Raw genomic sequence first — 57671 nt, forward strand, 5'->3', positions numbered from 1 at the left:
AGCTTGCAACGCTACCCATGATCGGGATGTCAACGCCGCGCTAAACTTGCTAAAACTCGCAATGTAGATTGCAACTGCCAACGGGGCAGGAACTGCCCTTGGAGCGTAGCTAAACTTGGAGCAGTAGCTCTATTGACTACGAAGCACCCACCTCTTAGGTGGTGTGTAGTTCACTATTATTACGAAATGAAAAGGAGGAGAAGCACCTTTTGTAACGAATAATGCTAAGTGGAACCACTTTCAATTACGTCCTGACTGACCACGGATACTCGGAAAACCTGATAGACCGCTCTACATCTTCCTACAGTAGCGCGATCACCTTTTCCCTATTGATTAGGCCTTCAAGCAGTCTCAACGCCCTTAAGTCCTGCAGCGCCTCGTAAGACACTCCTAATCTAAGTGATTCAATTCCCATCCGGTCCTTCACCAAGCGACTGATACACATTAGCCAAGGGTATAAATTCAGGACAAATTCCACATAAAAACAAAGTGAAAACAAAAAAACCTCCTGAGTAGGAGGATTCTAACTAACCTAATAGTAACGGCTGATCTTCTTTTGTCCTTACTAATACCCATTCACTCGGCTCGAAGATAACTTTGATTGGGACCCTTGCTTGCTTTATAAATTCAAAACTCTTAATGACATCAAAGGTAAGTAATTCTTCGAATGAACTCTTGAGCATATTGTACGTTTTATATTTTTCGTATGCATGAAGGCCTAGGTGGTTTATCAGGCTTTCAACTTCCAATATGTACTCGCCGTCCTTGACCTTATTCAAAATTGTCAAATAAAGATTCTTCGATGTCGGCGTGGCCAAGTCATTAAACAATGACATGCTTATCGCTACGACATGACCTGCCATTAAGTTCTTATGTAGGTCATCGCTAAGCTTTATAGAAACCCGATTGGTCTCGCGGTCGATCTCAATGGTCTGAATAGGGTTATGAATTTTGGTTTTCTTTCGCTTTTTAGCTTCCGCATCATAAAACTCTTCCATGACGATGGACGTTTTACCGAGGTTGTCCAAGCTGGTATGTAGGGATTCGTATTCGCCACCATTAATATCTGCGTAAACGCACTTCAATAATTCTCTAAAGTCAAACTCAAAGTCAATGTTCTTTCCCTTGAGCTCCCATAATTTAAAAATACCAAACAAATTTCGAGCATCGTATGGAAGCAAGAGTGTTCCGTTACCATTCTGATAATATAAATTTCTAAAACCGGATTTGTTCAACTCCAACACGCCCCGGGCATTCCTACTTTTCCGGAGAGTCGTCTCATTTGGAGTGGTGGATGAAATAAAAGGATGATCGATTAGATTCCTCTCCACGCTATGGCTAAACTGGCGATTTTGCTCCTGTTTTTTGCCAATTGCTTTCTCCAGGATCAAGATTTGCATCTCTAAATATTCTTGATAATCAAGAACTTCTTCATCTGGGGATACGCGATTCTCCAAGTTCAATAGGATATTTCGGGATACCTCATTTCGAGTTTCAACCAATTTACCTGAGATTCGTTTCAATTCATATATCTTTTTATTTAGCAATGGCGCGCAATAGGTGTCTGCTTCAACATCTACTTGGCCAGAGATCATAGATTCATTAGATGAGATAGATCTAAGATATCGCCGACGCTCTACTAACTTCGGAGCACACTTTTCGAGAACATTTAGTATAGCTTTGCTCATATGCTCACCTACTTTCATTTCAACAGCTTCTCCCCTCATTTTATCTGTTATACGCGAACAAAACAATCACAAAAATAGACAATAAAAAACCGCCGGACATGGCTTTGCCATGACCCGACGGTTCTTCCGTGAGTTGTTAAACATACTATTGTGACTATCGTACACCTTACGACAGAGTTTTGACAATATGGATAATCAGAATATACGAATCTCGAATTATAGCATCCCATATTTTACGTATGATATAATAGATTTGCATCGAGTGTGCTCTCATGGGTGTTGGCTGTCTCCGAAAGGAGGTGAGCCGGTGGAAGCAAAAGACGTAGCAACGCTTGTCATAGGAGCTGTAACCCTTACGATCCTGTTCGTCAATCTTATGATCACGTTAATTACAACTTTCCAAAAAAAGAAGTAGGACCGTCCCCACTTCGCCAAAGTGAACGGTCCCTTCTCACCCACATATGAGCCAGCCCCCTTGACGGGCGACTAATGATGCGGCCCGGATACGTTACCAGCGGATCCGGGTCTTAGTCTTTTCCAAGTGAGCTAAGCTTTATACCTCTATTATAACTCCTCGAATTACAAAAATACAACACGGATCGTATTCCGGGGACATTCGAGATTCTTGTGTTCCCTCCATTTTGGTGATCGGTAAAATTATGCTCAGCAGATAAACGAAAAAGGGGGATAGACGCTTTTCCCCCATCAATTCTTTATACGCTCTCTAGTTGTTGGACTAACTTGTCGCGTAGCTCCTCTAGTTCATGGTGATACGTGGAAGAAAAAAGATCAACTGTCTCCTATCTCAAGTTCAGCAAGGGAAGGGAAGCAACAATTGTGCTCCCCTCGTCCAATGACTATCTAGCTCTTCTTTTGCGGATAATCCGCTTTACATGGCGGGCAAGATCCCTGGCCAAATTCTTGACGTTTACTGCGCCGCCCGGATACATGTGCTGAACCATCCTGATGGTGTCCGGCCGCTCCGGTCCGCAATAAAGGCACAGCACATCGATGCCCTGCTTTTCCGCCTGCTGCACCATCAGCCTCATCGTATTTTCATCCTCATGCCGTTCAAAGCACGGCTGACCGTCCGAAATCATGATCACAAGTCGAATCCCCTCGTTATACGTAGACATGTCGTTAATCATGTGCTGGAGAGCAAGCGTATCGCGGTTCCCGCACTCGGCCTCAATACCGCCAAGAAATCCCTTCTCGTTGTTACCGAACCGGCCATACGGCTTTAACGGAAAGATCTCAGTGTAATGATTCTCAGTAAACGCATAGGCTGCATTCGGAATGCCGGCTTTTTCGCAAGATGCCGTCATCAAAATGAGGGATTTGCGTATTTCGTCGATCACCTTGGATGAAGTCCCACGGAATGGATCGCCTGTCGAACCGGATATATCGGCCATCATAGCGATTCGGACCTCCGCACCTGGCGTGCCAAGAAGCTTGCGGGCAAAAAAGTTGGTTTCGCCAAGGGCTTCGCTGCGCCACATCCGGTTCACCAATACCTTCCCGCTACGTTGGTTCATGAGCAGCTCGTCCGGTGTCGGTTCGCACAACTCCTTTAAGACTTTCGAGGTTAAATCGATATCTCGCTGCATCCTCCGCTCGGTGAGCTGGTACCGATAATGATTCTGGTATTGGTAAGGCTTAAAGATGGCGGTCGCAGAGAATGAGGGGCGCCTTTTACCGGGATCAATTTCGATTTGCATCTCGATCTCCTCATACGGGCCCACCTCTTCATCTGCTTCCTTCTCGTCCGCGTCCGCTTCCTTCACAGCCGTGCGTAAGGCGCCAGAACAATCCGGGGCTTCAGAAGACTCCTCGTGCTCCTCAGTGCCTTCTGGGGCTCCATCGCTTGCGTTCCTATCGCTTTCCTCTTCACCGCTGGCTTTGGATTCTTCGGGCTGTTCAGCGGCCTGAATTCGAATCTTTACGCGCAGGACGTTCTTCTCCACGTCCTCCCGCTCCCCCCAAGACACATTGGGGTCATCGGCATCACTGAGGAAACCAAACTCCGGCTCCGATGGAGATTGCCCGTCTGCTTCCATCCACGCCATGAGCGTTGGCCATGTCGCCCGAATAATCTCCAGGGCACAGTCCAAACAGGCCAGAGTTGTTGGTTCGAAGCGGGCCTTCTCGATCAATGGCTGCACGGAATCAATTAATGCGATCGAATAAGGATGCAGCCCTTCAGGATCCAGCATCCCAAGGGAACGTATCATAAACAGTAGACGAAAATCTTGGACCCGGTTTTCCGGGGTCATCGGTGCGCACTTCCAGTTGTAATTTTTAAACTGGAGGTACTCGCCCACTTCGGGATGGTCAAGGATTATGAAATTTTCCATTCTGCCGTCAAGGATGACGTTGCCGTAGAACTTCGTCCACGCCTCCGGATACTTGAAGTTGGATTCCCAATCCGAACGTAGCGAACTGGAATTCTCGTTGACCCACTTTACGTAATCCTCTACGGTGTCGTACTGAATATGACCTCTCTCATGCACGGAAGTGGCCTTCCGAATAACCCGCCTCTCTTCTTCCGTAAATTCAGTACCCCCGCCGGGCCGAGTAATATCGTACTTGGCATATACATCCTTACCGTCCGTATACGACGTGGGTGCGTTCGTCCATTGGAAACCAAACTTACGGCCGCCAAACAGAATATGCAGCCAGCGTTTGACGCGGACGCCTTCTCGTTCCTTAACTACCTGGGCTTTATTTTTCAATACGGTTGCCGTCCTCGACATACCGATCACTCTCCTCTCTAAAATGGGAAAGAGGGACGCTCCTATAGAGGTCCCTCCATCTCTCAGGCCACTCCAGATTCGTAATCTTCCTCTTCCTTGGTCTTCGGCAGCGATTTCCATACTGACATCCTCAGTTGGCTACGAATGGCGAAACGTTCTTCTCGATCTTCGCACCGGTTTAGAATAAAGTCCTCGATCGCTTCAATTTTGCTCTGATCTGTGACACCGAATTCCTTTAAGTACCGAGCGGCATCAATGAAACCACGTATAGTACGGGATTCTTCACCGACGCCTTCGGTTACATAAAGGCGATCGATTTGAATTTTGATGTCTTCAAACCACTGAAGTACATGACGGTCAGTGAGTCCGGATTTCTTCTCGATTAAGAGCTTAAAGTCCGCCGTATACGGCAAGTGAAGTACCGCCAGACGGTCCTTCAGCGCCGCGTTAAGAGCCTTTACGCCTGCATATTGCTCCCCGACGTTGATCGATGCGATGAACAGATGCTCCGCATGACAGGGCACGGTGCCATACGGCGTGGACAGCTGTTTATTATCGTCGTAGACGGAGTGAAAGATCGAGGTGGCATCCGGCATCAGCATGTTCAACTCCGCGAAATGAACCAAGCCGCCATTCATGACGCAGGTTGCGTATGCTGTGTACTTAAATGCTACTTCTAGGCCTTTTCCGGTCGGCATATTCTCGCCAACAATCGTCTCGGAGGTGTATCCTTTGTGCCCTGTTTGCAGGTACAACGGGTATCCCAAAACCCAAGCGATGGTGTTGACGAGCGAATCTTTGCCACACCCTTTGTTTCCAACGAGCAACAACGATTTGCCCATGATGATGTGGCGCAGCGCCCGCTCCAGCATCTTGCCTTGGTAAGGAGTTGACGGAGCCATGGGCTCAATCGACATTGGCGTGGCGGCCGTCAGGTCACAAATGGCCTTGCGTTTACTCTGAACCTTCACTAGCAGGCGGCGATCGATGCCTTGACCAAGCAAGTAATTTTCGATTTCCGTCCAACCCACTTTCCAGTCGCGCTTACCTTTCGGAGTTGCAGCTGAAGCGGGAGTTGATGGTTTCGATACAGGAGCGGGTGCAACGGGTACTGCGTCCGGGAGCTCCTCTTCTTCCGGGGGGGCCAGGATACCAAACGCTTTAGAAACGTCGTGGAATTCGGAACTCGGAATAGCGGCTATGAGCGCATTTAGCTCATCCGGATCTTTCGGAAGAGCAAAGCGCTCAATGTTACCCAACAATATATCAGCAATGGCAACGCTGCAGGCAAGATGTGGGCATGCGCGCTTACCAGCGAAGGCTTCGCAGTAATGTACATAGTCTGACTGTCCTTCCTTGCTGACCCACAAGCTCTTGTTACCGTCCATATAATCGATTCTCAAGTACGTGGCAACCTTGCCGTCCTCGACGATTTCAGCACGTTTTATCCGGGATACGTAGTCGAGAATCTTTTCCTTGTATTGCTTAGCTGTGATACCCGGTAGTGTATTTCTCGTAAATTTCATGTTCATTGTCTCCTTCCGATTTTAAGGGAATAATCAAAAAGCCAAAGAACCCAGCGGTGCTGAGCTCCTTGGCACTTCTACACGGGGGCAGGTTCGCCCGATTTATGCAGCAGCTTCGATATCGATCTTGCCGCCTTTGGTTGCTAGCGTGACCTTCTGCTGATCTTCACGATACCATCCATTCGTCTTAAGAACGTAGTTAGGACGGATCTTTCTCACTTCCTCTGCCAGCTCCTTCCCAGCAAAGACGATAACATCACTGTTGTTCTCCAGCTTCGCTTTAAATGTAGCCGAACCATCCTGGTTGAATTTTGGCGAATCAAGCACCTTCATTCGGAGGGGGGCCGGCTTGTTGGAACCATGACCTGAGCCACTGGTACTTCCACTGGTAGTACCACCTCGGCTACCACTTCCCTCTGAACCGCTGCCAGATACGTAGTTCCACGGGGAACGTGAAACAGAAGTGGTTCCTTTGCCAGTGGATGCGCCTGGATGTTGCTCTTCTGGAAGGATCGACGAAGGCTGCGAAGATTCGTTTTGAACCGATTTCCCTTGGTCTTTCGCTGTCGACTCACCGCAATTGGTGCGGTTCCCGCTAAACAAGGCATTGAGATCGGACTGGAAGATTCCTTCCCATCCCTTTTCCTTGTAATACACCTGATACGAATCCGGAAGGATTGGGATACCGTTCCTGTGCGACCCGTACTGATCAACGAAGCCATAGGCACCAATCAGACGGCTATAGATGATGTTTGTTGTGCCATCCGCCTTCTTCGGCTTAATCACGTCGATACAACCTTTGAACACATCTGATGCTACACCAAACCAGGCAGCACACTTCTTCAGTGAATCGGATACCGCCGCCTTTTTGCAGTCCATCCGGTCCTGTGCCATTGGAACGGTCTCATTTCTCAGGATGGTCATCGTCGAATTTCCCCAATTCACTCGGTCCATCCAACTCTGCTTTCCTTCATCCCAAATTGAAAGGCGCCCGAGTAACTCGACGGAGAAATCGTCCATGTTTTCTGTCACATCGAAGAATTCATGCCGCCAATTCAGTGGACCAATGACTTCATTCAGACGATCGACCACCCACTGGACACTGACATAGGCTTGTCCCTCGTAATTCGCGCCATAAGCGGCATAAGGAAACGGTGCATTAAGCTGAATGCTAAGATTGTTTGCTGTGTTGGACATAGGTAACTCGCTCCTTCGCAGGGTTTTTGGATTTACGTGGGATAAGGTGTTCATTCCCAATTCGATCACATCTTCCAGGTACAACATACCGTCCGCCATTTTCTTTACGAGCCAAGCCGGTAGTTGACAGCTTATGAATGCTACAACTTTTGGGTATCCATGCTTTTTTGGCACGGCAACCTCAACGAGATCCCCCATCGTCTTCATACGTTTCAACCTCCATGTCACACGCATTCTCCCCCCTCGGCTTTTGATTAATCGGTAAAACAAAAAAAGAACCGACTCTTCAGCAGCAGATCATTCTTGAAATCCAAAAAAGGACTTCATATCTGCGTCTCAAGAGACGATTCTTTGAAATTGGGCATAGTACACCCTAGTTCAATTACATAACAAGGTGAATCCAACGGAACTCCATGGGCCGCGTGGCAGGAGCAAAATAAAAGAGAAAAGTATGGATTAATAATATCATATGGGCTGCCTGCTAGGAAAGTATATATATGCTTCAAAAGAAAAAAACAGCCCATATTCCGGGCTGTGTGTGTTCGATATTTAGGATGGTTCGGCATATAAAGGGCGTTCACCAATCAAACAGCGATAGAAGTTATGAATTGTGAGGGTGTGTTCCTTGGGAAGCTCGACTAATTTTGGTGTGTTACTGAAGGGGTCCTTCACGCGTAAAATATACATGGTTTCGGTTGTGTCTTCAACGGCAACGTACATGTCTCCGTTATATTCAAACAACTTCTTAAATGAGCATTTTACTATCTCATTGTCTTCATTGGCCATGATAAAGTCAACCGTTGCTTTTCCCTGTCCTTGGCTTGGGATGGTTTTCATAGGGTCACCTGTTTCTTCGTAAGAAGAATAGAAGCAGGAAAAGGCTCGAACGTTCGTCAAGTCCTTTTCCCATGTGATCAATCTTCGAATTCGTCACCATTGTTACCGCTGGTTTCCATGAAGTACTCGGAAGCTCTCATACCAGGTGCGTCTTCTAAGAGGAACTTGATTGTGCTGGCCGTCAGCTTCTTCTCGGCGTTGTTGTATTCTAGGAACGTATCTCGGCTCATACCCGCTAATAAGCGTTCATCGGTGGTAAAGCGGAGCGGGACATCTGGCATAAAACGGTCGGCTAACTGGTTAAGCAGCGGAATTCGACTATCGCCATCCGCGATAAGCATAACCCGGGCAGGCCGGTTGTGTGCCGGAAGTTTTTGATATACCTGATTTAATCGTACAAATCGTTCAGCCGTCTTGCGGATAAAATCCTTGCCCGGTCGAAATACCTCTACCCAGAACTGGAGGAAGTCGTTTCGATCGCGAATGATCTCAAAGACGGCAGTCGGAATATGAAACAAGCTTTGATCGGCACGGATCACCGGCCTCCGGTGCCAAGAGATGAGCCGATCGAGACGGACGAGCTCGGCATACAGTTCGTTTGAAGTGAGATCAACGAAATATGGATTCATCTCCGGGCCTTTAGCGGCGGCATACTCAACGGGTCTAGCCCACTGTTCATCGCTTAATTTGCGGTGGAATAGGATTTCGGCCGCTTCTGCCCCTACTTTGGTCAGCATGTACGCGAGCGGTTTTTTCCGCTGCTCATCTTTCAAGGGGCTGGCCCAACGATAGGCGCAAATGATCCCTCGGCTGCGGCATCGCTTAATGAAATCGACGCCGCTACGACCGCCCGGTTCTAGGTACGGGAATATGACCCGTTCTAGCTGCCTTCTTGTCATTGTTCGGTTCGTCGATAGCACATCCACCAACTTCAAGTCGTTTTTGGATACATCTGCGCCATGTAGTTGACCGTCCAGCCAGTATCTCCCGTTTTGTAAGCCGAACTTCGGTTCGTGGTACTCGATGGTGGCATACGGGTCGGAGAACATCCCAAACCGCGATCCGTCCGGAAGCAGGAGCTCATAAATATCGCTCGGATAGACGGAGTCGGTATACGGATTTAGGTGCTCAGGTACCATCGGGGAGCTCAGGAGGAACGCTGCGTCCCTTCCTCCCGTCACACCCTTCGGACCAGTTTCTTCTTCGAAGCTAGTAAAATTACCTAGAGCCATAGGATCCGTACTGACCGTAGCGGGCGCTTTCCCGCTTCCTCGTTGAGAATTGAGGAACGAATGCAACTGCCTTCACGCGCCGACCCGCCGCGTCAATTTGTGCAATACGTACCCGAATGTTTTCGTCTTTCTTGAAGACATGGTTCCCGCTGTAAGCTGGGAAGTTTGTCCGAACGACAAGACCCGGGGAATCTAGCATCTCGACAAACATACCGTGTTCCGGATGAATTTTATTGATTTTCCCGACGTAGACACCGTTTACTTGGTAATTGACGATATTGGTCCACGGATCGGTTTGCAGCGTGCGGCTGTCAGCAGTGATTCTGCCCTTTTGATCTTTGCTTGGACGGGTAATGCTCGTGATTTTTACTGGCAGTGTATCGCCGATTTCAAAGGCCTCGCTTAAATCCTCGTAGAACACGTAACCGACGTCGGAGCGACTCAGTTCGTACGAAATGCCCTCCACAAGGAGGTACAGGGTATATTGATCGACGCCACGGACGAATGCGTCGAATACGTGGCCCTCTTGCGCTTCCTTCCAAAACCGTTCCGCTTTCTTCTCCAGCGCCTTTGCACGGTTGGCGAGGAAAATACCTACGGTTGCTGATTTGTCGATAATGATGTCGTCAACGACGAATTCAAGTTCCCGGTCCAAGTAGAACTGGATGCCTCGCAAATTATAGTTATCAACGTGAGATTTCGGTAAATAGCCGTAAACGCCGTGAAAATCGATTTTTAATACTTCTTCTTTGCGGTCGCCTAACGACTTGGTTTCAATACCGATCGTGTGTCCAACCATGATCCGGCCATTACGATGTGCTTCCTTGATATCCGCCCAAGCGCGCATGGCAGGAGTAATTTCGAAATCCTGCGGGAATGGATTCGACATGCAAAAATCACCTTTCCTTCGTGTTGGTATAGAGTAGGTCTGGAACGCAAAAAAGCACCTGCGCATGGGGGTTCCCCAAATCGCAGGTGCTTCCTGAGATGATCCGGACACTATTTCACTTGAATTTATTGTAAAGCGAACGGGTCTTACTGTCAATTGATAAGTGTAGATTTGGGTTGCGGGTACTTTGTATTGAAAGTGATCGCGAAGTCAAGATCATCATGATGAAGTATTTACGGCTAAAGAACTAGGCAAGGTAAAACCTCCACAGTGAAGATGGCTATGTGTTGGTAGCCGAGCGCATCGAACCAGAGCCTATTTTGAGATATGAAAAACATTCAAAAGGCTTGGCTCCTGGTGCGAGGCTGGCTGAAAGTAAGTCTAGAGGTGGTAGATGTAAAAAATCAAGGAGCTAAGCAAGAACGCTTAGCTCCTTGATTTTTTAAGTTAATTATTCTTGTTTGTACGGGGACAGTCCCAAAGAGTTACTTTTGGGACAACCCACCGTGCTACCAGAATTCTTTGTAATAAATAGTCAGCTCGCGACATGGCTTATTCTATTTACTACGTTTATTGATAGGGTATTGCTCAATACTTGTAATGCCGTTACTTTTACATTCGCAGTACCAGGTGTATTGATTTGAACCGTTAATGAATAATTTCCATTTCCAGTTTCGGAAACAGCCATCAAATCAGCCCCCTGGACGCTGAATGCCGATGTGGGCAGTTTCGTGATGGGGTTGTTGTTCGCATCTTTTACAGTAACGGTTAAAGTAAAGCTTTGTCCGGCGTACACCGAATTCGTTACGGTATTCGCATACACTGCGGAGGCGACGGCAGCTGATCCTGCCACTCCGTTTGCCATGCTTGGCGTTACAGTCGGATAAAAACCGTAAACTGACCTCGCGACACTGATTGGAGCGGATTGCACATACACCGTAGTAACTCCACTAAGTGCTTTACCGTAAGTCAAAGCTTTTAACCCAACGGTTTGGCCTGAGGTTAAGCCACCGTTGAAGGTAAAGGTAAAGCTTCCATTAGCCGAAGCGGAGGCTGTGTATAAGGTATTCCCCAGGGTTGCAAAAACCAACGCGCTTGGCTCAGCAGATCCTGTAATGGACATTGCTCCCTGATACACGTTCCCGGTTACTGTAGGTGCCGAAGTAGATATCACAGTCTTTATCACTGGAATATTAACCGGATTGCTTTCTGCTTTCCCTGCAGCTTTTGCAGTAATGGATAAAACCTCTCCCGCTGTTACATTAGTGTAGTAGGACATGACATTGTAAATCCCTTGATTGTCAGCAGAGACATTGGTTAATTCCATTCCATTCGTCTTTACAGTAACGAGAGACCCAGCTTCTGCCGTCCCGGTAACCCAGAGAAGACCTTCATATACTGCTTGGGAAACGGTTGGTGCTTGAGAAACGCCGTTCGTCGTCTGTACAGTGATTGTAACCAGATCGCTGTGCGCCTTCCCTACAGCTTTCGCGGAGATATAAAGAACGTCCCCGGCTTGCAAATTCTCTTTAGGCACATACAAGGAATAAGAACCGTTCGAGTCTGCTTTGGAACGAGTATCAAATCCGTTTCCGTTTTGACCGCCCTGCTTGCCGCTTGTCAGGTACACCCACGCATTCGGCTCAGCAGCTCCTCGAATCTCGGCATCTCCGGCGTAGACCGATCCTGTGACTGTTGGAAGCTCCGTTTGACCTATTGTCGGGGAAACCGTTACTAGAAGCGCATCGCTCGGCAGTTTACTTGCCGCTTTCGCAGAAACTAGTAGGCTGGCTCCCGGAGACAAGGACCACCATTCAGGAAGTTCGATAGAATAAGTCCCATCGAGCCCTGCTACTCCGGTCGTATACTGCCAATACTCTTGCGCTTGAATTCGAACGATTGCTCCCGGCTCTGCCGTCCCTGTTACCATGTCGGCGGCGTAAACTTGACCCGTCACCGTTGGTGTTCCCGTTTTGCCCTGCAAAGGTAGAACAATGAGCGAAACAGGCTGGCTGGCCAGCTTACTGTTTTCTTTAGCCGAAACCATGACTACATCGCCCTGATTCAGACTGCTGTAATACGGTGTGTATAAATAGAACTTCCCGTCACTTCCCGTTAACATGCTGCTCGATTCGCCACTCGGGAATGTTGCCAGCACGGTGCTGCCTGGAACGGATGTTCCTTCGATGGTTTCCTGATACCCTTGCACCGTTGCGTACACACTGCCAGTTACGATAGGTGCTGCTGTTTGGCCTTGCAGAGCGGCAACCGTAGCATAAACCGCCGAGCTAACGTTCTTACCGTACCCTTTGGCTGTAATAACCAGTTGATCACCGGCTTTTAAATTCATGTACTCCGTGTTCAACCGGAAATATCCGCTGTAGTCGGAATAAGTGTTGTTTTCACCTTCCGGGTACTTTACCAGGATCGACGCGTTGCTCTCTGCCGTTCCCTCAATATAACTTGGGAACGTGGCTTCAGTTGCGTATACGTTGCTTGTTACCGTCGGTGCCTGGGTTTCGCCTTGAAGCGGAAGAACCTGTACGGAGACCGCATCGCTTTCCGATTTCAAATACGATTGAGCGGTAATATAAAGCACATCTCCGGCTTTAAGATTCCAATTCGAAGGTACACTCAGGTAATAAGCTCCGTTTTGGTCTGCGTAGTTGTAATCGTAATCACCGCTCGCATCCTTAACGATAACCTTCGCACCCGACTCGGTCGTTCCGTGGATCGAATTCAGCTCGTAATACCCGGAAACCGTCTCATAAACCATGCCGGTGACCGTTGGCATTGCCGTAGGCGGTGCCTTTAGTACCGTCACCTTCAATGGATCACTTACCGATTTACCGTACGATTTAGCCGTAAGCTCCAGCTGATCCCCGACTGAAATAGACCAATAGTTGACATAATACCAGAAGTTCCCTTCCGAATCGGCGTAAGCGTTATTCGTAGATCCATTTTGATACTTTACAGTGACTACGGAATTCGGCTCGGTATGACCGTATAGTGTTACGTCAGTGTAGTTCGATGTCTTATAGACATTTCCGGTGACCGTCGGTGCAGCAGTTTTGTCCGTAACGGCCTTAACCGTAATGAGAACTGGGGCGCTGTCGGAATATCCATAGATTCTTGCCGTAAGTTTAAGCGTATCTCCAGCCTTCATCGACACCCAATAAGGCAACTCCAAAGTATAGCTGCCGTAGTATGCAGTTGCATCGGCAATATATGCTCCGCTATCGGTAGACAGCGTTACGGTTGCTCCTGCTTCCGCAGTACCATTAAGGTAGCCCCTCGGATCATACCAATTCCCGTTGCCATCTTGTTCATAGACATCTCCGGTAACGGTCGGCGAAGCTGTCGGCGGTGCCTCTAGTACCGGCACCATCAACGAATCGCTTGGCATTTTCCCATACGATTGTGCCGTAATTTCTAACTGCTCTCCTACCGTAAGAGATCCATTGTAAATATCAAATGAATAATACCCAGCGGAATCTGACTTCGTCGAATACGTATCTTGACCGTTCTTCAGGGTAACCTTGGAGTTCGGCTCGGAAGTACCATTAATATTGACATAGTAGTAATAGTAATCCGATGACTTATAGACATTTCCAGTGACGGTCGGCGCTGCGGTTTTATCCGTAAGGGCTTTAACCGTAATCATAACAGGCTCACTGTTGGAATATCCATTCGCTCTTGCCGTTAGCTTCAGGAAATCACCTGCTTGCAGGGCCACCCAATAAGGCAGCTCCAAAGTAAAGCTTCCATCGTATGCAGTGGTATCAGCAATAGAAGTGCCACTGTACGTCGTCAGTGTTACCGTTGCTCCCTGCACTGCGGTACCCGTGAGGTATCCGGTCGGCATGGCCCAATCATAGTTGCCTGTCTGTTCATAGACATCACCGGTAACCGTCGGTGCGGCTGTCGGCGGTGCTTGAAGCACACTCACCGTCAATGGCTCGCTTGTCGTTTTACCATACGATTGAGCTGAAATCACCAGCTGGTCACCAACGGAAATATAACCGTTGTAAACAGATATAGAGTAGTTCCCGTTTAGATCTGCTACCTTAGGATAAGTAGTTTGGCCCGCTGTCAAAAGGATTAACGCACCTGGCTCGGACTTACCCTTAATTTGAACGAAATCATAATAGTTATCCGATGACTTATAAACACTGCCGGTTACCGTCGGTTGAGACGTTTGTCCTTGCAAGGTATTTACATTAAAGCTGACCGAGTCGCTGGTAGATTTCCAAGCAGTCTTAGCGGAAACCTTCAATGTCTCTCCTGCAGTCAAGGTCAACCAGTAAGGTACCTGCAGCGTATACTGTCCGGTTTCATCAGCATTGCTGGAATTCATATACGATCCGTCATCTTTAGTAAGATACACAGCTGCAAATGGTTCAGTCGTACCCTGGATACTGCCTGCCAAGTAGTAATAATTGCCGTCAAAATAATTGTAATAGTAAATGCCCGTTTGCTCGTAGACTGTACCGGTTACTGTAGGTACCGCCGTCAAAGGCGCGGCCTCCACGGTTCCGTTCCATGCCGTACTGTAGGACTTACCGTATTTTTGGGCAGTTACGACTACCGTTTCTCCTACTTGGATTGTTGTATATCCATTATAGATGTAAGCCGATATCATGTAGTTCCCCAAAGAATCCGCAGTCGCAGAAGCAACAGTACCGCCAGAGAACTTCGCTACAACCACAGATCCAGGCTCTGCCGTACCTTTAATGTAAATGTAACTATCCTGGTTGGTTTTGTAGACGTTCCCCGTTACGGTAGGCGCCGCGGTTTGACCCTCGAGTGCTTTTACCGTAATGACCGAAGGATCGCTTACCGTTTTTCCGCTCACATTCGACGTGACGTTAAGTCGATCGCCTGCTTTCAATGTCCACCAAGATGGAACATAAATCGAGTACGCTCCATAGTAATCGGCATATCCATTGTAAGCATTATAAGCATCTTTTCTAAGCGTCACAATCGCATAACGCTCTACTTGACCATGAATGTATACCTGTTGATAGTTGTTCGTACCGTCCTGCTCATAGACATTGTCAGTGACGGTCGGGCGATCTGCAGGCGGCGCTGCAAGCACTGTAGTCGTTACAGTGTCACTGTAGCTCTTACCGTAAGTTTGAGCTCTCAGCTCCAGCTGACCATCTACTGCGATTCGGCTGTTGTCCAGCGTAAAGCTGAACAAGCCTTGATTGTTGGCAATTGCAGGAGTGCTCGTACCATCCGCATATTTGAGATAAACCGTCGAGCCTGGTTCCGCGATCCCACTCAGGTTCGAGTAGAAGAACTCGCTCACCTTGTACACACTGCCGGTTACCGTCGGTGCTTCGGTTTTCCCTTGCAGAGCGTAAACGTTCACTTGCACGGTTTCGCTGACCGTCTTGCCGTTCGCTTTGGCTGTTACTTCGAGCACATCGCCTGTGTTCAATACCCAATCTGTAGGCAGATATAAACGATAGCTTTGGCCGTAGTCGTAATAGTACGATTCCGAGGTGGAATGACCCTTATCATCCTTGATGGCGACGAGGGAACCGGCCTCCTTCGTACCTGTCAGATAAACTTGCGGATAGTAGTAGCTTCCATCCTGCTCGTAAATCTTACCGATGACGGTTGGTGCTGCCGTTACAGGAGCTTGAGACACAACGATCGTTACCGCTTCACTTACCGATTTTCCTACAACTTTAGCGGTAACTGTCAAAGTTTCGCCTGCCACCAGCTTGCGGTTAAATCCAATCGAGTAGCCATTATTCGAATCCGTCCACGAATTGTTCGTTCCAATCACATTGCCTTTGGCATCCTTAACAGTGATCATCGCTCCGGTTAACGTTTTACCGGTAATCGAAGTCGTTTCCGTATCGACTACCTGTTGGTCTACCGTAGGGAGAACCGTTGGTGGCGCCAAGTAAACCGATACGGTCACCGTGTCGCTTACCTTCTTATATCGAGCCAATGCAGTGACAATCAATGTGTCGCCAGCTTCCAGACTCCAATTCGAAGGGATATTCAGCATATAATTTCCGTTCGGATCCGCCTGAACGAATGTCGTCTGATCTTTATAATCAAACGTTACGAACGCTCCCGCTTCAGCCGTACCGGAAATGAAAGACGTTTCCGTATCCACTCTTTGATCAACCGTCGGTCGGCCCGTCAGCGGTGCGGCATATACCGTGATGGTAACCGTGTCGCTTACCGTTTTGTGAGCGGACAAAGCTGTGACGTACAAGATGTCACCCGCCTCAAGATTCCAATAGGACGGGATGTGCAGCGAATAAGCACCATTGGAGTCGGTTTGAACCTGGGTCGGCACACCTTTAACCATAAAGGTTACCTTGGCTCCAGCTTCCGCCGTTACTTGAATAATATCCGATTCATCATAAACGGTTCCTGTTACAGTCGGAGCAGCTGTCTTCTCGAGACCATAGAACGGTACCGAGTGACGCAGCTGTTCCTTGCCATTTACTATCGTCGTAACCATCAAATGTTTGTTCAAGGCGTCCAAAGCACTCATGATCGTTGTAAAGCTATCCGCCAAACCGTTCAATGAAGCCAACAAATCGGAAACAACATGGCCCAGCTCATCCATATGCACTTCGTATACATTGTAGCCTTGGGCATCAGGAACTTGGCCCCACTGGGCATAAGCGGTTCCATCGGCATGAATCTGTTCCTTCATTACCGGTGCATTGCCCGGCTGGTTCCACGGTTCGGAATGGTGCGAGAACGTTGCCGGAATGGACGTATTGCCTCCCGATTGCACCACGAACGATTGGCTGAGATCCAAATCGCCGCTGATCTGCGGAATGAGCCAGTAATCGAAGCTCACCGACTGACCCGGCTCAAGTACGGGTATAAATTGCTTCAGCTGCGAACCAGGCATATAAATATAGTTGAGCTTGCCCTCTTCTTTAAGCTCGAAGGTCAGGTTGTAAATCTTCGTACTGTTCTGTGAATCGGAATTCGTTACATTCTTCAGCGTGAAAGTAACATGGTACGGTGACCCTGCATCGGCGCGATCTTGAGCATCGATGCTCATCGTCATCGCGTTTCCGCCCCACACCTTAATCGGCTTATCCGGCTTAAATTTAGCAGTGATTTTCTCGTTGAACGGCTTCAGCGTGCCTTGGAACGTTGCACTCATGCCGTTGTTATTTTCCGCCGAATAAACGCCTTCTTTATCCCCGCGGACAATCCATTTCACTTTCTTTTCCTCTTGGCCGGCAATATCTTCGACATCCAAGGTCAAGGATTTGCTGTAGGTGCTCGGCACCATCGTCAATCCGTCCGGCAGCACCAAGGTGGCCTTCGAATCGGTAATCACAAATGGGCTATTCGCATCCGCCTTATTCTGGAGCAATAAAGTGACATCGAAGAATTCCTTCAACCATCTTGCTTCGCCCGGGATGATCATATAGGCAACGGTCGGCTTAATCTCCGGATGCGTGGATGGAATGATCTTTGGATAAGCAAGCAATGTTGCGCCGCTGTCTCCTCCAGGACCGCCAGTCCCGGCCGAGATTACAAAAGGCGCAGGCTCTCCGCCGCCGATTCCAAATAACTGACCTGCCGAGTTCGCGTAAAATTGCTGCGGCTGCGGCAATGGCTGGTCGTTAAACGCAAGATGAACCTCAAACTTATAGACCCACTGGTTTTCAGGGGCGTTGATATCAATTCCTGCGGCTACAACCTGATCGGGACTCATGCGGTCGACATGAAGCTCGCCGAAAAGCACTTTCCCATCTTGGAGAGAAACCTGTGTGCTCACCGTCTTGTTTAGCTCCACCGTCACCTTCGTAGAAGAAGGCATATAGTCCGAGCTATAGACGTAAACGGTATATTCACCCGGCGGAACGACAAGAGTTGTTTTACCGCCTCTGGTCCAATCCTTACGAATGTCTCCATTGCTCATCACGATGGAAACGAGAGCACCGTCGAGCTTATTACCGCGAGCATCAAGTGCCGTAATTTCAACGGTGCCTTCCTGGGAAGGCTCGACAACTTGAACGGTAACGACATCCTTGGCAGAGTTATTGTACTGATCATATACAGCAAGTGTAACGGTATAATTCCCCACTGCGGCAAACGAATGTTTAGGAGCCGCAAGGGCTGAGCTTTGGCCATCCCCGAAATCCCAGTGATAGCTTGCAATCAGACCTTCATGATCGCTCGAAAGCGTGCCGTCGAATTGCACATCCGTATTTACAATCGCCACCCTTTGTTTTTCCAAACCTGCATCGGCCGTAGGCGGATACGGGTCGTTCGGCAGCGGCCTTGCATTCCCCGGATTACTGTCACTGACGTTGCGGTATTGATCGATAGCCTGCACGACATAGTAGTAAGTCGATTGCGGAGAGAGATGCTCATCCAGGTACGTCGTGGTTCCTTTTACGACTTGTTTAGACCAATCATAAGGCCCCCCTGGAACGGTGCTTCGTTTAATAATGAAGCCCGCGAGATCATCCTCGTTGCCCGAGGTCCAAGAAAGCTCGTTCTGCCATCCGTGCGGCGTGACTGTAAGAACAGGTGCTGCAGGAGGAGCCAGATTGAGTTTATAGGACACTTCCTTGACATCACTTATATTGCCGCTCATATCTTTAGCTGTCGCCCTAAGGGTGTAAAGGGCTCCATCGGATAATCCGGTCGTATTCCACACAAATTCAGGCGAATCGTATTGCAGATTAATGCCCGATTTGGTGCCGATTTCAATCCAGACTCCAGAGGTGTCCTGGTACTCCAGCTTGATCTCGGATAACCGGTAGTTATCCGAAGCCAGCACGCGGATCGATGGGTTCGCCGGCAGAGTCACACCATTCGTCCATCCAAAGCTGCGTACGATAGGCACTTCCTTATCCGGAAGCAGAGAGGCGAATTTGATTTCGGTTGCCGGACTCACATTGCCCGCACGATCCACCGCCTGCACTTTGTAATAATACGTAACGTCTTGGTTTACATTAACATCCTGGTATCCAAGGGCAGCCAAGCCGCCAACAAGCAATGTGTAAGGCCCATCCTCGCTGGTTGCTCTGAACACTTGGTAAGTGGCGTATTCACTTCCTTGCTGCCAAGTAAGCGTGATGTCTGCAGACGTTGCCGTTAAGCTGAAGCCGCCTGGTGCATCCGGAGCTGTTCGGTCGATGAGATACTGATTGACCGGTGTTGCCGTGCTTACGTTACCGGCTGCATCGATAGCTACGCCACGGACGAAATATGGTCCATCCGGCAAATCGGACGTGTTCCAAGCATAGGTTACATCTGCGACTGCAGGCTCGCCTTGAACCGCAAGCTCAGCGATTTTATTCCAAACTCCGTTCTCGAGATTCAAAGCATACTCAAACTTGAAAGTAACCACGCCCACTTTATCCGTGGCAGTTGCCTTAAGGTTTACAGTAGTTCCGATATAGCCTGGAGCCGGATTCAAAGCGGTAACAACAGGCGCTTCCATATCCTTAGCAATCACAATCTCCAAGGTTACCGGTGCTGTATTCCCCGCCCTGTCAGTCAATGTGCCGGATATGGACATCTTGCCATCAGCGATCAAGCTGCGGAGAGTTCCAACCGATACACCGTCGCCTTGCGGGTCAAGCAATTTTCCAAGCAGATCGCTGACCGAAATATTGGCATTTCCGTCCGTAAACGCAACCGTCCGGGACAGCTCGGAATCACTCATCGTGAGTTTATCCGTATCCGCGGAAGCCTTTACGGTAAGTCCGGTAAACATCGCCGTATTTTTCAGCATTTCGCTGACAGTGAACGTGATCTTATTGTCGGCAGTCACGACACCAGGATAAGAACTTCCGCCTATCGTTGCCGAAACGGTTTCGATGGCCGGCGGCGTTATGTCGAGCTCTTTTTCGAGGGTCAAGGTCACTGTGGACTCGTTGCCTGACAGATCCGTCAGCTTGCCAGTCACCATCAGCTTATCGCCTAGAATCAGGCTTCGAAGCATGCCAATGGAGACACCGTCGCCTTGCGTATCGATGGCGCGTCCGAGCAGCTCGCTGACCGTCACATTCGCTGAGCCATTCATAAAGTAAATCAATTTGGTCGTATTGGATGCCGTAATCGCCAATCTATAGGCATCGCTAGACGCCTTGATCGTGATTCCAGTAAACATATCGGAATCCTTAAGCGCGTTAGGAAGCGTAAAGCCGAGCTCGTTGCCGGGATGCACCACAGCTGCGATCGTATTTCCCGCTATCACGGCCGCCCCCGCGCTAATGCTCGGAGCCTCCGTATCAAGTGGCTGCGCAACGATTACCGTCACATTAGAGACAAGGCCGGATTGATCCTTTAACTGTCCCGTTACAACCACATTGCTACCTTTCATCTGCTGCTTCAAAAGACCTACGGATACTCCGTTGCCCTGTGGGTCAAAGGAGCTTCCGAGCAGTTGAGCGACCGACATACGGGCGGTACCGTTCTGGAACGGTATCGTGCGTGTCAAACCGTTGGAAGTCAGCGTTAACTCATACGCGTCGGCGGAAGCGTAAATCGTAAAGCGGGTTACCATGTCCGTGTCGCTGAACATTTTACTCATTACAAACGTGATCTGTCCCGCGTTCGGGCCCACGGTTGCCGGTACTTCATCCCCATTCACCGTTGCGGAAGCAGAAGTGATGGTCGGCGCTCCCGTATCTGTGGTGAGTAGGATCGTTAGGGTAACTACGGACGAATTCCCGTCCGTATCCAGCAACATTCCCGTTAAGGTCAGATTTTGGTTGCCCATCACTTGTCTCAGGGCGCCTACGGATACCCCGTTTCCTTGCGGGTCAAGCGAACCGAGCAGGTCAGCTACGGCCATGTTCGCCATTCCGCCCGCAAAATAAACGGATTTTGTCACACCTCCGGGAGCAAAAGTCAGCTTGGACGCCCTGTCCCCGGATTCGATACGAAAACCGGTAATCATGGCGCTGCCCGGAAGGGAGTCAGACAAGGTAAACGTAATGAAGTTCCCTTGGCTGATTACCGCCGGCACACTTTGGTTGCCGATCGTTGCCGATGCCGCAGTTAAAACCGGAGCGGAAACGCCCGGGGTTTTAGCCAGCTTCAAAACAACATTTGTGGAATGACCGGACAAGTCAGTTAATGCGCCTGGCACGCTGAGCGCTCCATCCGCGAGTATACCTCTCAGAACGCCTACCGATACGCCGTCGCCCTGCGGGTCGAAGGCCGAACCCAGCAGCTGGCTGACGGTTGCCACCGCAGTTCCGTTCGTGAAAGGAACCGTTCTGGACAACCCCATAAAGGTAACCACAAGATCTTTCACATCACTTGACGCATTGATGGTAAAGCCGGTCACCATGCTGGTATCGCTCAGAGCGGACGATATGCTAAAGGTAATCATGCTGCCGTCCGCGCTAACTGCAGCCGGGATATTTGCTCCTCCGATCGTTGCCGATGCCGATTTGAAAACCGGCGGGGCAAGTAATTCGGCAATGACAGCTTCCGCTGCTATGAGAACAGATAGGTTCGTGATATCCGAATCTATTGCTCCCTTAGCTTTAGCGTCTGTTACAAGGGCACGAGCAGCTTCCACTTGAGTTTGTTGGCTGATCGTAATGACTGGAGGCAATTTATTGATAGCTTCGTAGGCTGCAGCAATCGCTGCATTCTTCGCTGCAAGCGCCGCTTCCAGTTCAGCAATCCTGGTTTGGGCAGCTGTGAGCTTGGACAGATTGGTAATGTCCGCATCCACCGTACCCTTCAGCTTCGCCTCTGCCACCAATGCTTGTGCATTTGCCACTTTGCCCTTATCGATCTCGCTCAAGGTGATGACGTCTGCCGCAGGCACTGCTTCAATCGCTGCAATAGCTTGCGCTATCGCCGCCTGCTTCGCATCCAACGCTGCTTGAAGCTCGTCGAGCTTGGCTTGCGCCGCAGTCAATTTGGGCAGGTTCGTAATGTCCGCGTCTACTGCACCCTTCGTTTTGGCGTCCGCTACCAAGGCTTTTGCATTGGCGACTTTGCCCTTATCGATCTCACTCAAGGTGATGACGCCTGCTGCTGGAACTGCATCGATCGCTGCAATAGCTTGCGCTATCGCTACCTGCTTGGCATCGAAAGCCGCTTGAAGCTCGTCGAGCTTGGCTTGTGCCGCAGTCAATTTGGACAGGTTCGTAAAGTCCGTGTCTACTGCACCTTTCGCTTTTGCGTCCGCTACCAAGGCTTTAGCATTGGCGACTTTGCCCTTATCGATCTCGCTCAAGGTGATGACGTCAGCAGCTGGCACTGTATCAATCGCTACAATAGCTTGCGCAATCGCTGCCTGCTTGGCATCCAACGCTGCTTGAAGCTCGTCGAGCTTGGCTTGCGCCGCAGTCAATTTGGACAGATTCGTAATGTCCGAGTCTGCTGCACCCTTCGTTTTCGCTTCGGCTACTAAAGCTTTTGCGTTGGCGACTTTGCCCTTATCGTTATCACTCAAGGTGATGACGTCTGCTGCCGGCACTGCTTCAATCGCTGCAATCGCTTGCGCTATCGCCGCCTGCTTCGCATCAAACGCTCCTTGAAGTTCATCAAGCTTGGCTTGCGCCGCAGTCAGCTTGGTCAAGTTCGTAATGTCCGCGTCAGCTGCACCCTTCGTTTTGGCGTTCACTACCAACGCCTTTGCAGTGGCGACTTTGCCCTTATCGATATCACTTAAGGTGATGACGTCAGCAGCTGGCACTGCTTCAATCGCTGCAATCGCTTGCGCTATCGCCGCCTGCTTCGCATCAAACGCTGCTTGAAGCTCGTCGAGCTTGGCTTGCACCGCAGTCAACTTGGACACGTTCGTAATGTCAGTTTCTACTGCACCCTTCGCTTTGGCGTCCGCTACCAAGGCTTTTGCATTGGCGACTTTGTCCTTATCGATCTCGCTCAAGGTGATGACGTCAGCAGCTGGTACGGCATCAATCGCTGCAATAGCTTGCGCTATCGCCGCCTGCTTTGCTTCCAACGCTGCTTGAAGCTCTGCAATCTTTGACTGCACTGCAGTCAGCTTGGACAAATTCGCGATATCCGTATCCACCGCGCCTTTCGCTTTAGCCGCATCCACCAAGCTTTGCGCACTGGTGACTTTGGTCTTATCGCTCAAGGTGATGACGTCTGCCGCTGGTAATGCATCAATCGCTGCAATGGCTTGCGCTATCGCATCTTGCCTCGAGGCATCCGTAATTTGCAGCGTAATGCTGCTTGTGTTGCCCGCAAGGTCGGTCAACACAGCCGTTATGGAGAATGAACTGGATCCCATCAACATTCTTAAAATACCTACCGATACTCCGTCACCCTGAGGATCGAGAGATCCAAGGATCTGGCTTACGGTAGCGTTAGCGGTTCCGTTCTGGAACGGAATGTCCTTTGTAATGCCGGCTTCAGAAACCGTCAGTTTATCGGCGTCGCTATCTGCGTGGATAACGAATCCGGTAAACATCGCCGTATTCTGGGCATTCGCCGGGATCGTAAATTTCATCGTACTACCGTTTAGTACGCCCGGATAGTCGTTGCCGCCGATCGTCGCCGTAGCCGATAACAGTCCCGGCGCCGTCTTATCAGCTTTAAGCGCGGCGATTTTCCCCTCTGCAGCAGTAAGCTTGTCGAGATTCGTAATTTCGCTTAAATCCGCGCCTTTCCCTTGCGCAGCAGATACCGAGGTACGGGCATCGATTACCTTCTGTTCATCGCCTAATCTAAGCGTAGAAGGCAAAGCCCCTATGGCCTGAATCGCCGCTTGTACAGCTGCATTCTTCTCCGCCGCCTGCTGGGTTAACAGCTGGGCAACGACGGCTTCCGCGCCGCTAAGAACGGACAAATTCGTAATTTCCGCTTCTGTCGCTCCTTTGGAGATGGCAGTATTAACCAGCTGACGGGCCGCCTCAACCCTCGATTTATCACTCAAAGTGATTGTCGCAGGAAGGACATGAATCGCAGAAATTGCTGCCTGAACAGCTTCGTTCTTGGCCGCGATGAGCTGGGTCATGGTAAGCTCTGCCTGCACCAATTTGTTCAAATTGGTGATCTCAGCGTTCACCGCGCCTTTAGCCAAAGCTTCGGAAACCAGCGCTCTAGCTGCTTCAACTGCACTTTTGCTGCCAAAACCGACAGTAGCCGGCAATCCGTCAATGGCAGTAATAGCAGTTTGAACGGCTTCGTTCTTCGCCTGAATAAAAACAGCAATTTTCGCTTCAGCTGCTTCAAGGATCACCTTATCGCCACTCTCGATATCCGCATGCAAGGCAGTTACGGCAGACACTTTATTTCTCGCCGCCGTCACGGAACTCACATCAGTAATCGTCAATTGATCTAGGCGAGGCAAAGCAGCGATCGCATCATGTGCCGCTTTAATGGCGTTCTGAACGATTTCGTCCTTTTTACTTCCGCTCAAATCGATCACAACTTGAGTGCTCGACTCAATGGAGGTAATGGTGCCATCGGTAACGATTGAAGCGTTGGTTACATTTTGCGAAACTCGAATAGTAGATACGACCGTGCTTTGGGTAATGACAAGCTTGGAGCCGTCTACCGTTACATTAATCGTAGAAGATACAAAAGAGCCTGTTAAAATAATTTGACTTGCCGTATCCGCCGAGACTTCATGGATCGTGCCGTTCGAATTAATGCTGGCGGCAGAGGAAACGTGAAGCTGCGAAACGGATGTGTTCTGAGCCACATTGATCCTGGCCCCTTCCGCCGCTACACTAACTACGGTAGACGAAAAGGAACCGACTAAATTCAGCTGTCCACCCGCTGCCGCAGAAGTCATCGTCAGCGCGCCAATGGTACCGTTCGAGCTGATCGTGGCTCCGGATTGGACCGATACCTGCGAAACGGTCGTGTCCTGGGCTACGTTAAGCGTCGCTCCCGAAGCAGCTACACTAACTATTGTGGAAGAAAAGGAACCGATCAAATTCAGCTGTCCGCCAGCTGCCGCGGAAGTCATCGCCAACGTGCTGATCGTACCTCTTGAGTTGATCGTGGCTCCCGTCGCGACATACACTTGTGAGACGACCGTGCTTTGACCTACGCTCAACGTCGCTCCCGAAGCGGCTACGGTGATATTTCCGCTGAATGTACCTTCAAGGCTTACTTGTTTGCCGGCTGCAGTTCCATCGATATTGATGTCCCCCAGTGAGCCCTCCACCGAATTCAAAATGGCTTGAGATCCAACCACGGTTGTCCCGACGATCGTTTGCGAAGATGCCACAATTCTCACAGGATTTTGCTGTGAGACGGCAGCTACAATTAAGCTTCCGGCTTGCATCGTCTGAGAGAAAGTAATCGAATGGTCTGCTCCTGACAGAACTACGATTTTCGTCGCTTTAATGTTCTGCAGCGTCAGCTCTCCCGTAGGACCCGGGTCGACGGTTAACGTACCGTTAATTTCGGCTAAACCCGTATTCGGTCCGAATGTGCTAACTCCATTGGCCACTTTAACGTCACCGGTGTGAGTTCCAGCTTCAATTGAGCTAAGCACTTGCGGTCCTGCAGGTGTCACGGGCGGGTTTACTGAGCCACCGCCACCACCGCCGCCGCCTCCTCCGAAAGAGGGGGTGTTTTGGTTCAGATCCGCGATTTTCTTTTCCGAATCAGTCAGCTTTTTGAGCTCGGGAAAGTCACTGTCGACTGCGCCGAGCTTTTTAGCAGCTTCCACTTTAGCGCGAGCTTCCTGGACATCCATCGCCTTGTCTTTTGTCAAAGAATTAAGTGACGGAAGCGCCGCAATAGCGTCATTGGCTGCTCTTACAGCTGCTTGCAAAAGTTCGGATACCTGCTTCTTCGCTTCGTCCGTATACTTTTGTGAATGAGTTGAGAACTCATACGTTAAGCGGGCCAAAGCCTGCCGTTCAGCGAATTGCTTAGGAGCGAACCGCAGCATGCCATCGGCATTCTGCACCCCTTGCAGAAATCCAATTTTAAATGCAAAGGAAACATGAGGCCTCGCCCAATCGGATATTTCCTGCATATCCGCCAATGGAGCATCCGGTTGAAGCTGCTTTGCCCATTCTTCCAGACCGAACGCCCGGATGAAGAATACGGCAAGCTGCTCTCTGGATACCTGATCATCAGGGGAAAAAGTTTCAGAGGACGTTCCATCGGTAATACCCGATTTTACCAATGCCCCAACAAAACCTCTATACCAGGAATTCGGTGCCACGTCTTTAAAACGAGCGGATGCATCCGGGTCTTCCTGCATTCCCAGAGAAAGGACTAAAAGCTTCGCAAGCTGCGCCCTAGTTACGGAATCGTGTGGCTTAAAGCTTCCGTCTTCAAAGCCGGACAAGATCCCTTTCTGGACCAAGGCCTCTATTTCCTGCTTGGCATAGGAGTCCTGTAAATCGGGAAATGTACTGCCTGCATTCATCTTGACGCCTTCGTTCCCGATTGTATTCACGTCGGCATCCATCGCAAAAACGGTGTTGCCAAACAATGAAAACAGGAGGGATAAGATCAACATGAGCGACACATTTTGCCGAAAATGTCTAGAATACAAACAAACCATTCCTCCAACAGATTTTATATCTATATAAAGTGACAGTCCGCTCGCGAACTGTGCACGTTAATGAAGTTGGAATGAGTTTATGCCTGTTTGAGACTAATCACATGTCGTTGGGTGCAACCCATCGTTGCGATCGTTTACATAAACCGATTAATTGTCAATGTGCTGTTGATTAGGTTACAACCTATTACCTTTGTGAAACTACGTTGAAATTTCGTTAGATCCTAGTAATACATCACAAATCTCTTTCTTACAGCCAGTCAAACTTGCTTTAAGTTACTAAAAAATAATATACAAATCGTATATGCCACCATCTCCTCACATCTGGTTCTGTGGAATCATTTTGACACAGATTAAATAGTTCAAAAGCTCCTAAACGGTTAAATTATATTACAAAGACCACACTAATCTATTATTATTAGCTAAAATTTATAAAATTTGGTTAGTGGTTCATGTCGAAGAAGGGTCTATCCAAGGCAAAGTCAAAGGAATAGGACACTTAATCCCCTCAAGGATGAGCCGACGCCGCGTACTCTTCGCTGGTCCGGAAGTTGGAGCCGCAGCCACATGTTGCAACGGCATACGCGTTATGGATATGAAAGCCGCCGACCCATCCAAGTGTCTTGAAAGTCGCTCTCCACTGCGTGCTATAAGTCTTATGTACAAGGGATTTGGGCGTTTTTGTGATTAAACTTAGGGGATTGAGAATTCCATCTCCCCATGCTTGTAGATGTTGCTAAAATAATTAAAGTCAATCTTCTCCATCCGTCCAGATCGAATTCGCCAAGTTTCTCTAAAACCAGTGAAAAATCTACCTTCGCTCACCATCATCCATTCTTTCTGTTTCGCCTTCCAGATGCCCAGATTTCGTTTCTGCGCCTCAAAGCAACGCTTTGAGGCTGGTTGAAAGTAATTCTAGAGGTCAGGTAGCTTTCGTTTGCCAAAAAAGTACTAAAAGAAAGTTGCGGTGGACAAAAAAAATCAAGGAGCTAAGCGAGAGTATGCTTTGCTCCTTGATTTTTTTCATGTTTGTCACGGGACTGTCCCGATGAATAACTTTTGTGACAGCCTATCAATCACTACATATCATCCTCTTTGTAGTCGTTAACCTTTTGCATACTCTTATTGGCATACTCCTTCTGTTTGTCGGGTTTCTGCCTGTCAGATGCAGCAAGATCATCGAGTAGGTCATCAAAATGATTGATATCCGGTTTCGGTAGCTGCTCTACCACCGGCTTCACTGGATTTTTCGTCTCGTTGATGGGGGCGGGAGAAGAGCTGTTATACTGCGAGGCTGCCGTGCCCGCTCCAATAAGGTTATCATGCACTGACTTCACCAGCTCATCAATGTTATCGGGAACGGAATAGGTCTGTTTGGGAAACTCATCCTCCCGCTTCTCCTGTTGATGAATCGGACTCTCATCTTGACCGGCTGCCGCGACTGGAGCGCTGTGATCCTCTGTTATCACTGCAACGTTTTCTAGAGTTAGTTCACCTGACACGTCGTCTTCTGCCTCTAGATCCGGCCAGAAGAGTGTACCGTCGTTATCGCTAGCCTTAGCCAAGGAAACCGAATCGTCGGTATGCTTCCTTTCAGGCGGCAATGGATCATGTGGACTGGACGTTGTGGCATCACCTGCACTGCTCCCCTGAACTTGAGGGTCGACTTCTACTTTGGCTGGAACTTCTGTTTGCGCTTTGTGTGTCTCAACAGCTGCTACGACCGCCGATTCATTTCTCTGCTTCTCATCTTCGAGCTGATTGACCAAATAGGATAGTTGATGGATATTTCCTTTGAACGATAATGGTTTGTAATTTTTGGTCGCAAACTCTATTTTTCCGATATCAACAAACCGCTTCAGAAACTTGGTTTCTGTCACAAATTTACCGTAAGCCTGCGTTGCCGGCGTAATACTACCGTCTCGCCCCACTACCTCGATGATATAATGTTTGAACGGTTGTTCCTTGATTTGTGTTGCCGTAAACCGGGGCTGCAGCTTGCGAGCCGTGTTATATCGGATCCCTCGGGATTGATTCGGCATGCTCATCGGGGTGACCGATTCGTTCATCGATTCTTCTAACACGTACTCTTCACCAAATGATTTGCTGAAGTATTCGTTGTCCTTTACCTCACCCCGGCCGAATACTGTTTTGTTTGAGGCATTGGATAAAATCGTCTCGTCATAACCGGCTTTGACGACCCTCAGCTGCCCTAAGTTCTGAAGTGCAATTTTTGTGCCTACCTTAAACGAGCGACCGAGTGTAAGCAAGCGTTGGAAGGCTTCGTTGATGTAAAGCGGGAATTCATCCACTGTAAAGAATATCGGAATCCGCTTATACCCATTCTCCTCCGGTGGGCGGCGGAATACGGCTGATTGAAACTGACGGATGATGAACTGGCCGAACATGAGGCTGAGTTCCTCAAGCTCCGCTAGAGCACTGTTAAACAACAGGACACCACCTTCATGGAGGAAGGTCTCCAAATCAAGGACTTCTTGCCCTTCGTTTGCCATTAGTAGCTGACTGAGCATTGCGTTCATGCTAATATCCGTTACGTATTTTTTGGCGCCACCTATAAACTTGTCCTTCTTATTTTGCACTACTTGCTTACCTGCGTGTTTATGCCCCTGCGGATACAGGACCGGAAGCTGTCCCCCTTCTTTGTCCTTAATGACGACGTAATCTAATACGTCATTCTCAAAGTAGGAACAAACGCGATCGTAACGTTCTAGGAGGTTTTTCTCTTCCTGTGTAATCGCAGGGTTTTCCATATTACGTTCAATCCACTTCCGCACATCTGCTGTCATATCTGCAAGGAAGCGGGGTTCGGTATACATCCGTTGGAGATGGGTAATGAAGTTGAACATATTGCCATGGCGGATTTTCCCGAGCATAACATATGCAGCTGCCGTTTCACCTTGCTGATCCTTGAAAAATTGATCCTGGTCTCCAGTTAGAGCATCGAGGACCCCGCGCCAGGTTTCTGCTGCTACCTCAAGTGGTCCGGCCACTGGATTGAACCGTATGGATTTCACCAAGTTTGTAGGGTCAACCACTTTAATCTTAATTTGAGGAATACCAAGCTTCTGAGCTAGTTTCTCCACGTCCCGAATTAGATCGGATTTAGGTTCTAGAACAATGATCCCCATTTTGTGCCCGCGGGCAATGCGAATCAAATCCTGAACAATCCGAATGAGAATCGCGGTACTCGTTTTCCCGCTCCCCGTCGCCCCTACGATGAGTTCGTGAAGGTAGCGGGAGTCTTCTGACAACACGATCGGTTTATTGGTCGCCTTCTCCCACCCGACCACGACATCACACCTCTTGTTCCGGAGTGAAAACGATTGATCCGATAGGAAGGAAAACTCCCACTTATAGAAACGCTTCCTAAAATCTTCGTTCTTGTAGAATTCCCTCGCGATATAGAATGCGACAATGAGGCAAAGGATCACAGGAAGAGCCATCAGGTAATTAATAAAGCCTTCCATGTTTGTGATCTTTAGATATGGCTTGTTCTCCACTCGTATACTTGAAAAGTATTCGTAGGTAAAGGTGTGGATGTACCATGCAAATAAGCCGCAGTACATGAGCGACATCTGTACGTATGTGATTAACAAGGTGTTCTTGCGGCCCTGCTCCGACGTGTAGGAAAGGATCGTCTTGTGCTTACGTTGGATGGGCTGTGTGACGGTGGAGTAACACCATGCCAGGTAGCAGATGAAGATACAGCACAGCCACAGGAGCGGGCGTTGGTCAAGAGGCATGTAGAAGACAGCAAGTAGCTTTGCTATCCAACTCATGTGTTCCGGTAGTAAGCGCGCTAAGGCCTCGGGACCATTTGCTGCCTGATTGAATTGCTTGATGAACAGCATCGCTGAAGACAGGGCGACAGCGGTATTGAAAAGAATGAACAGGGTGGCCAATCCCGTGTGAAAGTAGAGTCGGTATACCTCCATCATCCGTTCCCGTGTGTCTATCCATACTTTTTGTCCGTATGCCGGGAGCAATCCCATTCCAAACTGATGTTCCTCAGTCATGTAGACTTCCTTAGACAATATGATTCAACTCCTTTGATATCCCCTCTTCTCAGCCAAAATTAGACGAATAGATGGCCGCTGCTTATGACTGGCGATAGCGGGTCGCAGCACATACAATTTCGTTCCTCGGCTCCGATGCCGGACCGAACAACCGGCAGAAGGACGAATAGCTTAAGCCGTCTCATCATAACGATGAAATCCCTCCTCTCCGTTCCAGAAGCAAAAAAAAGTACCTACTCAGGCCGTTAAGCCCAAGTAAGTACTTCTTACTCGCATGAATTAAATGAAATTGTATTAGTCCAATTATAACGGATAACCCTTGAGGCAACAACCACTAGCAAAAGTGTTTACTTGCTGCATATAGGGCCTTACAAAAATGCTGAGATCGCATTGTTGCTTTAAACTAAAGGTACTAAAGGAAAGGAGTTGAGATGAAGATGATGTTCATTCTCGTAGTTGCATTTATTATTGGCTTTATGTCGGCCGCAAGCGATAACTAAACCAATGGGCAAACCTATGGAGTGCAACATGCAGCGCCTCTCCTCTCTCGTTTCTCAGCTGCGTATTGAATATTTACCGTGCGCCCGCACCACATTCCTTTATATCGCAGTTGACGAACCATTTCACCCCAGGACGTATCTGTGCTTCGCTAGTTTTTCGTTTTTTAGAAAGCTAGTAATGGCTAAGTCGATTGTCATAATTGAGGTGAGTTCTTCAAGGGTGGCTGGATATCCGTTGACGTTCTAATAACCAAGGGATGCTTCAGCCAGTGAAGAAATAAAAACAGCAGCTCCACCTAATGGCAACGGTTTTCCCGCTTCCCCGATGAAACTGCCGAACGAAATAAACCTGGGCCCAGCCTTCTGAACATCGTTAGGTGGACTAAAGGTGGATATTAGCGACAAGGACGCAATCTAAATCAGTGCAAGCCCATTTGTGCGAGAGGTAGGTGATAACAATCCTCCGTACATTTGGATTGCACTATTTTTTTAACGTCAATCCAAGAAATTTGATCCCCATTTGTTTCTGCGCCTTGTATCCCATTCGAATTAGTTTTTGCGCCTGTTCCTTGGTGATGAATTCCTTTTTTTCAGTAGCCATATATCCTCCCCCGCTTCAGATCTTTTTATTCAGTATGTCCGAAAAAAAGTTTTCTAAACGAGGCATGTCCCCTCCCCCCTGCTCATAAAGTGGTATTAAAGAAAGCCAAACGGAAAAATGGACAAATGACCTTAAGCTAAAGGGGTCACTTGGTTCCATCCGAAGCTAGGGGAGATGATTGTGTATGGGTTTGAATCCAATATTTAATTCAAATTTGCAAAAGAAATCGTCGGTGCCGAAGACACACGCCGGCTCTTCGGTTCCCCCGCTGATCGGCAATCCGCCAATGCTTCCACGACTTCAGGAGCCGATCGTACACGGAAGTTCAACTGCATTCCCACAAGATAAGGCGGCCAAGAAATCGCGGCAAGTGCGTTCAGATAAAAAGGACGATATCAAATTCCCGGTTACAGATGCCATGCTAGAAGCCCTAACCCGGAGCTACCGGATCTATAAGAAAAGGCATCGCGGCGAATTGTTTGAAACCGGATACCATACCCTGCTACTGGAGAAGGCCTTAATGAAGGATGTCAGCATGTTCCCTGAGGTTCCGTATCAGGACACGAAGATGTACAAGCATGTGAATCTTGTTCAATTCTACAGTGACAAGGTATTTGAGCTCGCTCTTAAATGGAAGTGCTCCCAGCGCAAAGCCATTTTTCGGATTATGTACACTCTTGTAGAGAGGAATGAACTTCTTTGAGACCTCTAAGCAAACTGAATTTGATCCAAGATCGGCTGACTGAACTGTTTTCGCCAAAACCCCAACAACCTACCTTCTTCTCTCGTAACAAACGCAAGCCAGAAACGGTACAACTACGGATTCGTGGTACTAAAGATGAATTTTACCGCGCGGATGTGCTGGTAGATGATCTGTGCGAGGTGGCTGGTGAGTTTGTGGCCCCGTTTGGCATTGACACGATTATTGCCCTGCTGTATAAGCAGTTTCTGCAGCATATTGTGGAGGGCCAGGTGAAAGGCAAACCGCTGGATTTGTACAAACTGGCTCAGGATCTTCAAGCGGCCCATACGGCCTACCGGGGGCACACTATCACGACGCAGGAGCTCCGCCAGCAATCTGAGAATCACTGGTCATTACAGGAGCGTACCCAAAAGGCTGCAGCGCGACCCAAATACTACGAAATGCAGATTACACTGAATCGCAGAGATGCTTTTCGCGGCGAGGTCGCCTTAGAGGATATGCAGCACATAGACCCTTCGTTTCACATGACGTTGGAGCAGCTCTTATCGCTTCTCTTCGCTCAGTTTATGGGTATGGTTCGCACCAACCAAAAGGTCGTGCTCGATGAGCTGATCGCATCGTTGAGCGAGGAATAAATGCCAGAAGGACCACCGATGTCGGCAGCCTCATCTTTTTGCCCTAGCTATATTAGTCGGATTTATTCTCCAACACCCGAATCGATTCCAGCTGTTCAGCGGTCCCTCTCTCCCCCTATTGAAGTTTGAGGCCCTTTAGCCTCCCTTAGCTCAGGGCCACTTGTCCATTTGATCATTTGACGGAGCTAAGAAAAATCTTAGCTCCGTCTTTGTATTTAAGCATTTTGGTGTAATCCGTAGGTAAGTGGATTAATGCCGTTTATGAGCTTGAGTGATTCATCATACCACGTTCCTAGTTCCGTTCCGTACCATAATGTCCTAGAGAGGAAAGATCGCTCCTCGTCTGAACAATTATGAATCTGTTTCGGTACCCCAACCGGTGTACCGTCCTTGAAGTAAAAGACCGGAATAATCTCCTTTACTTTCTTCAACTCATCTGGCAATAGTGACCTCTTCCTCATAAAGTCTAGTGCACGGCAAATCCCTTGTGTTTCATATCCGTCAAACTTATTGAACAAATATAGCTGAACCCTATTGGGAGTATTCTCTGTGATCACAAATTGTGGGGCCCACCCAAGCACGTCTTGGCAAGCCAGCTGAAGTGACGTGAATAGGTCCTGATCCTGTTCGGAATTTCTTACTGCGCCCATATGTACTGCCCCTAAAAACCCCATCTCCGGCTTAGCCAGTCCTACTACCCGCTGTTTGACCTTAATGAACATTGCATTCCTCTCCGTAAAGGAACAAATGCTCTGGAATAGATTATCGGCATTGCAAAGAAGCAAGTTTATGAATGGACTGTAGTTCATTAAGTTTGTTTGATAAGCGTTGAACATGGAGTTCCACCTTCTACTGATCTTCGTTGTCGCAACGGTGAACACCAGAATAATTGGCGGCCGTGCAATTTCATTTGTAGTTGGTGACATTAAAAAGCCCCTGTAGTTTTCGAATTTTTGCGATAGGTGTTCCGATGATTCCGTAGCACGGTCAATTTCGATCCACGCATGGAAACCTGGCATCGGATTCTTTTTCTCATGGCGAAATCCATGAATCTTCATTTCGCCATCTGGCCTAAATTTTATGGAGCTACCATTTTCATGAGCATACGTGCGAGCTGCGTATACGTTGTCGGCGTAGTCGATCACATTCATGAACGGAAACTGAGAACTTAAAAATTGCATCCTAATACAGAAGTTAACAGAATCCAAATGATGCTCTATCCGTTTCGGAAAATCAAAGAAGTCTATTGAGAGATCGCCGAAATCGTCACTCCACCCTGAACCTATATGTTGAGGCTCAATGTCTAGCTTGTCCTTTACAAGGTTAAACTTCTCGATGTCTAAAGTGAATACCAATAAAGCAGACCTGCCGCTTATCTTATAAGGAAGCGAGCGAATGAACTTCGACTTCTCAAGTCCAATAAGTTCTCTGCGGACTCTAGAATATTTTGACTCATAATTCTTTCTCCAAACCAGCGCTTCAGACTTTCTAGGGTTAATCGGAAATGAGTCTGTGACCAAATCTGGATAAATGAGAAACAGTAGTTGCTCCGTCGTTAGAAGCCGAAACTTGTATAAGTTACGTAGAGCCACCTGTTCTATATTGTTGAGTTCGAAACTACCGTCTAAAAAATAACGCATGTTCAATCCCCCCATTATTAAGTCCTTTAGCGAATAAACTAACTCGGCTTTGGAGTCAATCGTTTAGTTGTCGGATCTATTGTCATTTACATTAGCATGCGAAATCTCTTGATGTATATGGGCGTAATGCTCCCATTTTAGTTTCACAATTGAAGTGACAATGAGATTGACAATAGTGATGAATAAGTTGTAACTCAAATTGTCAAAGTATTTGTACCGTCAATTGGTATATTAAAAGTAAAAGTAGTTGGTATATTGGTTGAATATAATATTGTATCGGCGATTGATCTTCTTTTTTGGCGAAGGAAAGATACCAGAGTTTTTGAACAGACTGAAGCTAAGGACCACTCTCCTCTCACCCACGATGTCAGGGGACTAAAGATTGTGACAAGGATGGATGGTGTGAAGCTCAGTCGTTCTAATTTATTTAATTAAATAGTTATAGTTACATGTGACTCATATGTCATTAGTGATTAACTGAAGCCCATGCATATGATGAACCATATAATGATTGTGATGAATACCTTTAATTCAGTGTAGTCATAATTAGTGTTCTAGTGGCTCTTGATTGATATCAATAGGTCAATAGGTTATGGCGAAAAAAGCGATTACCCCCCTTCTCTACAATCACGTACAATTTTGGCAGTACTGTTCACTTTATGTGTGCCCTTCGAAAACAGCTAATCTTGGGATTAAAGCAGCATTCAAGATCTTGCCCCCTCTCAGTAGCACTTGTAGCAAATGCAGCACCTTAATTGCGAAGATATCGTCACGGTACGTAATGATTGGGAAATAGGATAACGGGGCTTGTTAATTTCGACCGGAAAGGAATCGTGGCCGGTTGCTTGTTGAGGGGCTTGGTGTACGAGAACAAGCAGGGATAGAAGGTCGATAACCGATTTTTTCTGACATCTTGGATACCGACGTATGGGGGAATTCTTGTACTGGACGAGGCCCGAAGCATTTCTTAGAAATAGTTTATTGCTTCAATAAATGCATCAATTAATGCATCAATAAGAGCTTATTGCTTCAATAATTGATGCAATATATTATTCTATTGCATCAATAGGTAAGCCGTAACATAGGAAACTATTGCCGCAATAGAATAAATGCCGGGAATTAGCGGCTTTTAACCCTAGTTATAAATAAATGCAGCTAAAAAACACTTGCAGAAAAATTATCCAGTAGAGTATGATTTAAATATTGATGCAATAATTGAATTGATTCGATGCAATAATTGCTTCAATTCTCAGTTGATGTCAGTCCGGAAGGCGGTGGTACATATTTTATCACGTGAGCAGATACTTTCAATCCTCAATAAAAACCTTGGTAACGGTTTGTGGGCACTATTAGTTCTAAAAAAGGAGAATCGGGCCTTAAACAAAGAATTACTTGGTGATATTGTGAATCAACATTATGATAAGCAAAAAGGTGTAAAGCTTCTAGGATCGAGGCACATGCTTGATGAGATGGCTGCTCGACTAGAAGGAGCTGGTTTAGTCGAGGTTTCGGAGGTTGGACGGGCCAGATTGTACAAGCTTTCAGACTTGGGAGAAGAGCTTATAGACTTCATTCAAGTACAAAAATCAAAAAATTGAGTAGAGGTGCCAAATGAGAAATTTATTGAACCGAAATGATTTAAATCTCAGTTTGAAATTCGGATTTTTGGGGTTAGGTATGGGCGGATGTTCAATAGCATACGAGTGCGCATCGATCCGAACGACGATTACAAATAATCATAATCCGTATACTGCCCTCTTAATTAATACCAATGAAGTAGATTTGCGGAAATTCAAAGAATCTAGTAACGTCCGCAAATTGCAGCTCTCTGGATATGAAAAAGGAGCCGGACGTGATATTGAGATAGGCGAAGCTGCGTTCAAGCAACATAAAGAATTGATCCAAAGAGAAGCAATTGAACATTTCGCTGACCGCGATTTTGTGTGGGTTACGGGTGGACTTGGTGGAGGAACTGGCACAGGAAGTATTCTAGAAGCAATAAGAATGCTATATGCTAGTGGCTTTAAAAACCGTTGTGGACTTATGATCACTCTTCCAAGGGATAACGAAGGATCGAAGGTAATCGAGAATGCTCTAGAAAGACTCCAGATGTTAGCCAAAGCCATGAATAATCTAGGTTGCATTCTTGTTGTCGATAATCAAAAGCTTTATAACGATTTTATTAAGGAACAACCTGAGGCCAGCATTTCCGAATATCTTGATTACAGTAACAAATACATAGCAACAACGCTTCATGAAATTAATGTAGTTACAGCAAGCTTTAACCCTATCGCAGGTTACCATTATGATAGCTCAGAGCTACTTAATACGCTGAATACATCAGGTCTTATCTCACTTGGTAAATTGGAATTCGCATCAAATACCATTGATACAGCTAACCAAAGCACTTTCCTGCCAGATTTCAAAAGATCGATTGAGCGTGGGATCCTTTCCGATGGATATAACTTAAGTAAAGCTTCAAGAATTGCTGTAAGTATGGTTACTCACCCTGGCGCGGCCAAACGCATCTTCTCAATGTCCTTTATTAATTCAATCGAAACGACAATCGATGGATTGTCTCCAATGGCTTCTGAAAAGCCAGTTGCTGCGTATGAAGACCCCAAAGGTGACGATCTTTCGATCTATACCATCGTTGCTGGTCTGGGTCTTCCCAATAGAGTTAATCAATTAGTGGTTAAGGCTAAAGAAGCTCAAAAAATAGCTGACGATATTTTTGGACAGGAAGACAGTGCCCTATCGGCTCTAAGTGGATTTACGAAAAAGAAGCAAGCAGAGCAGTCAAAATCGAACTCAGACGATCCTTTCGCTGCTATCTCTGAGGTAGCTAGTACGAAGCAAACTAATGATGATGATCTTGACCCATTTGCTATTTTAAAGTCAGAATAACTCCAGGTCCCCCCTACCCCCTGCAATTTAGGGCGGGGGGATTTTTCTATTTGTATTGGATCAGTCACTGCATCTTATTGCATCAATTATTGCATCAGTAATTGCATCAGTTGAATGCAGTTATTGTTTCAATATAATTAAGTCTTTTCAGTATTAGATATTAGAGACTTATGTCCATATTTCTTTCAACTTAAACATTGATTTCTACTTGATAATGAATCACATCATCATCACCAAGGCATCACCGATTAAAAGGTGATCACTGTATAAAACTATGTACGAACAAAAAAAGGCATCACTTAGGATGCCCATCAGTTATTCCATATTGTTCTTTAACAAGCTGCTCATAATTCTCGTTTTTAAATTTTCGAATAAAAGCATCTCGTTTTTCCCAGTCTAGATCTTTCCGGAATAAACCTACTTTTTTCATTTTTTCGGACTCCGGAAGAGCGTTCCATGCAGCCACTGCCCTTTCCTCAAGTAGGTTATCGATTCTTATTTTAGTAAGCATCTCATTCGAACGTTCGAAAGTTATTTCCTCATGAGATTTTGGCGCAGGGAGATACTTTGTAACGTTTTGTTCCAGATCTGAAGCTGCTGCTTGCGCTGCAGCAACTAGAATATCTCTTTTTGCCTCCTGAAGCATCGATTCAAATCTAATTTCCATTGAGCGTTTGATTCCCTCTATGTCTACTAATGCATCACCAGTGATCCAATCCTCAGGAAACGGACGTAAATCAAACACATCTTTCAACTGATCGAAAATAATTTGTAGATTGTAGTTTTTATCACGTGCTTCCTTAATGTATCTGCCGATGTCTAAGTCTGTTTCATCGTATACCTTTTCTCCTGCTACGCGATTAACGTAATGAACTTGTTTATCTTCGAGTTGTTTGAACCATTGATCTACAGTGTTATAGTGCTTATCTATTAATTTAGCAAATTCAGTGATTTTCCACGCCTTTTCTAACTGCATTGCTATCCCCTTCCCCACCATGAGTTATGGATCATATGTATGATATGAGTCATATGTGACCTAAAAACCGCATTTATTCCTCATTCTATGATACACAAATGTTGCTTCAACGTCTATCAACATTTCACATATGATTCACTCTAGCATTCTCATTAATAGATCACTTGTAAGAAAGTTCATACAAATGATGAACAAAAATGCACCCACATCCCCCACCTTGATCACAAATGGTGCACAAAGCAAAAGCTACACGGCGATCCCTCATCACATGTGGTGAATCAATTAGGCATCATTTCCTAAAAACACATCACATATGATAAGTAAAATATAAATAAGTTGTAGATCACAAACCACATTATGTTAATCAACTGTGAACCATTTCTAAAACACAAGCAACATGTTATTAATCACATGTTTGTCAACAGTAAATCACTTTTCACATTCGGTTAATTAAATGTGAATCACATATAAATAACACGTCATTTATTAGTAACAATCGGTAGGTAACATATGAATCATTCGTCATTTGATGTTAATCACAAGTGAACTACATGTTGAATATACATCACAAATGATTAATACTTGGTCAATCCTTGTGGGTGCAGAGTGTCGTGTTTAAACCGGATAAACGTCACTCTGGGTTGCTGGGGTACAGGGACATTAATAAGGCATCCAAACATTGACAGCGTACATGTGCGGCGGTAATATAGGGTTGTGAATTTGTTTAAGTAAACGAAATTGAATATATAACACACGTAGGCGAAGCACGCTGAGAAACCCGTTTGGGGTTACTCAGCGTGCTTTTTTGCTTCGAGAAAGGGGAGTAAATGGCAAGGTGGATCTTCATCCAGGTGAAATTATGAAATTGTGCAGGATTCGAAAGAAGTTGAGCCAAGAAAAACTTGCTATAGACATAAATGAAATATACTTAGCTCAGCTCACATACCAAATGCAGATCAGTCGTATAGAGGCAGGTATCGAAGAGCCTAACGAACAACTTAAGTCTGCTATTGAACGTGCCCTGGGGCGGCTAATCTGGACCCAGAATAATAAGGAAGCTTAGCAGTAAAGGGGTAGGGTAGTGGAAACTGAGTTGCAGTCAAAGAATATCGTCATTGCTAATCAAGATCATAGGTTTGCTGAGCAAATAAAAAAGAAACTTGAGCTTAAAGGGCTGAAAGTAATTGAGATTGTCGTGATTCTTGATCATTTACTTGAAACACTCGAGGAGAAGATAGCTCAAGGTACGCCAATCTACGGCTTAATTATTTCTAGTTCAATTGCAAAGAGCGCGCTGCACGGGAAGCGCTTGGAACTGCTATCGGATACGATGCTCACAATCCGTGAACGGCATTCCGATATTCGCTTCATTTTCTTAAGTGATGAAAACGAAGGGCACCCCTTACTAGCGGAACTTATTACCTTCGGAATATACAATATCTTCACCAGAAACACATCTACTAATTTAAATATCGATGAGTTTGTGAATCTGATGGAGCACCCAAAAGCGTTTGCCGATGTAAAGCACCTACGAGACGTAAATCCTGATATCCAGTGGCGTCATCGAACTACAGCGACTGAAGGTGCTAGAAGCATTAACGTAGCAGTAGAAACAACAGCAGCCAAACCTACGGTGGTTGAGAAAGTTGTTGAGAAAGTCGTCGAGAAAGAAGTTGTAAAGGTAGTTGAGAAGGTTGTTGAGAAAAAGCAAATTGCTGAGCCAGATGAATCGCTACTTGATCACATTCATTCGCTCGAATTACTTCCTCCTATAACATCCAAACGCGAAATGATCAACGAAACGGTTGTGGGAACAATTCTTATCTCACTAATCGGTGTGGAGTCAGCGGTTGGAACAACGCATACAGCACTTCTGGTGGCTAATTTTCTTAACCGAAAGTCGTTTAAGGTGGCGGTTGTTGAACTGTCCGAGAAACGGGACTTTGAGGCATTGGAATTTGCGTATGAAGGAACAACGCAGATTGAAAACCAAGAACGTAAGTTCGAGATGTTCGGTGTAGATTACTATAAATACAGCTATGAGCAGGACGTATCAGTTTACCGGAACTATGATTATGTAATCTTGGATTTTGGATATTTTGCAGAATCTGATGTGCTTGATGAGTTTCGACGATCACATATTCAATTGGTAATCGGACACGGCAGCGAATGGCGGCAAAAGAAAATTTACGACTTCGCGAAATCATATGAAGAGCAGGGGGAGCATGAATGGATCTATTGTGTTCCTTTCGTGGATGATGCTGCGATAAAAGATATTAAAGCCGGCCTCCAAGACGATTCAGTATATTCGGTTCCAACTCACCCCGATCCGTTTAGGCAAACGAAGGAGACGGATCAGATCTTAGAGCACATTCTTAGAAGTCACTTGGTTAATGGCCATGACCGTGGAAAAAGTATGAGACTCATGAAAGCAATGACCGTCGCTTTTATTTTGGTTATTGTCATTCTGGTCTTACTGCTAATCGAAAAATAGAGGGGGAATAACCTTATGTCTAAAATACGTCCACGCCAAAAGGAGTACATAAAAACCGGTGCGTACGGGGCAGCAGCGATGCTGATTCTCTGTCTAGGAGTAGGTTTTGCAATGTATAGCGTCAACAGGAATAACCAACTTCAGGACCGAGCTGCCTACGAGAAAAAAATAAAAGATGCTGAACAACTGCTTAACGAACAACGGCCAAAGCAAACCGGCTTTATATTAAAAGACGACCTCAAAGCGGGGGATGTAATTAAGGAATCAAATCTTCTTGAAAAGAACATGCCCGATTACGTTATTCCTGGCAATTTTATCACCAAGAAGCAAGATGTTATCGGCAAGACCATAAAAATCAATTCCTTTAAGAATACGCTGCTGACCAGCGACATGTTATTTGCCAAAGGGCCTCTGGATGCTTCACAGAGAAAGATGGAAGTAGATTTTGTGAGGTTACCGTATCGCTTGGTTAACAGCGATACCATTGATATCAAAATTATTTACCCGAACGGTGAAGACTATGTCGTCGTAGCTAAGAAGCAGATCAATGATTTAGATCAAAAAGAACAAATGATCTATTTTGATGCAAATTCTGAAGAAATATTGCTTTTGGATTCCGCTTTAGTCGATGCCTACATTAATAATGCGGAAATTTACGCTATTCAATATGTAGATCCGACCATACAGCCAGCGCCGGCAGTTAATTACTTGCCGAACAATGACATCTTAAAAGTAATCAAAATGGATCCGGATATTGTCAATAAGGCTAGGTATGACCTGTCTGATAAGTTGAGACAGAGTTTGGATGATCGTTTAAAGACAAGCGGCGGCAACAGCGGTGCAGCGAAGCCGCGGATCGGCGCAGACTTGCCGACCGGCAGCGCGGTTTCAAAACGTGGTGTTAAAGCTTGCGGACCTCGTCGTGGTGAATCTCAATCAAAATATGAATGTTCTGGAGCCGTTCTTTAACGGAGTGGATGTACCGGAGGTCTTAGCCAAGAAAAAATTGCTTTACTGCATTGGTAATTATAATCATCAATCAAAGATGACAACAAAGCGAATAGCACGCCACTTCGGGGTGAATCATGATTTATTCTGTACGGTTCCATTTCATCCTGCATATCTGGATGCTCAGAATGATGGTGATATTCCTGGTTGCTTTATACGCTGGTATGGAGTGAAAAAGAAGCGGTTTTCGTTTGATCCGACGTCGTATTTCATGGATTCGATACGTGATTCTGCTAAAAAGGTATTAAATGCACTGGATATCCATGTTCAGCCGGAGGATCTGGATGATGACAATTAACTTATTAATATCATCCATCGTGGTGCTAGCGATCATCGTCGTGTTGTTCTTTTGGCTGCGGAAGTCACCAGATAATGAGGCGATCGATTTAACGAAGTTTGATCCCAAGACGATTCAAACCTTCATCCGAAATGCAATGCAAAAATCGATCACTGATAATAGCGACTTTAACTTAAGTGAGGAAGAGTACAACCGGCTTAAGGAGCGGCAGAATTTATTAAGGCAAGCCTTACGAACATGCATGCAGGGCAACGTTAAGATGAAGAAATATGTAAAGTCCAAGATGTATACCATGCTGGAAAAGTCGTACGGGATAAATGATAAGAACATCGATCTGATCATTCCCTTTAGTCGAACGGAGCAACTGTCCATTCAAGATAAGTTCGATATTTTGCTTTATCACTTTCAAAAAAAGCATAAATTTGATGCTTTGGACGAATTGATCCAAAAGTATAAGCTCGACCAGTTGAAGAAAATGCCGGATGGCACGGAAGGATACATGATTTCTTCCGATGAAATCAAGCAGATTTATGCTAAAGAACGGCCGATGCTGACGTTTAAAGATAAGCTGAACATTGTTGTACAAAAGGTCTATCAGCATTATAAAGGTCTTGGAGTCATTGATGAACTTCGAGATATGAATATTGATGGGGTAAATGGAGGCACCAGTGGTTTGCCAACGACTGTCTCGGAAAAGATGGACCTTATGCAGTATGTGGGACAATTGTCGAAAGTGCCGCTTGCGCATGACTCGGTCTGGATCTTTTACAGGGCCAAATCTATATACTTGGAATGCTTATCATTTGGAAGCGAGAAAGAACTGAAGAGGGTATGTCAGAACATATATACCCACGGATACCCCGGACAGCTCAATGAGAGCGTTGGCTACAAAATTAACGATATGGCAGACGGAAGCCGAATCGTTGTTGTCCGACCCACGTTAGGTGAGAGTTGGGCATTCTTTGTTCGGAAATTTAATGACGACTTAGTAGCGATTGAGGATCTGATTAAAGATGAAAATGCAAGTACCGTCATTGAGCTCATTTACTTCTTTGTGCGCGGGCTAAGCAAAATTGCAGTTACAGGAGATCAAGGGGCGGGTAAAACAACCTTGTTGAAAGTTATCTGCGGTTTTATTCATCCAACACTCAACATTCGTGTGCTTGAAACAGCATTTGAATTATTTCTGAGAAAATTTTTTATGTACCGAAATATCTTTTCCATGCGAGAAACAATGTCCATAAGTACACAAGAAGCGCTGGACATGAGTAAGAAAACAGACGGGGGCGTCATCGTACTCGGTGAGGTTGCTTCACACCCGTTGGCATCGTTGGCGGTACAAATTAGTCAGGCTGCAAGTGCCATGGTGTTGCTTACGCATCATGCCACTAGTGTACCTTCACTCATTGAATGGTTTAGTGATGCTTTATCCGGTAAATCAAAACAAGCGATTAGTCTAATCGATATTAATATCCATTTGGAAAAAACACCGTACCGACACTTGGATCGCATTACTGAAATTATTGCGTTAACTGAAGATCAACCATATCCCAGAGATTATAGGAATCAAGGCAATATCGAAGGTAAAATGTCAGCGTTCATGGATACGATGGTTGATTACTTCGAGAAGCGAACCAATCCAAAAACGTACACCTACAACAATATTGTTGAATGGCGTGATGGGAAGTTTATCGCTGTTCATAAACCAAGCGAACGTTTAATTCAGCGAATGATTACTAAGATGAATAAAGAGGATGCGGGTAAGTTTGTGGAACTAATCGAAAAGATTGATTGGAAGTTCAAGCCCAACGTGGATGGTGAAGTATGGAGTCTACAGGAATCCTACTAATAATTATAGGCGTGCTGCTCGCGATAACCCTAATCTGGGCGTTGATACTGACCAAAGCCAATAGCAGCCAAGAATCGAAAGAAATTGAGAAACTTAAGGCGCTATTACCTCAGAAAAAGAGAGGTGTTCAGCTCGAAAGATTGCTTATTGGGCTGTACCCAGTACTTAATCGTGTCCCCGTCATTCGTAACTTGCTTTTACGGATCCGGAAGCGATTGTTGTTAATTCATGCAGGTGTTGAGCGATCGGTTAGAGCTGAGGCAGCCAAATTGACCGTACTGGCGATTTCAATCTTTCTCATTGCGATTATTTGCTCCGTTATTTTTCCCAAATCGATTTTCACAACGATGGGAATATGGGTTGGGGGAATTTATTTAGGTGGAGCTATCAGTGATATTTGGATTAGCCGAATCGAACACAACATGATGCTGGGGTTTGTTGAGCTGCTGGATGCCATTCGTTTCGAATATCAAAAGTTTAAGATGGTGAAGGAAGCTGTTCAAGAAGCATCGGAAAATAGTGACAAGCTCATATCGGCCCATGCAGAACAATACGTCGATATCTTGGAATCGATTGATCCTGAAATGGCATTAAGAAAGTATTATGAGATCGCTCCAAACCATTTCGCAAGACAGGTAGCAGGTGTATGTTGGATCGTCTCGGAGCTAGGCGATACCGTATCCAATGGCGCGTCGAGCTTCTTGTCAGCACTAACCAAAATTCAAGATGAAATCAGATTAGATATTTTGCGCAGAGAACATCTATTTTCACAACTAAAAGGATTGGAAGCCATCTGTATTGTGCCAATTTTGTTTCTTGAACCGATGAGAAAGTGGAGCGAAGTGAACTTCCCATTCATGAAGGACTTTTACGTGTCACAATTGGGAATTCTTGCGGTATTTATACCATTTATTTTAACGATCATCAGTTTTTACTCCCTTCGCATGTTTCGAACGTTAGATAACTCGGTTCAGAACGTTGCTGATGTGAAAACATGGATGAATCGACTAATAGCTCAAAAGGTGTTTTCTAAGCTATTGGATCGGATCACGCCAAACGAAAATGAGAAGACGCATTTTAAGGCTAAGAGACGATTGGCCTTTGCAAACTCTCATTATTCGGTTCGTGAGTTATACGCAAGGAAGTTTTTGTTCGCTGCGGTCATAGGTTTGGTTACAGTGAGCATTCTTATCTACTCTCATATGAATGTGCGGTATCACTTAATGCACCCGCTACCGGTTGTCGAGTCCGATGGCAAAGTCTCGGACGTTATTATGAAACGATTAGAGTTTGAGTCTGAAATGTATAAGCGATTTTACGATAAAGATATTTATTCGGATGAAGCTCAAGCGGACTTAAGGTACTCCGTCGATCATCAAGCATATAAGGTCAGCACAGACGAAGTAAATGGGTACCTGACAGCGTTAAGCCAAAAGATTGCATCCTATCAAAAGGAAGTCCTGCAATGGTACGAAATCTTGATCTCATTTGTAACATCATGTCTGTCTTATCGAATTCCCGAGGTATTGCTATTTTTTCGGAAATATATGCGGGATCTTGAAATGCAGCATGAAGTGGATCGTTTTTATTCGATGATTTCGATCTTGGCTGTTATCCCACGTATTTCTGTAATTGAAATATTGGAGTGGATGCACCGTAATAGCATTATCTTCGAAAAACAATTGCAGAGTTGCATCCTCGATTACGGATCAGGGGATTCACTAGAAAGATTTAAGCAGGAAGTTAACTTCCGGCCTATGGAGCAGCTGGTTGAGCGACTAAAAGAGGCCGCTGAAAATATACCCGTTGCTCAGGCGTTTGATAATATCGAAGGGGAGCGAGCTTTTGCAATACGAAGGCGAGAACAGAGGTACCAAGAAATGACGGCTATAAAGGTCGCATGGGCGAAGCAAATTGGATTTATGCCCATGTATGTAAGCGTGGGAATATATCTCGTTTTCCCAATAGCATATGTAGCTTATCTGCAGCTTAACGTTGTACTCACTGACTTGCCAATGTAGATTTCTTAGAAAGGTCTGATACTTTTGGCAACAAATGTGTTAAAGTTTCTTTCATTTTCAGTCGGAACAATAATGACGGTTGGAATCCTTAGTGCTGGTATCGGTCTATATAACAAGACGACACCTTACACAGAGGCAACAAATAAAAAGTTGCAGAGTCAGGCTAGACTTGCTGCGGATATGAACTACACACCCTATGACAATCAGCTGGTCAGTGGATCTATGATCTTAACGGCCAATCGACAGTTCGCGAACGAGTCAAATTTTACTCTGTATATCGAAACAAACAAAGGAGGAGTTCATAACTTTGCAATGAGTCCATTTGGAACGGCTAGTTGTTCCAATTTTAACTTTACAAGTGGGCAACTACAGTCGGGAACCATGGCATGCAACGTTCTGGAAAGTGATGTGACTAGCCCAACGAGCTCATATTATTTCTCGCCACAAGCAAGATTTAAGTCTACCGTAGTTAGGGATATTAACAAACGTATATCCGCTCTTTATTTTCAAATGCAATGATAATAAAAGGAGAGTTGGGCATTGAGAGAATCCATAGGTTTTGTGAAGCAGGATCCATTTTCGAAACCAGGCTCGTACAACACAAGGGACAAAAAGTATTAATCGAAGAGGATGGGACTCCTTCCGAAGAACAGAACATGGTCAAAATTAAGTTCTTGGAAGGAGTAAATAAAGGGAAAAGCCTTATAACCACGTTGGAAAATCTAGATGAAACACGTGGGTTCAAGCCGTTGTCTGAGGTTCCCTTTAATGATCGCGTGAAGTATCGATATGGGGTTTAATCAAAAATAAAAATACAAGGGAGAGGTTTCACTGTGCCAAAATTTTTAAACTTAGCAATTGCTCTTTTACTTACATTAGGGTTAATTACAGCATCGGTATTTATTTATCAAAAGGGTGACACGATTTTCGGTAATGGAAAAAATAAGGCAACCAACTTTTCATCTCAATCGAAGACGATGGAGTTTGCAGAATATGATAACCAATCGCTTCTGGGAACAGATGCGATTTATGCAGCAGAGTTGTTCGCCAATCGTCCACAATTCTCGGTTCATATCATCACTAAAAGTGTTTCCGGCGGTTTTTATGCAACGAATACAAGCGCAACGACCCAAGTGTGCTATACGTCAGCAACGCCTAGTATCAGCGGAACATGCGGAACAGTAGTTACTCCGGCAGCAATGAAGGATACTGCGAATACTAACTATGTCAATGCCGGTTCCGTCTTTGTTTCGAAGCTGTACTATGATTCTAATCAGGCTGTCCGAATGGTTGAGTTCACGCAGCAGTAGATGAATATTCGTCTGTTATTACTTCTCGGTTTCGCTTGGTTTCTACTAGCAGTTGCGGCATCTTCATTCTTTAGGAGTGAGGCTGCTGCAATTGTGCAGAAGCCATCATTAAATACTACAGCTGTTTTAGAGAATAAATATTTGGGTACCACTGATCTGGGCCAAATCTCGGGTGAGCAGGTACTTGGTATGGTGCCCTATGCATTGGCCGGAGAATTTCCACTTGTGGTTGACGGAATTACCATTAACCCTAATACAAACATTTCAAGCATTAATTTTAGAGGTGTATCCGGACTGACCTACAGCTTAACGGTTAATCGTAATACGAACAGAGATATCATTTCGGTTGTCGCAAACCACAACTAAAGAGAGGAGCCCTTTACCCACATGCCCAATCTACTAAGTTATGCTTTGACCGTACTACTGCTAATCATAGGCTTTATATTCTACCCAAATATGCGGCAGGCGGAACTTTCTGATCGTATGGCAGAGAAAATAGCCAACGATGCCACCATTTTGTTCGTTGATTCTGTAAGAGCGAAAGGGTATGTGGATGTAAGGGACTACGAAGTTTTCCAAAAAAGCATAGATAATTCAGGTGTTGTGTTCAAAGTGACATTTGAGCATTTTAAGAAAAACATTCAGCCGGTTTACACGGATCCGTACAACGCAGCCACCTTTCAAAATACATTTGCAGTGAGTTATGATGGTTACTTTTACAATGACATTATGAACGTGCTCTATCCAGGCACCCCGGTTCCCGCTGATGATACGACGAGGAGGTACAAGATGCACGTAGGGGACCTTTTTAATATAAGACTGAATCCCGTAAGCGAATCTATCTCGTCAAGACTTAATAAATTGATGTTCCATCGTGAATCCGTCCCCATTATGGTTCCGTATGGAGGGATGGTTCTTAATGAGGCCCCTTGATTTATTAGCCCTATTTTTGATCCTAGCCATAGCAATAGTCCAACTGCATGACACACAACAAGATGAGATCGATGCGCAAAACAAAACAAATCGATTTTACACTGATTCGTTTCGATCTGCGGTACAAGATACGGGTTCATATTTGGCCCGCTTTGAATCGCAGCAGGTGACTACGAGTGTGAGGTATTCGAAAGAGAAGCAGATCAGCTTCGACAAGGATATGATCAATGTATTTCTGGCCAATCTTTCGATGAAATTCGGAATCTACGGTGATCCGGTTAAAGTGCAGAATTTGATGTTGCATATTCCAGCGATGTCGCTCATTCAGTATGACGGTTATGTGATGGTAACCATTGATGACACGGCCAGCCCTGACGGGAATCAATATTTAACACCCGTTCTTTGGCCGAAGCGTCCATACACCTATAAACTTCCAAATGGTAACATCCTATACTTTACTCATGATGATCGAGCCACCATATATGACTGCAGCAGTAATACGTTTCTAAAGGGTGATTATGATGAATTGTCTCTTATGTCGGACTTATCGCCAATCGATTCCAAGAGCATGTTTTATGAAGTAAGACAAGCTACTATAACCTCAACTATTGAAAAGGATCTAACCGGTGCTATGAATCGTCATTTAGAGCTTGTAAAGAAGTTGGGGCTGACGATACAAATGAACTTGCCGCGTGGGATCGCAGAAAACTCTATTCAAAACGTTGGTTTTTTGGCGTTTATACAAGGTTATCCAATGCCCGATGGGGAGTACTTAAACCTGCTCTCGTTCGGTGGTGGGGCGATACGGCAAGGTAATGAATATGTGGGAACCTGGTCTAGTGGTGGACAGTATATCGCTTACGGATCAGGATGTGTGCCTAGTAGTGGGGTAACGGTGATGGAGAGGTTATTTGATGCTACAGAAGCAGTTAAGAAAGGCTACTTCATTAAAGAATGCTCTTAAATTGGTAATAGGGTAGGGCTTCGGATGGAAATCAATACCTTCCAAAAATCGACAATATGTATTAAATCAGGATATATTTGAATTAACAAAAGATGAGAAAAGGGGAGAGTTTAATGAAATCCAAATCCATTCTTAAAGTAATGTCAATTACTGCGGTATCTGCTGCTATCGTGGGAGCAGCACTTCTGCATTCATCAATTAGTAGTGCGGCGGTAGGTGCTATGGACGAGATTAAACTGAGCGACATTAATGGACATTGGGCGGCAGAGCAAATCGGCAATGCTGTAAAAAGCGGGTATGTGGATGGCTATGAAGACGGCACGTTTTTACCGGAGAAGAGCGTTAGCCGTGCTGAGTTTATTACAATGCTTACAAAAGCGCTTAAGTTAAAAACCGGGGAAGAAGGCTCCGCATGGTACACCAAATACAATAACGCAGTTGTGTCGGCGGGGATTCATCGTTATGCGGATTTTAAGCAAGACATTAACGGAGCAATTTCGCGTCAAGAAATGATGCGTCTGGTGGTCAGAGCAACGCGGCCGGACTTCCAGAAGCCGGAATCTGAAGTATCGGATAAGGCGTTTGTTTATCAGGCTGTGAAGGCTGGATTAATCCAAGGGTTCGATCGAGGGGCATTGGGGTTGGATGATGCAACCAACCGTGCGCAGGCAGTGATGGTTATTGATCGAGTTCTCAAGATTAATGGAGGCGGGAAGCTAGATGTTGATAAGGCTGCACTTAGTTATGCCGAAGTCAATTTGAACGGTTCGAACACGAGGACGATGTGGAATACCCAAAGTGTTGCCTTACCGACTAAGGTGGATTTGGGCAGCAATGTGGATGTAACGCTCGATAAGATCATTGTTGTAGATATGGACGATCCAAACGGGGCGTATAAGGAATGGTTTCCTAATGAAGCTATCGGTAAGTCAAATAAGAAACCGCTCGGGAGTGAGTACTTAGTTGCCGTTCATTACGTTATTGAAAATAAAACAGCTCAGGATCATGAATTTTTTAGTATCATGCGATTGAGGCCGGAAGGGTTTACATGGGGAGCAATTCTACCAGAAAAACAATATTTGACTCCAATAAAAGGAACCCAAGGATTCTATCTTGATGAAGTCAAAACAATGGATGGGTGGTATCTAATGACAACTGAAAAGAAGTGGGTAGATAAAGCTGTTTCTGATAGTCTTCCAATTCTGGAAAGTTTCGTTTATATCAGCGATACATCAATTAAATTCCCATTGACCCTTAGAAACTAGGTGGTTTTATATGAGAGGGTGCTTTGGGAAAGCATTGGTCATCTTTATTCTTTTATTAGACATCGCTAACCTTGTATTTCCGCTGCTTACATTTGCCTCGTCTCCAAATTCGCTCATAGTTTCATTTGACGCCGGCTATGCCGCGTCAGGCACATTAGAGGGTAGTAAGCAACTAGGGCTTTCAGGAAAGATTGTTACAGATTGGGAGCTTATTGTCGGTGGTGTCTCGCAAGGAAGAACCGGAACATATAGCTCGGGTTCAGATACATTGACATTTACCATGTCCGCTCACGGCGGCCTAAAGGAGAAAGTGATTGGGAGAGAAAAGACCGATCCTGGTCATGCCATATGGCGGGATTTAAGCGGGAAGAAGTGGCAAAACCAAGGCGCGGACACAGATAAATTTCAGTTTACCGGCGCAGATGAGGACGGTAACGGCGTGTCCGAGGTACCGGGAGTAATACCCTCTTCAGGATATAACATGACAACAGGACAATCCAATCAGCCGTATCCAGATAAACTAAGGTATTATTACTCTGTTCCCCATCTGAAAAACCAGAATTACAATGACGAAGGCTCAGCAGTGACATATTCTAATAGTGCCAAACCACCGGATTCGTTTTATCCAGAAAGGTTGCCAAACGGTGATGTGGTAGATATTAGAAGTGATGGTTGGAAAACAAAATATGATGCATACCAAGTATTAAAACCATACGTCATCAGCAACTCAATCACAATAGTAGACGCGGAGGGGTTATCGGATAATACGTACCCCTACTATTATGGTCAAGGTCAAGACGGCTATGGGCAAATCTCCGTTAGGCGTATGCTTGATTCTTATAACAGTGATCCAACTTTTGATTATGAGTGCCTCGTAGCAACGTGCGGACCGACCACATCTGGGGTTGAGGGTCGTAACTACTATTTGAGTTCCACCACCTACTGGGAAGCGTATACCTATCACTACAAGGGTGAAATCAAAGTAACATACGAAGATCCGCAAAAGCCAGATCTGATTCCGGTTAGCATTACCAGCGGAACGGCCTGCATCGAGGCTGGCGTATCAACCACGTTCACTTATACGGTTCGAAATAATGGAACAGATACTTCCCAATCCTTTAGAAGTCGAGTCACGAGTGGCGGTACCGATGTAGCCAATAGTCCTTTTATTGCGAACGGCCTGTTATCTGGTTCTGCACATGAGAAATCCGGAACCTTTAACCATACGTTTAGTACTGCCGGTAGTTACAGTTTTAAATTCATTGTAGACATAGATGGTGATATCGACGAAGGCGCAGGTGAAGGAAACAATACGCTTGATCAGGCAGTAACGGTAATGGCACCAGGGGGATGCTCTGGTGGCCCACCACCGAATGAACCAAGCCCGAACATTGATGCAGACTTTACCATTTTGAAGTCGACCATGCCGTGGAAGGATTTCAATACCTTCACACCAACCAAAATTAATGTGACCGGAGCCTGTAACTATACCAAGCATCACTTTGAAGTTTACCAACGCCCTGGCGCCGCAGATGAAGCACGTTGGTTATACTCCGACATCACAGATAAAACAGCAGGCGTTCCCATGGGGTATCCCTATCCTACAAGGCCGGGAGCTGCGGCTTTTACTCCGGGAACGGTAACGGTCGGTATGATCGTCGAAACAGATTGTGGGGAGCACACCTCCGTATGGAAAACGTTTGAAATTACGTTTAACAATCAACCGCCGCAGCTGCAAATCGGATGGGTAAAGCCTAGTGATCCAAGTAATGCAATAAGTACAGCGATTGTTGGAGATACGCTAAATCTGAGGGTGCTCTCGTACAGCGATCCGGACGGTGATCCAGTCACCTTTGAATGGTACTTTGGATCGTCGTTCAGCACATGGGTCAAATCGCTGCCTGGACTGAAAGGATGGTCTTCTCCGTATACTGCATCCCAATACACAAGCATAGTCGCGAGTGTCGTTGGATCGCATGATGTTTGTGCGGTAGCCAAAGATAATAATGGGGGAGTATCTCAGAAAGCTTGTACTTCGGTATCGGTTGTCGGACCTGAGCCGATCCCAATTATTAACGGGGCCAGTACTGTACGGGAAGGGCGGACGCTGAATCCACCGCTCGACGGCAATAGTAGCTATTCTCCCGTTCCAGGGAGAACTATCGACCACACAAAAGATGAATGGTGGAGCGTTCTAAACTATAGTGATGGCACATCGGCAACAATATCAGGATTGCCAACATCGTTTAGTAAACCAGGAACAGCAAAGGTTTTTCTGAATGTCTTCGATAATACCGGCCTAAAGTCGGTAGATCCAGCTTTGCATTCAGTAACGATCTTGCCGGATGCACCACCTGTCATTCAGTTTGATTACAGTACAACCATGACACGGTCAACGAAGTATTTTAAAAACAATTCCTACAGTCCGGATGGTGACACGGTTGTCATCTATCGAGTCAATTATGGATACGATGCGAATAACAGCGGATCGTGTAATCCGATGGAGAACCTGATTTCCTCCGATGATCAGCTGTTTGCTTTTACGCCGACATTGGTCGGGAAGTATTGTTTCCGAGTGTTCGCCCAAGAGGATTATGGCAAAAACGCTTCGCAGGACTATACCGTGGAAGTAATTAATGATAATCCTACGGTCGATTTTACGGTAACGGGAACTGCTGAGGAGCCGAATCCATCGACGATCATTGGCTACTCAACAGATCAGTTGCTCGGATGGACGAATACAAGTTTGGATAAATGGGCAACGTTAAACACTTGGTCTAGAGGACCCGGTGGAACACTCATGAGTGCTATTAGAAAAAACGGAACACCATCGTACTCTATTCCTCTGGGCGGCACGTGGGGGTTCAGCCAAAGAAATATTTCTCTGTCTCCAAGTTACCCAATCTCCAGTGTGCTTGAGTACTTGGGGAATGATGAATTGTTTGTAATCTTGAACATGGGATTAGGTCAGTATGCGGTAGTGAGTCCTTACCATAGCCCGATCAATTTAGGCAGCACATGGGGAGGCAGCTATGAATACGATCCGTATCTGCAAGAAATCGTAACTAAAGTCGGTGTGGCATACGCCGGATCCGATTCCATGCCGGTTAGCTGGATGCGCTATCACCTTTCGGATAAAAGCGTGCATGCTACGGGGAATGTTACTTACGGTTTGACTAGAACTGGTGGGTACGTATCCGGATCTTATATCTCGGGAACACTCCCACAGTTTTCAAATGGCAGACAGCTTGGCCATACTGCAAAACTAAAATTTGGTACGGACTACAAAGAAATCGATCTAACAACTAGAACCATTAGTTCGTATCATGAATCAGATATGCTTCATCCGTATGATGTGCAGTCTTACACTACCATTCCGGCTTTACCGCAGTATAGTGAAGCGGTCTATGTAGGTAATCCTTACAGCAGCGTTTCTGTGGGACCGTTTGATAACCTTTTTTGCTCAAAATCAGGTGCATGCCAGCAAGATGGCATGGGAAATTACTACGGCCTCATAACGTATGGTGGAGTGCCTAATCTGGTCAAATTTGATGTGGTGTCTGGAATACCTACCCAAATCAAATCGGGTGTATCGGACTCGGTTGTCGAGGTAGCGGAAGATGGACATTACGTGAAAATCCATCGTAATGCCTATTACGATTGTCCATGCGGATCTGATTCAGATTCCGGAGACTGGAGCACGGCCTACCCACCTTATGATTATTGGATAGACGCAACAAATGGGAGTATGTTGTCTAGCCAACCGGTGGGTTATAGCCCGCCAGAGAATAAGGCTGCACTAAGTGTGTCACAAAATGGGTACTATCCTAAATATACATCGAACACGTATTGGACGACTTGTACGGATAGTGAAAGCGGATCGACCTGGTCTTGCCAAGAGACAGCAATAACCTACCCTATGACAGATTATAATTCAGGGACAGCCGTAGGTGTTTCTGCTCTAAGCCCAAGAGATGTTCGATTCTTAAATGATACGGATTATTTGGTTGGCTCATCCATATTTAGCTATACGCCTTACACGGGTCAGTCTAGCTATTCTAATGAATCCGTTACCTTTGGCCAATTGATAAACGCCGGATCGACTCCACTTACCAATGGTACGGTATCATGGTTAATGCGATTTAACACCAAGCTTCATCCGAACTATTCAGCGGGTATGGGCTTTAAAATTCAAAATGCCCAGAGCATGTACCGCGTGGAAGCTTACGGTAGCTACATTTCCGTAGTAAAGATTGTCAACGGAAGAAAGACGGTGCTGCAGCAGGTGTCTCGGACGATTCCCATTGAAAAATGGATATCGTATCAAGTCAAAATATCCGGGACGCATATTAAAGTGTACGAAGACGGTGGATTAGCTCTTGATGTGTACGATGGGACGTATACGACAGGGTCCATCGGACCGTACTCCACCGCGGATGGTACGGAGTTCAAGGGCGTATCGATCATGCAAAGCACTCCGGGTACGGAATTTGATACGCCTGGCGTAGCCATTGTTGATACGGATGTGACGTATGACGCAACCTATGAAGACCCCGAACACGATCCGCGATTGGATTCAGGAACGCAGTGGGTATACCATCACGTCGATACAACGAAATTTTTAGATGCTGGGGATGGAAAATCAGGTCTTTCTTCGCTCGATGGGCGAACGGTCAACACGGTGTTCCCTCGATTTGATAAAGTCGGGGTGTACAAGATTGATTACCGTGTTCCCGATGATACACACCCATATCACCGGATTGCTTACGGGGATTTATTATTCCAAACGTACTCAAAATATTCGGATTACGCAACAAAGTATCTCATTGTTCACCGTAGACCGATTTCGATATTCACGGTCGCTGTAACTGGCAGCAACACCGTGGCCTGGACGGACTACTCGTATGATCCGGATAGATGCTACTCGCACGGAAGCTGTCAGGCAGGCTACACGACCAATAACGGAATCTACGCTGAAAAGTATTATTACATTACGCCGAGTGGTTCAATTGTGCAGGGTAGACTCAAAAGCCCAACGGAAACCGGGTCGTATATTGTTGGGAAAGCTGTGGGCGACGAATACAATGCTTGGTCAGATTACTACGAGCAAACGATTTCCATTTCTGCGACAGCTGCACCGAACAATCCACCGGTTGTTGCCCTGACGTTCCCAACTGGTTCCTATGTGAACCCAACGCCGGTCAGCTTGATTCCTACGATAACATGGAATATGTGGGATCCCGATCCAGATACAACCTATACTGTCTTTAATCTGAACATTAAAGACGAATGGGGTAATTGTATAGAGTGCGTCAAGAATCGTTCCATGAATACGAAAGGTACTTCTTGGTCTTGGACAATGGATTTGCCGCTTTCGATGGGGCAGAAATATCAAGTGGAAGTGCAAATCGCTGATGACGGTAGCTTATGGTCGCCTTGGAGTACGATTGGCTGGATGGCCACGAATAGCCCTCCTGCTGCGTATATGAGTAATCCATGGGGTACTCAGGCTGATCCAACCATCTTTACTACGGTTCGACCGACGATGGTTTGGAGCCAAACTGACCCGGACCCTGGCACTGTATTCCTATACGATGAAATCCAAATTACGAACGAAGATAATACCGTCATGATTTGGGATAGCGGAAAGGTATGGGAAAACACAACATCTAACGTAGGTAGTTTGCCAGTAGGGATCGACTTACCCGTGGGCCAAAAAATGCGTGTTAGAGTTAAGGTGTGGGACAATTACGGCGCCGAGTCCAATTGGTCTCCGCAGGCCTGGATGCTCATTGTTCCAAGTCCACCGCCACCAACAATTGATACCGACACGGATTTTGACCAGCGAATGAATCCTGATAGTTATCCGGTCGTCGTTCTTGATCGGCACATCACGATCCGCTTTGATGGAACGTACAATTTTGATCGACATGTCTTATTCCCGTTTGATGTCTATAGCAACGACATGTCGCAGCTGTACCCAAGTAATACCCTCATCGATGTCGGAGCGATTGCCACATTCTATATGCCAACGTGGAACGATGAAGGAACCTTTGCGGTCTATGCGAAGCAATGTATGTACGGCACTTGCCGTGAAGACTACCTGAACGTAAGCGTGGCGGGCAGAGTGTTCGATTTCCGGATTTCAGATATCGGGGATTTGAGATTTGAAGATGTATTCCGGACAGCACGCGGATCGAAATTGCCGACAGGCAATGAGTATTTTTCTGGTGGACGCGACGAGAATGGTGCACCAACGGAAATGTATGGCAAGGACACTTGGATATTGCCCGTTCGACCAGGATCCCATCCGGGTCAACCAGCTGCCGTCGTGCATAATGGTTATGCGTTGTACTTTAGCTTTAAAACGATTGGTCCATATTGGGGCAGGGGCGATGGAATCAAGATTGATCCAACCTTCTGGTTCATTCCGAAAGCCGGGGGCAACGCCACAAAAGTCGACTTGTACTACGATACCAGTGGTTCATCGAATAAGATGATAAAAGTTGGGTCAGCGGAAGATGTGAGTTTGTACCAACCGAAATACGTGTTGGCAGACCCGCTCCGGAATGTAACGGATGCGGAAATTGATGATGCAGCCGGCTACGAGTACACCAACATTTTGACGCCGTTTGAGCGATCGACAATGACGTGGGCTCGATTTTACGAGATGTTCCGCACCAGACAGGTTGCTCTTGGGAGCGGATACGGTGACATTCATCTTTCGTATCAATCTCGGACCCTCATTGGCGATGTACCGGCAGGAGCGAACGCTGCCGCTGCGCAGCGAAGTGTACAGCAGTGGTATGGGGAGTACCATATCCCGATCGCTCCGTACATTCTGCCAGCGGGGACAAATATTTTGACCTTGGCCGATCAGTATCACGGATCGCTGACGGGGTTTGAATCTGAGTTTATG

Annotated in this window: 27 protein-coding genes (1 of these 27 running past the window's edge); 16 read left to right on the plus strand and 11 right to left on the minus strand. The window is 46.3% G+C overall.

Annotated features, from left to right (window positions below; translation table 11 throughout):
• Positions 1 to 527: 527 nt before the first annotated feature.
• The 9 genes from FPZ49_RS24320 to FPZ49_RS24365 all read right to left on the minus strand — a co-directional run bounded on the left by FPZ49_RS24320 (position 528) and on the right by FPZ49_RS24365 (position 30666).
• Positions 528 to 1706 (minus strand): replication initiator protein A, encoded by a 1179-nt coding sequence (locus FPZ49_RS24320; RefSeq protein WP_186446055.1) that lies wholly within the window; start codon positions 1704 to 1706, stop codon positions 528 to 530.
• An 839-nt stretch (positions 1707 to 2545) separates the two neighbouring features.
• On the minus strand, positions 2546 to 4441 hold the full coding sequence (locus FPZ49_RS24325; RefSeq protein ID WP_144851970.1) for a hypothetical protein: 1896 nt from the start codon (positions 4439 to 4441) through the stop codon (positions 2546 to 2548).
• Positions 4442 to 4503: 62 nt separating this feature from the next.
• Positions 4504 to 5967: an AAA family ATPase gene (locus FPZ49_RS37895; protein WP_186446056.1), complete on the minus strand. Its 1464-nt coding sequence runs from the start codon at positions 5965 to 5967 to the stop codon at positions 4504 to 4506.
• A gap of 102 nt (positions 5968 to 6069) precedes the next feature.
• Complete coding sequence (locus tag FPZ49_RS24335; protein ID WP_186446057.1) at positions 6070 to 7371, minus strand: Rad52/Rad22 family DNA repair protein; 1302 nt, start codon at positions 7369 to 7371, stop codon at positions 6070 to 6072.
• A 342-nt stretch (positions 7372 to 7713) separates the two neighbouring features.
• On the minus strand, positions 7714 to 8061 hold the full coding sequence (locus FPZ49_RS24340; protein WP_144851975.1) for a hypothetical protein: 348 nt from the start codon (positions 8059 to 8061) through the stop codon (positions 7714 to 7716).
• 17 nt (positions 8062 to 8078) lie between these two features.
• Complete coding sequence (locus tag FPZ49_RS24345) at positions 8079 to 9140, minus strand: hypothetical protein (protein ID WP_144851977.1); 1062 nt, start codon at positions 9138 to 9140, stop codon at positions 8079 to 8081.
• A gap of 79 nt (positions 9141 to 9219) precedes the next feature.
• Positions 9220 to 10122: a hypothetical protein gene (locus FPZ49_RS24350; RefSeq protein WP_144851979.1), complete on the minus strand. Its 903-nt coding sequence runs from the start codon at positions 10120 to 10122 to the stop codon at positions 9220 to 9222.
• A 535-nt stretch (positions 10123 to 10657) separates the two neighbouring features.
• Positions 10658 to 26605 carry an Ig-like domain-containing protein gene (locus FPZ49_RS24355; protein WP_186446059.1) on the minus strand — a complete coding sequence of 5316 codons (15948 nt, stop codon included), beginning with the start codon at positions 26603 to 26605 and terminating at the stop codon, positions 10658 to 10660.
• Between the two features lie 1085 nt (positions 26606 to 27690).
• On the minus strand, positions 27691 to 30666 hold the full coding sequence (locus FPZ49_RS24365) for a type IV secretory system conjugative DNA transfer family protein (RefSeq protein WP_261381583.1): 2976 nt from the start codon (positions 30664 to 30666) through the stop codon (positions 27691 to 27693).
• A 1267-nt stretch (positions 30667 to 31933) separates the two neighbouring features.
• Here FPZ49_RS24365 and FPZ49_RS24370 point away from each other — a divergent pair.
• Both FPZ49_RS24370 and FPZ49_RS24375 read left to right on the plus strand, forming a co-directional pair.
• Complete coding sequence (locus FPZ49_RS24370) at positions 31934 to 32452, plus strand: hypothetical protein (RefSeq protein WP_144851983.1); 519 nt, start codon at positions 31934 to 31936, stop codon at positions 32450 to 32452.
• Positions 32449 to 33087 (plus strand): hypothetical protein, encoded by a 639-nt coding sequence (locus FPZ49_RS24375; RefSeq protein WP_144851985.1) that lies wholly within the window; start codon positions 32449 to 32451, stop codon positions 33085 to 33087. The genes FPZ49_RS24370 and FPZ49_RS24375 overlap by 4 nt, the downstream gene beginning before the upstream one ends.
• Before the next feature lie 215 nt (positions 33088 to 33302).
• Here the strand turns inward: FPZ49_RS24375 and FPZ49_RS24380 are convergent, their stop codons facing one another.
• Complete coding sequence (locus tag FPZ49_RS24380; protein ID WP_144851987.1) at positions 33303 to 34727, minus strand: hypothetical protein; 1425 nt, start codon at positions 34725 to 34727, stop codon at positions 33303 to 33305.
• 1166 nt (positions 34728 to 35893) lie between these two features.
• On the opposite strand from FPZ49_RS24380, the gene FPZ49_RS24385 reads away from it, so the two are divergent.
• Both FPZ49_RS24385 and FPZ49_RS24390 read left to right on the plus strand, forming a co-directional pair.
• A complete protein-coding gene (locus FPZ49_RS24385; protein ID WP_144851989.1) occupies positions 35894 to 36325 on the plus strand; it encodes a cell division protein FtsZ in 432 nt (143 codons plus the stop codon).
• Positions 36326 to 36338: 13 nt separating this feature from the next.
• Positions 36339 to 37634 carry a plasmid replication protein gene (locus FPZ49_RS24390; RefSeq protein WP_144851991.1) on the plus strand — a complete coding sequence of 432 codons (1296 nt, stop codon included), beginning with the start codon at positions 36339 to 36341 and terminating at the stop codon, positions 37632 to 37634.
• A gap of 295 nt (positions 37635 to 37929) precedes the next feature.
• Here FPZ49_RS24390 and FPZ49_RS24395 read toward each other — a convergent pair whose 3' ends face one another.
• Positions 37930 to 38610 carry a hypothetical protein gene (locus FPZ49_RS24395; protein ID WP_144851993.1) on the minus strand — a complete coding sequence of 227 codons (681 nt, stop codon included), beginning with the start codon at positions 38608 to 38610 and terminating at the stop codon, positions 37930 to 37932.
• Between the two features lie 835 nt (positions 38611 to 39445).
• Between FPZ49_RS24395 and FPZ49_RS24400 the strand changes: the two genes are divergently transcribed.
• From FPZ49_RS24400 to FPZ49_RS24455, 12 genes are all read left to right on the plus strand, one after another.
• Positions 39446 to 39673: a hypothetical protein gene (locus FPZ49_RS24400; RefSeq protein ID WP_144851995.1), complete on the plus strand. Its 228-nt coding sequence runs from the start codon at positions 39446 to 39448 to the stop codon at positions 39671 to 39673.
• A gap of 18 nt (positions 39674 to 39691) precedes the next feature.
• On the plus strand, positions 39692 to 41104 hold the full coding sequence (locus FPZ49_RS24405) for a hypothetical protein (RefSeq protein WP_144851997.1): 1413 nt from the start codon (positions 39692 to 39694) through the stop codon (positions 41102 to 41104).
• A gap of 15 nt (positions 41105 to 41119) precedes the next feature.
• Complete coding sequence (locus tag FPZ49_RS24410) at positions 41120 to 42073, plus strand: SAF domain-containing protein (RefSeq protein WP_144851999.1); 954 nt, start codon at positions 41120 to 41122, stop codon at positions 42071 to 42073.
• 4 nt (positions 42074 to 42077) lie between these two features.
• Entirely contained in the window at positions 42078 to 42410 is a 333-nt protein-coding gene (locus tag FPZ49_RS24415) for a hypothetical protein (protein ID WP_144852001.1), read from the plus strand.
• The gene (locus FPZ49_RS24420) at positions 42397 to 44259 is read left to right on the plus strand and encodes an ATPase, T2SS/T4P/T4SS family (protein WP_186446062.1); all 1863 of its coding nucleotides are present in this window, start codon (positions 42397 to 42399) and stop codon (positions 44257 to 44259) included. The genes FPZ49_RS24415 and FPZ49_RS24420 overlap by 14 nt, the downstream gene beginning before the upstream one ends.
• Positions 44235 to 46280: a hypothetical protein gene (locus FPZ49_RS24425; protein ID WP_144852005.1), complete on the plus strand. Its 2046-nt coding sequence runs from the start codon at positions 44235 to 44237 to the stop codon at positions 46278 to 46280. The genes FPZ49_RS24420 and FPZ49_RS24425 overlap by 25 nt, the downstream gene beginning before the upstream one ends.
• Positions 46281 to 47113: 833 nt before the next feature.
• Positions 47114 to 47590, plus strand: a complete 477-nt coding sequence (locus FPZ49_RS24430; protein ID WP_144852007.1) for a hypothetical protein — start codon at positions 47114 to 47116, stop codon at positions 47588 to 47590.
• The gene (locus FPZ49_RS24435; protein ID WP_144852009.1) at positions 47591 to 47956 is read left to right on the plus strand and encodes a hypothetical protein; all 366 of its coding nucleotides are present in this window, start codon (positions 47591 to 47593) and stop codon (positions 47954 to 47956) included. It begins immediately after the preceding gene.
• Between the two features lie 21 nt (positions 47957 to 47977).
• Positions 47978 to 48523, plus strand: a complete 546-nt coding sequence (locus FPZ49_RS24440; protein WP_144852011.1) for a hypothetical protein — start codon at positions 47978 to 47980, stop codon at positions 48521 to 48523.
• Entirely contained in the window at positions 48510 to 49487 is a 978-nt protein-coding gene (locus tag FPZ49_RS24445; protein WP_144852013.1) for a hypothetical protein, read from the plus strand. Before FPZ49_RS24440 ends, FPZ49_RS24445 begins: the two co-directional genes overlap by 14 nt.
• 113 nt (positions 49488 to 49600) lie before the next feature.
• Positions 49601 to 50752, plus strand: a complete 1152-nt coding sequence (locus FPZ49_RS24450) for an S-layer homology domain-containing protein (RefSeq protein WP_186446064.1) — start codon at positions 49601 to 49603, stop codon at positions 50750 to 50752.
• 10 nt (positions 50753 to 50762) lie between these two features.
• Positions 50763 to 57671 carry the 5' portion of a CARDB domain-containing protein gene (locus tag FPZ49_RS24455; RefSeq protein ID WP_144852017.1) on the plus strand. It continues 231 nt past the right edge of the window, so the window shows 6909 of its 7140 coding nt (coding positions 1-6909); the start codon lies at positions 50763 to 50765; its stop codon lies beyond the right edge, outside the window.

Origin of the sequence: Paenibacillus cremeus, from assembly GCF_007786445.1 — a bacterium.
Taxonomy (GTDB): Bacteria; Bacillota; Bacilli; order Paenibacillales; family NBRC-103111; genus Paenibacillus_G; species Paenibacillus_G cremeus.

Coding starts and splice junctions, on each gene's coding strand:
- FPZ49_RS24320 (WP_186446055.1), bottom strand. CDS start 1,706: ATGAAAGTAGGTGAGCATATGAGCAAAGCTATACTAAATGTTCTCGAA.
- FPZ49_RS24325 (WP_144851970.1), bottom strand. CDS start 4,441: ATGTCGAGGACGGCAACCGTATTGAAAAATAAAGCCCAGGTAGTTAAG.
- FPZ49_RS37895 (WP_186446056.1), bottom strand. CDS start 5,967: ATGAAATTTACGAGAAATACACTACCGGGTATCACAGCTAAGCAATAC.
- FPZ49_RS24335 (WP_186446057.1), bottom strand. CDS start 7,371: ATGAAGACGATGGGGGATCTCGTTGAGGTTGCCGTGCCAAAAAAGCAT.
- FPZ49_RS24345 (WP_144851977.1), bottom strand. CDS start 9,140: ATGGTACCTGAGCACCTAAATCCGTATACCGACTCCGTCTATCCGAGC.
- FPZ49_RS24350 (WP_144851979.1), bottom strand. CDS start 10,122: ATGTCGAATCCATTCCCGCAGGATTTCGAAATTACTCCTGCCATGCGC.
- FPZ49_RS24370 (WP_144851983.1), top strand. CDS start 31,934: ATGGGTTTGAATCCAATATTTAATTCAAATTTGCAAAAGAAATCGTCG.
- FPZ49_RS24380 (WP_144851987.1), bottom strand. CDS start 34,727: ATGCGTTATTTTTTAGACGGTAGTTTCGAACTCAACAATATAGAACAG.
- FPZ49_RS24390 (WP_144851991.1), top strand. CDS start 36,339: ATGAGAAATTTATTGAACCGAAATGATTTAAATCTCAGTTTGAAATTC.
- FPZ49_RS24395 (WP_144851993.1), bottom strand. CDS start 38,610: ATGCAGTTAGAAAAGGCGTGGAAAATCACTGAATTTGCTAAATTAATA.
- FPZ49_RS24410 (WP_144851999.1), top strand. CDS start 41,120: ATGTCTAAAATACGTCCACGCCAAAAGGAGTACATAAAAACCGGTGCG.
- FPZ49_RS24420 (WP_186446062.1), top strand. CDS start 42,397: ATGATGACAATTAACTTATTAATATCATCCATCGTGGTGCTAGCGATC.
- FPZ49_RS24425 (WP_144852005.1), top strand. CDS start 44,235: ATGGAGTCTACAGGAATCCTACTAATAATTATAGGCGTGCTGCTCGCG.
- FPZ49_RS24435 (WP_144852009.1), top strand. CDS start 47,591: ATGAATATTCGTCTGTTATTACTTCTCGGTTTCGCTTGGTTTCTACTA.
- FPZ49_RS24440 (WP_144852011.1), top strand. CDS start 47,978: ATGCCCAATCTACTAAGTTATGCTTTGACCGTACTACTGCTAATCATA.
- FPZ49_RS24445 (WP_144852013.1), top strand. CDS start 48,510: ATGAGGCCCCTTGATTTATTAGCCCTATTTTTGATCCTAGCCATAGCA.
- FPZ49_RS24450 (WP_186446064.1), top strand. CDS start 49,601: ATGAAATCCAAATCCATTCTTAAAGTAATGTCAATTACTGCGGTATCT.